Below are 57,671 nucleotides of genomic sequence, written 5' to 3'. Positions count from 1 at the left end.
ACGAGTGGTGGTAGAATTTACTCATGGTCATCACAGCTAGATTATACTTTCGATCTATATAATAAAGATCTTGTACCTTATGTGAGTTATTCACAGGTCCAACAAGCATCTGATAATTATGCAGCTATGGTTAATACAGGGTTTAGGTACAATGCTTTTTCGGATGCTTGGGCTGGCTTTAGCTATAGTTATGTTAAAGGTCAAGCCAAAGACTTTAGTCAACAAGACAACATATTGGCCTTATATCTTAGAATATTTATTTAAAGTAAATTATTTTTAATTTTATGTTAAACTACTATTGTCAATAATTATCCTAGGAATAAAAATGCAGCCCTTACCTCAGTGTCCAAAGTGTCAATCAGAATATGTTTATCAAGATGGAGAATTGTTAATTTGTCCAGAATGTGGCTATGAGTGGCAGCCTGGTGAGCAAGTAGATGATAAGTTGATTATAAAAGATTCTAATGGCAACTCTTTAGAGGATGGAGATACTGTTACAGTAATAAAAGACTTAAAGTTAAAAGGGTCTTCTCAAGTTATAAAGGTTGGTACTAAAGTTAAAAATATCCGCCTAGTAGAAGGCGATCATGATATTGACTGTAAAGTTGATGGTTTTGGAGCAATGAAATTAAAATCACAGTTTGTCAAAAAAGTATAATGAAATAGTATGAAGCTTGAGAGAGTTTTATTCTTAGTATTATTAATAGCTATTTTTAGTTTGTGCTACGCATATATATTAGATGATAATGGCAAAGATATAAGTGTTTCAAAAAGCAAATCAAACTTAATTGATGATATTGAAATGCAAGAAGGAGAGGCTCTAAGTCATAAACAAATTGTTAATATTATCAGTGCTAATAGTAACTCTAGCTTAAAATAAATGTAAAATCATGCTTAAAAAGATTATTGTATTAAATATTTCTCTAATATTTTTTATATCTAATGTATCTTTGGCAGATGATATAACTCAAAATAATAATAGTTCATCAGAACCTAGTAATCAATATTCTCCTAACTCTCTGAGAGAATTAGAATCAAATGCTTTTAGACGAGTTTTTCCTAACGAAGATTTTATGGCTAATATAGCTCCTTTAAGTAATAAGCAGAAAGATAAGCAACAAGAAAAAGCTGCTCAGCAAGCAATTCAAGATTTAGCAGTAAAAGAGGGTGAGGCACTGACTGATAGTGAAAAACGAGCTGTTGCGAAAAAAAGTATTGATAACAAAATTAATCAGGCACTAAATTATAATGCTATAAAGACTTCCTTTTTTAACGGTTTTCGTGTTAGTGAGACTTTTTCTCACGCAATGTTAAACACCCAGCAAGATACTGGTGATCCTTTGTTTATGCTTCAGGCTAGAGAGCAGGGCATTTTAGATGATGATTATATCTATTTCGGTGCTAAAGTAGCTTTGCTTGATTGGTATAGATTAAATCAAGTTCCTCAAGGAGGGGAAAATAAAGAATTTTCATACGCTGTAAATGCTTATGCAGCTTCAACAATATCTAAGTGGTTTAGTGCCTTGCTTGGATTTACACTTTATCAAGATCATGGTGATGGCTTTAATGTTACTCCAAATACAATATACCTGATTGTTGGTAACTTATCAGAGAGTCCATTTTTCGGCTATGTTGCCAATTCAACAGTGATGTTTGGTAACTTTGATATTGTTTCTAACTATGTCCCAACCTTAACGCGCACATACTTTATGCAAGCTGGTGGGAATATTAACCTCTCGTATCATACTCAAGATTTACATCTAAATGCAGTAATACTAGATGCCAATCCAGATAGTTATTTTGGTGCTACAAATGCTGGAAGTGAAAGTGGTGTTGGGTTTAGTCTAAATGCTAAATATATTTATCAAATGGATAATGTAGGTGATTACCAGTTCTTTGGGGCAGCATATTCAAATGTTTCTGGTTTTCAAACTGCTAATGGAGGTGATGTTGGGGCTTTTGATGTAAACTATGGTTTAGCAATTTCAGATATAAACTTTGAAGCAGAAGCTCTTATTACAGATACAGGTGTAGGAGGAATCAACAATTCCTCTTCTGTTAGTCCAAAAAATATTGCTGGTGTACCATTCTTTGGTTCTGTAAGACCAAGTGCTAATTTGATATATGATGGATTTTTAGGTTCTGGAGGGGTGGTTGCATCATGGTCAACTCAGCTTAGTTATACTGCGACAGTATTTAATAAAAGGCTTATTCCTTATGTTGATTATTCACAGATTCTTCAAAATACAGATAATTATTCTTATCAGTATGGTGCTGGTTTTAGATATAATATTTTTTATGGTTCATGGATTGGGCTAGATTACACAAATATTAATTCAAGCAGTACGCATTTTAATGAAAGACAAAATTATATTTCTTTAGACTATACATTATATTTATAATGATCTATTGGTATAATTACTAACATAGATTTTTTCTGAGTAAATATATTAATGTCTAGACAAGTTTTTATAGATACAGAAACAACAGGTTTTGATTATAAAATTGGTAATAGAATTATCGAGTTTGGAGCTGTAGAGGCTATTGATAGAAGAATAACGGGTAATACGCTACATTTTTATTGTAATCCAAATTATGAGGTAGAAGCAGGGGCCTTAGCTATTCATGGCTTAACAAATGATTTTTTATCAGATAAGCCTCTTTTTGAAGACAAAGCTGATGAAATGATTGAATTTTTGAAGGACTCTGAAGTTATTATTCATAATGCTGCCTTTGATGTACCTTTTATAAATTGGGAGCTTGGGCTACTAAAAGATAATAAGTATGGAACGTTAGAAAATCATGTTGCAAAAATTATCGATAGTTTAGAGATTGCTAGGAAGAAACATCCGTTACAAAAAAACAATCTTGATGCTTTATGTAAGAGATATCAGATAAGAAATGATCATCGTACATTTCACGGAGCTTTACTAGATAGTGAGTTATTAGCTGATGTATATCTTGCAATGACAGGTGGACAAACTAACTTGACACTACAAACAGCGAAAAAAGCAAGTAAAAATAATATTGATATTGACCTTAGTAAATTGAATTTACGCAGAGCAGATGAAACTGTTAAAAATATTAATGAACATCAGGAATATTTAAAAAATATATTAAAACTACAAGAAGACAATATATGGTAGAAAAGATAATATTTCTAGAGGCTAAAAGTAGTGAGCTTACCTTAGCTGGTAAAGATTTTTTTGATAGAGATTTGTTTTTAGAAAAAGCCACATATAAAGCTTGGCTTGCCCTTCAAGAGGCTGCTAAAGTAGACAAAATAGAACTATTTATAGTATCAGGCTTTAGAAGCTATGAATATCAGCAAAAAATTATTGATAGAAAATTAGCTAATGGGCAGACTCTTGAGCAAATAAGTAAAGTAAATGCTTTAGCTGGACAAAGCGAGCATCATACTGGTAGAGCTATAGATCTAACTACGACTGGAGAAAAAGAAGTTTTAACAGAAGATTTTGAAAAGACACAAGCTTTTAAATGGTTAACAGAGAATGCTTATAAGTTTGGTTTCAAGATGAGTTTTCCACCGAATAATAAATATGGTTTTATTTATGAACCTTGGCACTGGTGTTATCAAAATGAAGAAAATTAGAAAGTTCTTACTATTATCTTGTTCTTTGCTAGCTTTAAGTAGTTGTAGTAGTGTCTCTAAAGATGTTAAAAAAGATAAAACAAACCTTGAATTTGCATCTACTAATTATCCTTGGATATTTACTTCAGTGCGTAAAGATATTATCGAGTCTAACTTACAAGAAGCTATTAGCCAAAATAGCCAAATAGGAACTGCTAAAGAATTAAAAAATTTAAATGATCTTGAAACAGGTCGACTTTTACAGCTTGATAATAAATATCAAGACTCAATAAAATCTTATAATGAAGCATTAAAATCCGTACCAACAAATAAAAAAGAATTACTTAAAAAAACCAAGTCAATATTGTTAAGTAAAGATACTTATAGTTATTATGATATTAAATCAGCATATAACATCCCTGATTATGAGATAACTTTTTTGTATACATATCAGGCATTGAATTATTTGAAGACTAATAATCTTAAAGAAGCTTTAAAATCTTTAAATAATTTAGATAATGCAAGTATTTGGTATAACCAACAACAAGTTCTTAATGATGGAATGAAAGAGCTTGGAAAAAAAAGTTTCAAAGAAAATGATATAAGTGACAAAATACTTGGTATCGAAAATTTTAAAGCTTTAAATCAGATGATAAAATTTTCAAGAAGAATACCTAACTCATATGGAAACCCTATGAGTTATTACTTAAAAGCTATATTAGAGTCTGTTGTTTCTAAAAATTATCAAAAAGCAGCATCTGATTTATCAAAGGCTCAAAATTATACTGTTGGTAATAAGTACCTTAATCAAACTGCAAATGAGTTTAGATCTGCAATAGCTAGTCAGACATCTCCTTTTCCTATGGGAATGGGTAGAGTAGTTGTATTTTATGAGCAAGGTCTAGTAAATGTAAGAAAGTCAGAAAAAGTTCCTTTAGATTTAGGAGATGTTGGTGTAAAGAAAATAGAGTTTCCAATTTATAAGACAAATTATCACTTTTTTGGACCTAAAAAAGTTTCTATTTCTGCAGGAAGTAGAGTGCTAGTTGATACCTATTCAGAAACTCTTCTTGATGGTACTCTTTTTGCTATTAAATCTTTAGTTGAAGAATATCCTAAGGTTATTACACAGAATGTTCTGATAGAAGCTGTTAAACATGATTTTGATAAAGGATTTGCACTAGGTGGATTACTTGGGAGTCATTTGAAATTTAATCTTTCAAAAACAGATCCAAAACGAGCAGATTTAAGAAGCTGGTTATTGATACCAAATAGTGTTGATTTGTTTGAACAAGAACTTGATAGTGGAAATTATACAATACAGGTAAATAATATTCGCCAAAAAATAGATGTCAAACAAGGAAAAACAACTTTATTATGGATTGTTGATATTGGTAAATTTAAAAAGATTTATTATTTTATTTTTTAGATAATATAAGCTAATTTTAGAAAATAGATATATAATTTAGGAAAGATTTATTTATCCAAATGTAGTGATAAAATTGTTAAGTAAATTTATTTGTCTAAAAAAGACAAGCTTAATTTTGGGAGTATCAGCTTCTTCAACAATAGGGCTTTTTACAGCATACCAAGTTATATTTGATCCTCATAATATATATGGTCTATTTGCAGCATTAGGGTGTTTTGTTGCAACTCTTCATCAAGTATCAATACGAGATCACTCTATTAAATTTAGATTATATGTTGGAGTAATGTTTTCTATCTTAATGAGTTTAGCTATAGCTTTGGGTAGCTATTATTCTAATGATTTAGTTATAAGCTCCCTTATATTATTAGCATTTGCATTTTTGGTAGGATATACGGCAAAGTCAGACTTAGTATTTGCTAATGGAGTTCTTTTTGTTGCTGATATGTATGTTATTGGCACTGGTTTTAATAATGATATTTTAGACTCATTAATAATAAGTAGCTTAACTTTTATTGGAGCCATAATTTTTATTTTATTATTTATCTCTATGGCAAAAAAAGTGAAAATAACATATATAAATGATCAGCGATCAATAAAAATTATTCCTGACGTTGAATCAACATTATATGCTATAAGTCTTTCATTAGGTTTAATAATTGGGAATTTCATTTCGATATACTTTAATATTGAAATAGGTTATTGGATACCAATGACTGTATTATTAATTTTTAAACCTGATGTTATTAGGTCTTCAACAGCTATTAAACATAGGTTAATAGGTACTTTAATCGGGTCATTATTTGCTATACCATTAGCTATATATTTATTTAATCCATATATCATTTGGTTAATACTATTTATAACCACATTCTTCACAATTTGTTGTATCATCAAGCATTATGGTAGCTATGTATTCTTTCTGACTATTTTTATCGCGATGTTATTAAAACTAGCACATATGTCTGGATATGACATTAGTGTTTCAAGGCTTATATATACTGTAATTGGAGTAATCATTGTTGCTATCATAATAATATCTTCTAGATATTTAAAATTAATTTTGAGGTTATCTTAGTTAACAAAGGTACAATAATTAGTTTAATAATAAAAAATAAATTAATAGGATTATTTATAGGAAGATTATTCTTGGGTTTAGTAAATAAAACCATGGCTAGTTATAGTTAATCCGAATGACTTATGTAAAATAAAACCTGTCATTCCGGACTTGATCCGGAATCTCCTAGCCAAAGTGAAGAGATCCTGAACCAAGTTCAGGATGACCGTTTAAAAGTACACAATACAATTGGATTGACTATATTATTTTTACAGCTTAAAGTTATTAAATCATTAAATAGTGTTAGCATTTATCGAGTTTAAAATAAATTTATCTAGGATGGTTTATTATATTTCATATATAAAATTGAAAATATAACTATTAATATTATACCTGAGTAAACAACCATTCTTTGATCTGGATCCCAGAACATACCTAAAATTACACAAGAGTTAAACAATATACTTAAATATGGAATTATAGGAAAAGCCCAAGCTTTAAACTTTAATTTTTTAACTTGTTCTTCTGATAAAGATTTTCTAAAATATATATGACACAGACTAATTATAATCCATATCATACAGCCGACCATACCTGATGATGATACTATTAAAATAAATACTTTTGAAGCTCCTATAAATTTAGTGATTAAGCAGAAACAAGATAGAATAGCAACGAATAGAACTCCATAGATAGGAACTTGCTTTTTACTTATTTTAGCAAAGATTTTTGGAGCTTGATTCTCTTGAGCCATTGACCACATTAATCTTGCACATGTATAAAAGCATGAATTAACTGCTGATAAACTTGCTGTTAGAATCACTAGTTGCATTATAGTATCGACATATTTTATATTTACTAATTGCAGTACAGTTATAAATGGAGTATTTTCAACTCCTGAATCTTTATATGGGATAATATAAGCAATTATAAATGATGAAAATACAAAAAATAGAAGTATACGTACAGCAACACTTTTTATTGCTTTACGAATATTTTTCTCTGGATCTTTTGTTTCTCCGGCAGCTATACCGACTAATTCAGCACCTTGAAATGTACATACTATTATTACTAATCCAAATAAAAATGCTTTAAAACCATTAGGAAATAACCCGTTAGCATAGAAGTTAACTAACCCAGATATAGGCTTATTTGAATGTAAAAAGCCAGTTATAATTGCAATTCCGATAACTATAAAAACTAATATGGTGATGATTTTTATCGCAGAAAGCCAAAACTCAATTTCAGCAAAAACCTTTACCGTACATAAATTTAACAGACTAACAATAATTATTATGGCAAGACAGAATTGCCAAACAGTAATTCCAGGATAGAAATTATGACAGATAATACCAGCTGCAACCAAGCCTCCTGCAGCTGCAGTTAACCAGTTAAGTAAATATAGCCAGCCTGTTAGAAAGCCTGAATATGGAGATATAAATCTAGTAGCATAAGCTTGAAATGAACCACTTATTGGCATTTCTATAGACATTTCAGCAAGGCTTATCATTACTAGCATCATAATTACACCACCTAGGAAAAATCCTAATACTGTGCCAAAAGCACCAACTGAATTAAGAATACTTCCAATACCTAAGAAAAAACTTGCAGAAATAGTCCCACCTAAAGATATCATTACTATATGGCGAGCTAAGATATCTCTTTTTAATGTATTTTGGTTATCACTCATATTTTAAACTATTTATGTTTTTATTTTGATTATCCATAATATTTATATTTAAAGAAAGATTTTTTGATTATAGAAATTATTTTTTTGCTATTATTAATATTACTAAACTGATAAATATTCAAAAGTATATGAAAAAAGTTTTATCCTTGGCAATAATAGCAAGTATTTGTACATCTTGTTCGACTACAGATATTTTTAGTGAAAAGTCACAAGATAGTCAATCTAATAAGAATATATACAATATAAATGAAGAAAAATATGAAAGCCAAGCTGATAAATTATTATCACAGATGACTTTAGAGGAAAAACTTGGACAGTTAAATCTTGTTGATGGCGGTCAAGCAACTACAGGTGTAAGTAAAAAACAGGATTTTTATAAACTTATTAAAGAAGGTAAAGTTGGAGGGATATTTAATTTAAAATCTCCAGAAGATATAAAGAAAGCTCAAGAGATAGCTGTAAATGATACTCGTCTGCATATTCCTCTTTTGATTGGTATGGACATTATTCATGGTTATAAAACCACTTTCCCAATTCCACTAGGATTATCTACTAGTTGGGATTTAGATATGATCCAAGAAACTGCTCGAATAGCTGCAATAGAAGCAAGTAGCCAAGGGATAAACTGGACATTCTCTCCAATGGTTGACATATCTAGAGATCCACGTTGGGGGCGAATTGCTGAAAGTAGTGGTGAAGATACATACTTAGGTAGTCAAATAGCTAAGGCTATGGTACGAGGCTATGAGATGAATGATTTAGCAGATAATACAAGTTTACTTGCATGCGTGAAGCATTTTGCATTATACGGAGCTGTTGAGGCAGGGCGTGATTATAATACTGTAGATATGAGCAAAGTTAAGATGTATAACCAGTACTTGCCTCCATATAAAGCGGCTATAGATGCTGGTGCTGGTAGTGTTATGGCAGCTTTTAATGATATTAACGGTATTCCAGCTACTGAAAATAAATGGTTAATGACAGATCTACTACGTGATCAATGGGGCTTTAAAGGCTTTGTCGTTTCTGATTACACGGGAATACCAGAAATGATAAATCATGGAGTTGGTAAAAACTTACAACAAGTATCAGCTGAAGCATTAAATGCTGGCGTTGATATGGATATGGTAGGTAATGGCTATCTTACAACTCTAAGAAAATCTTTAAAAGAAGGTAAAATATCTATGGCTGAAATAGATAAAGCCGTTAAGAGAATACTAATAGCTAAATTTGAATTAGGATTATTCAAAAATCCATATAAAAATATTAATGCCAAAGATGCTAAAAAAGTAATTTTCTCAGCAAAACATAGAGAATTTGCGCGAAAAGTTGGTTCTGAGTCCATGGTTTTATTAAAAAATCAAAATAATTTGTTACCTTTGAAAAAATATCAAACAATAGCTGTAATTGGACCTCTAGCTAACGCAGCTAATAATATGGATGGAACATGGAGTATTACTGCTGATCAAGATAAATCTATATCATTATTAGAAGGGGTAAAAGATGAAATAGGGCACCAGGGCAAAGTTTTATATGCCAAAGGTAGTAATTTATCTTACAGTAAAACTTTTGAAAAAGATGCGACAATGTTTGGTAAATCTTTAGGTAGAAATAATGAAACTTCAAAGCAGTTATTAAAACAAGCTTTAGAAATTGCTAAGAAATCTGATGTTATAATAGCAGCATTAGGTGAATCTGCAGAAATGAGTGGTGAAAGCACTAGTAGATCACATATTGATATACCTAAAGCTCAAAGAGATTTACTTAATGTATTACTAAAAACTGGTAAGCCTGTGGTGTTGGTATTATTCAATGGAAGACCTCTTGTTTTAACACAAGAGAGCAAAACTGTCCCAGCTATACTTGATGCATGGTTCCTTGGTAGTGAAGCTGGACTATCAATAGCAGATATATTATTTGGTAAAGTTAATCCGTCAGGTAAGCTAACAGCTTCATTTCCTCGAGATGTTGGTCAAATTCCTATTTATTATAGTCATAAAAATACAGGTAGACCTTTAACAAATAAAGATAGTTGTAGGTTTGAGAAATATCACTCTAATTATATGGATGTTTGTAATTCGCCATTATATCCATTTGGCTATGGTTTAAGCTATACTACATTTGATATTTCAAAACCAATTCAGAATAAACAAGTTATTAAGAAGGGTGATAAGTTAATTATTAAAGTTGATATTACAAATACTGGTAAATATGATGGTGCTGATGTGTTGCAACTATATATCCATCAAAAAGTACGTTCAATTACACCTCCAGTTAAAGAGCTAAAAGCTTTTAAAAAGGTATTTTTGAAAAAAGGACAAACTAAGACCGTGACATTTGAGTTAGATGTTAATGATCTTAAATTCTATAATAATGATTTAAAATACGTCTATGAGCCAGGTGAATTTGAATATTTCATTAGTGATAGCTCTGATGGGAAGTTTACAAATACATTTCAGGTAATTTAATATATTTTGACTTTTAAGGTTTTAAGGATTAATAATGATTAATTACTTTATTGCATTTGTTCTAGCAGTAATTATATATCTTGTTGCTATTAAATATATAAGTAATTTTTGCCCAGTAAATAAATTTTTTAAGATTATTATTTACATTTGCGCATCATCAGTATCTTTACCTGCAGTAAATTACATGCATCCTACAAAATATAGTGATGGCAATATCATATCATCATTAAAGCAGTTTTTATCTGATAATAATATTATCCAAGCAGACTCAAGAAATACTAATTCTATATCATCTCTAGCGCAGCTTTTTTCAAGCACTGGAGATAGTGATATAGATAACGACTGGCAAAAATCTTTAGAAAAAGCTAAATCATTAGTTAATACTAACAATCATCAAATTCAGTATATAAATAATAATCATAACTACAGTGATAATAAAACTCAATTTAATCAGCAATTTAGTAGTCAATCAAATTATATTATTAAAGGAAGAGATGGTCATGTTATTGATTAATTGGGGTTGCTTATTGCAAATAAAGTAAAGCATAAAGAATAGTTAAGTATTTTTTCTATAAAATAATGTTGAAAAAATAACAATAAATCAATTATAAATAAGATTTTTGCTATACTCATAGATTACAAAACAGGATTGTTAATATATGAAAAATAAAAACGTGTTGTTTGCTTTATTGTTTCTATGTTTTATAGATGCTTTAGGTATGACTATTATTCTACCAATACTTCCTGATATATTTTATGATCATAACTATGGTTTATTAGTTAACTATAGTTCTAGTTCAGCTTTACTATATGGATTAAGTATAGCAATATTCCCCTTAGGAACATTGTTTGGTATGCCTATTTTGGGTACTTACTCTGATAAGTTTGGAGAAAAAAAGGTTCTATTGGCGGGACTAAAAATAGAAGTTCTAGGTTTTGTGATAGCTGTAGTATCTATTTATATTCAAAATCCTTTTTTATTCATAATATCTAGGGCTATTTGCGGCTTTGCTATTGGTAACTATGCTGTTATAAATTCAACAATTGTAAAAAATGTTAAAGAAATTGATAGAAGCCTTGTATTTCGATATCCTATATTAGCATTTCTCTTAGGAGGTATAATTGGACCTATACTTGGTGGAACTTGCTTATCAGTTTCTGATAGTCGGTGGGCTTTAATGTCGCCTTTTCTTATAGCTATAATACTTGTATTAATAAACTTTGTGATGCTTCACCTTTCTTTAAAAGATATTAAAAAAGAATTAGTAAAAGATGAGAGTAGAAAAGTATTTCAAGCTTTTAAAAATCTATTTTTTATTTTTTCAAAAAAAGAGTTACTAAGTTTTGTCATGTTTCTACTACTTTTAAGATGTATGCAGGGTGTTTTTACTCAGTCTATTGCTGTTGTTTTAAGTCAAAGTTTAGATTTTAGTACGAGTAAAATAACACTTTTTTTCACATTATCTGCATTATTTACAATAATATCTATTATGTATATTCAAATTAAAGTAACAAAACTAATAAAGAGTTTAAACAAAAGAGTTTTAATTTGTGTAATTATTATTTCTTTTACATTTATACTACTATATCTCTTTGTAGAAAATAATTTAATGCTATGGTCTATGTCTATGTTAGTTTATTTAATTCTTCCAATATTAAATACAAACTGCTTTGCATATATTTCATTACAAATACCAGATGATGAACAAGGTAAAGCTTTTGGAGGGATTGGACAAATCCAATATGTTGGATTTATGATTGGAGGACTTAGTATAGTAGTATTTAATATATCAACTACCTTAGTAACTGTTATACCTCTTATATTTACTCTACTAGCTTTAGTTTTATTTTTAATGAAAAAATAAAATATGCATTAGTAATATTTATTAAAGCAAAAGCTTTTTTAGAGAATTTATGCTAATTTTTCACTATTTAAATAGTTTTATTAATATTTGATAGAGTCTGTTAAATATTAATATACAAATAATTTTATAGTTAATGTTACTATTGGTTTTTAACCTATTATAGTTATTGTGATTGAGTTTTTGATATTTATATAAATTGCTCAATGCTAGAGAAAAGTGTTAAAAATCTTTTTTATTAAAACTATTTAAAATATTTGTAATAGGACTGTATTATTTATTATAGAAAATAAAAGAAAATAAAAATGGAAGATTTTATACTAAAATATGCTAAAAAAACGCCTAATAAGATTGCTATAATTTTTAAAGAAAAAAAAGTTACTTATTATGAGCTTAATAAACAAGTGAACTCCATAGCAAATTATTTAAATTCTAAATATAAAGATATAAAAGCTATAGGGTTATATATGGATCGTTCATATGAAATGCTTTTGGGAGTTTTAGTATCGTTAAGATTGAATATACCATATGTTATGCTTAACTATATGGCCCCAGAAAGTAGAAATAGAGAAATCATCGAGGCTTCCAAGATAAATTTTGTTTTAACATATGACAATTTTATAGCAAGTGCTAATAAGATTATAAAAAATACTATAAATATAAGTACTTTGGAGATAGATTATAATACAAAGGATATATTTGTTAACCCTATATATGGAGCTACTGCATATATAATGTTTACCTCTGGGACTACAGGAGTTCCTAAAGGTGTTAAGGTTAGTAGAGAAGCCTTAAATTTCTTTATCACAGAATATAGTAAAAAAATACAATTAAGCTGTGATGATAAGGTTGATTATGCCTTATCTGCGGTATTTACAGGAAGTATTCCTTGTTATTTACCTCCTCTTTATAAAGGAGGTACTTTGGTTATTCAGCCAGAAGGTATTTTATCAAACCCTAAATTATATGTAGAAAGCATAATAGCACAGAATATTAATTATCTTAAATTTACTCCAACAATTTTCGAGATAGTCTTACCATATTTGATTAATTATAAAAATCATAAGCTTAATATTATTCTTAGTGGAGAAAAACTATTAAGAAGTAAAATTAAAGATTTTATAGGAGATGTTAACTGGAATGTTTATAACCAGTATGGTTTTACAGAATGTGTAGCTGGATTGACATCTCATCTCTTAAATAAAGAAGATGCTGATAGTAGTATTTCAAAATATGTTCCCGTTGGTAAGTGTTTTCCAGGAAGAAAAATATTACTTTTAAATGATAAAGACCAAGAAATAAAAAATTGTAATGTTGTAGGTAAACTATATGCTGGTGGAGCAGGGTTAGCTGATGGTTATATAAATGAAGACTCTAATAGCTCTTTTATGGTTATTGCAGGTGAAAGGTTTTATAATACGGGTGACCTTGCTATGTTTGACTATAATAATAATATAAACATTATTGGACGTTCTGATTCACAAGTAAAAGTAAATGGTGTAAGAATTGAGCTGAGTGAAATAGAATCGGCTATAATTGAGCATCAAAATATAAGTAATGCCTATGTAATGTTTAATGAAGAACAAGGCAAAATATTCGCTTATTTTATTTCTAATAAAGAAAAGAATATAAAAGAAAAAGAGATTTTTAATTACTTAAAAAATAAGCTACCTCATTATATGATACCTTCAGTGATAATAGCTTTAGAAAATTTTCCTCAAACAGATAATGGTAAGGTGGATTGGAGAAAATTACCTCTTAAGAAAACTTCCAGTGATAATTCAATAGATATAGAAAATTTAACAGAAAAAGAGCATATAATATTAGAACTTTGGGAAGAAGTTTTAAAAGAGAAAATTTACTCAATAGATGAAGATTTTTTTGAAAGTGGTGGTACATCACTTCAAGCATATCAAATATTGATTAAATTAAATTGTAATTTTGGTCTAAATCTTAGTATTGATTATATTTTTAAAAATCGAACAATTAGAGCTCAAGCCTTATATCTTGGAGATATAGAAGACTCTCTAGAAGAAATCGATGAGGAATTTTAAATATGGATATTATAAAAAAGATAAATTACTTTCTTGATCATGGCATTATTTTTCAATATAAGGGCGAAAGACTTTTTGCTAAATCACTATATAAGACTAAGATGGCTAGCTCAGATAGAGAATGGATCAAAAATAATAAACAGAACATAATTACTTACTTAAAAAAAAATGAATTAGAACCGACAAAAGCCCAAGAAAATATGTGGTTTGTTGAAGAAGTAAGCAAAGAATGTAATAGCTCTAATAATATTATTTATGCCATTACGATAGAAGGAGATATAAAAAAGAAACTTTTTGAAAAAAGCTTAGATTTTGTAATATGTAAGCATAAAATTTTGAAGTCAAATTTTATAAAAGATAATAGTGGAGATCTTTTAAGTAAAGAAACTGTAAATATAGTGAGCCCTTTTACTTGGAAAGAAAATGTAGAGAATATTGATGAAGATATAGAATCATTTATTAATATACCATTTAATTTAAAAAAAGATTTACCTTTTAGGTGTGCTGCTTTTATTAAAAAAACAGGTCAGACTGAACTTGTTTTTGTTTTTCATCATATTATATTTGATGGCTGGTCACTTAATATATTTATAGAAGATTTAACTAGCGCATATAATTCACTTTTAAAAAATAATGAGCTAAAAGATATACAAAATAATATAGACTTCTCTTCATATAAGCTTTGGAAAAAAAATGTTTTAAATAAAAACAATAAGGAAAATATAAAATACTGGCAACAAAAATTAGCTCAGTGTAATACTTTAATTCCATCATATAGAGTTTTGAGTGGTAAAGATAATACTTCTTGTTATAGTAAAGTTATTTTTTCTAAGGAATTGACGTCACAGATTATAGAATTTGTTAATAAAGAAGGCGTAACACTGTATCAGTTTATGCTTTCATCTATTTATATTCTCTTAACAAAGTACTTATCAATTTTTGACTTAAACATTCTAACACCTGTAGCAAATAGACCACATGAATCTTTTCAAAAAGTAATAGGGTATATGCTTAATAATGTAACTTTAAGAATAAATCCTGTTGAAAAGGAAAATACAACTTTTAAACAGTTGATTAATTTAAACAAAAAAAATCTTGAAGAAGCCATAACTCATAGTGAATATAATTTTAATGAATTAATAAACAAAGTTTGTGATGAAAGATATACAGATAGAATGCCATTAGCGCAAGTAATGTATGTCCATCAAAATATGAAAGAACCTACAGAGTATAGTTTTGGTAGTTATAAACAAAAGAGAAAATACTTAAAACCAAATAGAACCTATTTTGATTTAGCATTTGAAAGTAGATTACTTGAGAATCAAAATCAGCTCCAGTTAATAATACAATATTCTGATAACTATTTTAATAAAGATAGTATTAAAGATTTTTCAACATATTTAAAGCTAATTATTAGTCAAGTCATACCTAATAGTGATTTACAAATAAAAGATATTGATATAGTTCCTGCCAAACAAAAACAAGAGTTACTAAACTATAATTTAATTCAATCAGATGAAAACTATGATGACATTATAACTGTATTTAAAAAGTATGTGCAGAAAACACCAACAGCCATAGCTGTAGAGGATAGTAAATCAAAATTAACTTATGAAGAGTTAGATAAACTATCAGATAATTTTGCATCACATATTTTGAGTAAAAATAAAAAAGGATTTGTTGGTATTTGTTTAGATAGGAATAATAATTTATTGACTACTATTATTGGTGTTTTAAAGGCTGGATTAGCTTATGTCCCTATAGATAAAGATTTTCCTGATTCAAGAATACAATATATAGTTAATGATACAAAAATGTCCCTTGTGGTTACAGAAAGTAGTTATGCCAAAGCTTTTATAAATAAAGATTTAGAAGTTTTAATTTCAAGCGATTTATATGTTGAAAATAGAGACAAAATATCTTTTCCTCGAATTAATTTAGAGTCAACCGCATATGTTATTTATACTTCTGGAACAACAGGTAATCCTAAAGGAGTAAAAATAAGTAGACACTCCTTCATTCAATTTTTACAAGATTTTGTATCAACGATGCTTACAAGTCATAAACAAATATCATGTTTAAGCTCAACAAAACCAAGCTTTGATATTTTTGGTCTTGAATACGGAAGCTGCTTAATTACTGGTGGAAACTGTATATTAGTAGATACTCCTAATTTTGTAGAAAAACTTCTTGAGAAGGCTAATGCTATAAACATGATCCAACAAACACCATCTGTGTGGAAAGTATTACTAGATGGAATTAATGTTGTAAATAAAAATAAAAATCTATTTTCTAATATATCTGCTTTGACAGGAGGGGAAGCAGCTAGTTTAAATTTGTTGCGGGATTTAGATAGTAATTTTGCAGAAGTAATAAATGTTTATGGTCCAACAGAAACAACTATCTGGAGTTCTGCCCATAGATTTAATAGGAATGATCATAAGGTTAGTATTGGTAGGGCATTAAAAAATGAGCAAGTTTATATTCTAGATAAGAACTTAAAACTTGTTCCAAAAGGATTTACTGGAGAACTTTTTATCGGAGGGAGAGGTCTTGCACAAGGATATCTCAATATGATGGAGCTAACTTCAGAGAGGTTTATAGATAATCCATTATATATATCTGGTACTAATAGCAAAAAAATATATAAAACAGGTGATTTAGCTAGGTGGGATTATGATGGTTTAAATTATGTAGGTAGAACAGACTCTCAAATAAAAATTAGAGGTTTTAGGATTGAAATTGGTGAGATTGAAGCTGCGATAATGTCTCTTGATTATGTTAAACGATCAGTGGTTATTGTTTCTGAAAATCCAAATAATGAAAAAGTTTTAGTAGCTTATGTAACTTTTCAAGAAAAAAATGATAAGTCTATATTGCTTAATAAAGATTTAGCTAAAGCTCTTCCGGAATATATGATTCCAAGTTTTATTTTGTCTTTAGAGGAGTTCCCATTAAATAGTAGTGGAAAAGTTGATATAAAGTCTTTGCCTAAAGTTGATTTTTCAAATAAAAAAGATGGAGAATTAGCAAAAACTGGAATTGAAAAGAAATTAGTGGAGTTATGGAAAGAATATTTAAATATTGATAATGTTTTTATAAATGATGATTTTTTTGCTCTAGGTGGAAACAGTATTTTAGCAATACAACTATCTAATAAAATAAGTAAAATACTAAAGCAAAGTATAACTGTTGGAGATATCTTTGAGTGTCGAAATATTAAAAATTTATTACTTTTAAATAGAGAGAATAATGTACCTGAAGACTTTAGCTTAGATAAAAACGATAGTGGGAAAGCACCTCTTTCATCTCCCCAAAGGCAGCTATATTTCTTTGATAAAACAGAAAATAATAAATCTGTATATCATATGCCAATAGTTTTAGAGTTAAGATCTAATATTAATATAGTAGATTTAAAATTATCAATTGAAACAACTTGTTTAGAACACGATATACTATCTAGTATAATAGTTGAGGAAGACTTAAATATATATCAAAAGGTTATAAAGTCGGAATTACCCTTTAGAATCTCTGATGTAGAGTTTAAATCTAAAGATGCTCTTAATAAACAGATCCGTAATGATATCTCTGTTCCATTCTTATTAAATGAAACCTGGCCTATAAAAGTATACATATATAAGTATAAAGAATCTTATATTATGTTATTGAACATTCATCATATAGCTTTTGATGGATGGTCAATGAATATCTTTATAGATAGTGTTCAAAATAATTATAAAAAAATTAGTGAATCAAACAAGCCTCATAATTTAAATATTATAAAGCCTGAGCACAGTTATAGAGATTACTCTATATGGCAAAAAGAGTTTTTTAAAACACATACTTATAAGAAAGGTCTAGAATATTGGAAAAATAAGCTAGATGGAGTGAAAAATCTAGATTTAGCTAGTAATAGGCCTGCTAAATTTGATTATAAAGGTAGGAGTGTAACTACAAGTTTAGACAGAGATATAGCTAAGCAAGTGCATAATATAGCTATTAAGCAAAAAGTATCTTCTTTTTCTATTTATTTAGCAGCTTTTAATATTTTATTGTATAAATATTCTAATAGTGAAGATATAACTATTGGTGTTCCAATGTCTGGAAGAATAGATAGTAAGTTTCAAGATACAATAGGTTTTTTTGTAAATAGTGTACCTCTAAGAAATTCTATTTCCCCAGATTTTAAAACAGTAAATTTAATTGATAATATTAATCAAATATTAGTTAAAGCTCAAAATAAACAAAATATTCCTTTCGAGCATATTGTTAGAGAGGTTAATATTGAGCGTGATCCTAGCTTCCATCCTATATTTCAAGTAATGTTTAGTGTACAAAGTTTTGGTATTCAAAGACAAAAAGAAAAAAGTTTTTATACTAGAAGGTTACCTTTTTATGATTATCTAGATACAGCTAAATTAGATTTAGCATTATTTATTGATGATAGTCCAGAAATATCACAGATTAATATTACCTATGCTGAGAGTTTATTTTCAAAAGAATATATCAATGATTTTGTAGAAGGGTTCTCTACTATCCTAGAGCAATTAGCTAAAAATCTTGAAACTAAGGTAAATGAGTACGATATTCTTAGCAAAGCAGGATACGATAAAATTATAAAAGATTTTAATACTAATTTCGAGAATATAGATAATCTTGGAAACATTATTGACTTTTTTAATTATCAAGTTAAATTAAATCCAGATAAGGTAGCTCTAATTTTTAAGGATGAAAGACTTACATATAAAGAGTTGGATCAGAAAACAAATCAGTTGGCTAACTACTTAATAAAGCATTTTAATATAACAAAAGACTACTTAGTTCCTCTATTTTTTGATAGGGGCTTAGATATGATAATTGCTATTTTGGGGGTTATTAAAGCAGGTGGTGCTTATATTCCGATAGGAATAGATATGCCAGATGATAGAATAAGCTTTATTTTACAAGATTCTAGTGCAGAAATAATTCTCTCAAGTAGTGAATATGCCAAAAGATTAGAAATTTATCAAAATATAAAGAGGATTTTTCTAGATGAAAATAATCTGATAGATAGCTATAGCATAAGCTCTCCTAATATAGTTATAGAACCTAATAGTCTAGCATATGTAATATTCACATCGGGTACAACAGGTAAGCCTAAAGGTGTGATGCTAGAGCACTCTAATATTGCAAATTTGATAAATTATAAAAGATCATTTGTAAAAAAATCAGATATTTCATGTAGTTTTCATAGCTACACATTTGATGTATCTGTTATGGAATTTTTTACTGCATTATCATCAGGTATTACTTTACATATATTGGATAAGAAGCTAATTAGAGATATTTCTAGTTTATTTAAATATATAGAGCAAAATGATATTTCTTTGCTGACAATACCTCCAAAAGTATTGGAACAAGTTAGTAATGAACAGATTGATAATACGTTATTGAGAGCTATAGATTTAGGAGGCGAAACATATAATGGAGACTATCATGGAAAAAAGGCTAGGCTTCTAAATCATTATGGTCCTACGGAAACAACAGTATTTTCAACAACAAGAACAGTATATGATAAAAACTTTTTTAACATTGGAAAAGCTATATCAAATACGAAACTATATGTATTAGATAAAGACTTAAAACCAGTACCAATTGGCGTCGCAGGGGAGCTACACATTAGTGGAGCTGGTGTTGCTAGGGGGTATTTAAATAGGCCAGAATTAACTAAAGAAAAATTTATCGAACATCATCTAATGACTAGTGATGATAAGGAATATGGTTATGATAGATTATATAAAACAGGTGATTTGGTTAAATGGCTGCCAAATGGTGAAATTGAATATGTTGGGCGAACAGATTTTCAAGTTAAAATCAGAGGCTATAGAATAGAGTTAACAGAGATAGAAAATGTTATATTAAGTATTCCAGAAATTATACAAGTAGCCGTTTTAGCTGTAGATATTCTTGGATACAAGAGTCTTGTTGCATATTATGTATCTCAAACTGAATATGATGATGAGTATTTTTCGTCATTAGTTCAAAATAAATTACCTGAATATATGATTCCTTCATATTTTATACATATGAAAGAATTTCCTTTAACTATAAATGGAAAATTAGATAGAAATAAATTACCTAAAATAAATACTGGAAATGATAAAAGTTATAGAGAACCAAGTACAGAGGTTGAGAAAATTTTTCATAGTATTTTTTGTAAAGTTCTTGGTGTTGAGAAAGTTAGTATTGATGATAACTTCTTCAAAATAGGAGGCGATTCAATAAAAGTTATGCAAATACAGTCTTTAGCAAAACAGAATGGTATATTTATAAAAACTATAGATGTTTTTACCGCAAAGACTATAACTAAATTAGCAAAGAAATATGACTCTTCTATTGTTAAGAAAAATAAAACAAATAGTCAAGTAATTGAGAGTGACATTGTTCCCTTACTTCCTATACAAAAATGGTTCTTGTATTTTGGGCATAAAGATCCAAACTGGTTTAATCAATCTATTCTTATTCGAGTGCCTTGCGATGTTGATATAAAAATACTTAAAAGAACTGTTCTTTCTCTTCAACTAACATCTGAAACCTTTGCATTGAGATTTTCTTTTGAAGATGGTGTATGGAAACAAAAATATCTAAATAAAGATAATTTCAAGTTAAAAGAGCTAAATATCCATAACTATAAATCTAATAAGCAAATAGAAGAAATATGTACAGACTTACAGTCTAAGTTAAATATTTTAGAGGGAAATATATACTCTTTTGATTTATTTGATCATAATGAAAATAAGTACCTATTAATCTGTCTTCATCATCTAATAACAGATGGCGTATCCCAAAGAATTATTTATAATAATTTGATCTCTATTTATGATGATTTATCTTCTAGTAAAGGTCTTGATATGAATAAATATAAAGAGATCTCAACTTATCAAGAGTGGAGTTATTTCTTAAAAAATAAAGCACTTGGTGCATCTCAGCGGACAATAGAATTTTGGCAAGAAAAATCCACGGGTTTAAAAAATGTAGATGCTGATAGTTTTAATAATATTCATAACAGTAGCATTACTGTGAGTAAAGATATTGTTTCTAAAATTAAAAAAATAAAAGATACAACTATTAAAACACAGATACAATACATCATTATTGCAAGCTTTATACAAGCTTATAAACAGTATTCTTTACAAGATAAAATTACAATAGCATTTGAAGGACATGGAAGAGAGGAATTAGATAGTTCTTTAGATATTTCATCTACTATTGGATGGTTTACGAATATATTCCCTCTGACTTTTGATTTATCTGAAAAAGGCGATATTTATTCTTCTACATATTTATTTATAAAATATATAGAGTCTAAGTTTAAAGATTTAGGAGAGGATAAGGGATTATCTTTTTCATATTTAAACCATATATTTAATAACTCTACAATGTTTCTTAATGAGAAGAATATACCTATATCTTTTAATTTCTTAGGAGAGTTTGTAGAGACAGATAATAATTGGAAATTAGAGAATCATCTGTGTGTAGGACATATAAGTCATGAAAACTTATTACCGCATCCATTAAGTCTTAATAGTTATATAAAAAATGGAGAGTTATATATTAATATAAAAGCTTCAAAAAATTTTATAGAGAAAATACAGAAATCTAAATTTTATAAAACAGATTTTAGTGCGGAAAGTTTTATCAATGGTGTTGTATATACTTGCGATATAATAAAAAGAAAGAGCAAGATTATTTTTTCTGGTATTACAGAGTATCTACATCCTTGTTTAGATGTAGCGGATAGTGCAAAAAAATTAGGTTTCATCTTGACTGATCCAAATTCAGAAGAATATAAAAAGATCTCTAAACTAGCATTTAAGGTAGAAAAGATATTAAATATTCCTGATGGAGTTAGCCATTTTGAGTTTTTTAAAGATAAAAAAACTAAAGAGATAATATTCCTTGAAGTTGGAATTAGACCTGGTGGTGCGTGTTTGCCGCAAATATATGAATTAGCATATGATATAAATTTACACCATGAGCATTTTTATTCTATTACAGGTTTAGATAATAGTATAGATCCTAATATGACATATAAACCTATTTTATGTGTTGATATTTTATCTCCTAATAAAGGTATTATTAAGAACTTTAATATTCCTAAATTAAATACTAAAAAACCTATGATAAAATATTTCTATAAAAAAGGTGATTTTGTAAATAAAACAAGTAGCATTGCTGAAAAATTACTTAATATAGCTATAGTTGGTAATACTGAAAGCTTAGATGATTTCTATAAAGATGTTAATTCTATTGATATATCAAACATAGTTGTTTTAAATTGATTGAAAATTCACCATAATATAATAGAATTAACAAATTATATAATATATTTACAAACTTCTAAAATGATAGAATTAATAAATAATAATCAGTTTTTGATGCAAAATATCCAACAATTTACAATATTATTACAAATTTCTTTAGTTGCTTTTACAATTGCATCAATTATTGTTACTGGCTTATTTATATTGTCACAACGAAAATTATCTAAAAATCTTTTTAAGATAAATAATTATCAACAAATTCATCCTGCATGGTTATGGACTCAGCTAATTCCAATATGGTCATCAATAGCATTTGTTGTGACAGCTGTTAAATTAGATGATCAAATAAAAATATATACTACAAAATATGATGAAAAATTGAAGTTTAAAGCTTCACTTGTTTATTGGTATGTAGGCTTCTTGATATTAGGGTTAATACCTATTATAAATATTATAGCTGGAATAATTAATTTATTTATATTTATAATTATCTGGTCGAATATAAGTAGTTCATCAAAACAGATTCAAAAGCGTCTCAATCAACAATAAAAACAATTAATATATAAACTTCTATTATCATGCATTCAGTTTCGCATAATATATATTATGTTAAATTATTGACTTAAAGTAATATCCTTCCAAGATTTAAGCTTGAGCCCTTGATTATTAACATATTTACTAATACTTGCTCTAGATATACTCTCTTTTTAATTTCTCAATTATTTCTATACTAGCTGGTAGAAAATAATAATTATCAAGTTCTGAAATATTTACAAGCTTTAGTTGTTGATTTTCTTTTGGATAAGGAATACCTTCATAGCTATCAACAATAAAAAACTCTAGATTAACTTCGATATTATTTTTATTTATATGTTTTTTCTTAAAATATGGATTTAGAGCTTTAATAGTAATTCCAACTTCTTCAAAAACTTCTCGTTTTATACAATCTTCAAAGCTTTCATTATTTTCTACTTTACCTCCAGGAAATTCCCAGTAATCACTGTATGTCTGGAATTTTTGTCTTAGATTTATATAGACTTTATTCTTCTGTTCATTTAGAATTATCGCCACTGCGGCATTTATCCGTTCCATTTTATAAAAAATTAACATTGTTATTAAGAAATATAATATGTTCCAAAATCATAAAAGTGAAATTTTATTAGCAACTCCTCTCATAAAAGATGATGCTATATTTACTAAATCTGTTATTTATCTTTGTCAAAATGATCGTCATGGTGCTATGGGCTTAATTATAAATAAGCCTTTAGATGATAAGTTGAAAGATGTCTTTGAAGAGCTTGATATACCTCATAATAATACCTTTGAAGAGATATTAAGCCACCCTCTTTATATGGGCGGTCCAATAAGCCCTCACAAAATATTAATACTCCATACTACGAATGGACGTAACTACAATTCAACTATAAAGCTTGATGAAGGTTTAGCTATTACCGCTTCAATGGATATTTTAGAAGACCTTGCAAATAATATCCTGCCTGAATATTTTTTACCTATAGTTGGCTATAGTTGTTGGACAGCAGATCAGCTATCAGATGAGATAAAAGCTAATGACTGGATTGTGACAGATAAATTAAGCAAGAAGATATTATTTAACTATGAAAATAAGACAAAGTGGCAAAATCATCTAGAACATGCTGGATATAGTTTACAAAACTTAGACTCTTTATTTGAAAATATAGGTAATGGCTAATGTTTCAATCTTTAATAGCTATAGACTTTGGTAAAGCTAGAATTGGCTTAGCAAGTGGTCAAATGATTACAAAAACAGCTACTCCTATTGGAACTGTTGAAGCCTATGATGGTGTACCAAACTGGATTGAACTTGATAAAATTGTCAAAAGATGGAATCCTTCAGATATTATAGTTGGCTTGCCTTTGGATACACAAGATTTTGAAACTGACATTACCAAAGCTGCAAAAGATTTTGCTAAAGAGGTAAAAAAGAGATATCAAAGGAATGTTCATCTTATAAATGAAGCTTATTCAACTCGTGAAGCAAGATGGCGTTTAGAAGAAGTTAAGAGTAAAAAAGTTAGTCATCTAAAAGTGGATGCTTTAGCTGCATGTGTAATTCTTGAAACTTGGATGGCAGAGAATTAAAGTAGAATTTATGCTGTGAAAAATATTGTATATGTTTGATCTATAAATATAATACAATTATTTCTAATAGCATTAATGCCAAATGAAAACAGTCATTTATTTCAATATATTATTTATTTTCTGTGTTGAAACATTATTAGCTCGCTTTGCTACTGAACAAGATATGAGCGCTACGTGTAGTTATATAAATAATAATGTCAAAATAGATAAAAATTACAAAGTTAATTGGATTACTGAAGAACAAATAAATATAATCGATGAAAATGCCAGAGACAATTATAAATTAATTAAACTACTTTATACGGAAAGTTTTGAATCATTTAACGTAATAAATGCTAGTATAGATAACGATAAGAAATATGAAATTGATAAGAATTTAATTGAGGATAAAACTTTAGCTAGTGAAGCAAATAGGTTCATTAATATGAGACAAATATTAATTCCATTTAAAAAAATACAAGCTGGTAGTAAAATTAATCTAAAATATGAAAGAGTTGTAGAAAGACAATTAGTTGATAATCATTTTTCAAAAACATTATATTATGGTACTGATATTCTTTTAAAAAACTCAAAAACTATTATTAATTCAGAAATCCCTTTGTATATATTTGCCAATGATCCTTTTAACGTTTTAGAAATAAAAGAATTCAAAAAAAATAATATTTATCATTACACCATAAAACTTTTAAAGCCAATTTCTAGTGCTACTATTAATGAACCTAATAATAGTCTTTTAAGTTTAGAGAATCAAACCTGGGTTGGTATATCAACAGATAAAACATATGAATCTCTAAATAAAACATTAGCAAATAAATATGAAAATATTGTAAGCCAAACACTGCCAAATGAGCTTGTAATTGAGTTAAAAAAGTTTAGTCACCTAACAAATGATGTAGATATAATAAATAGTGTAACTAATCTAGTACAAAATAAAGTAACATACTTGAGAGATTGGAAAAAAATTGAAGCTGGATTTTATCCAAGGTCAATGAATGAGGTTATTGATACTGGATATGGTGATTGTAAAGATTATTCATTACTAACAGTTGCTAGCTTAAGATATCTAGGTTTATCTGCTAAATTTGCTTTAGTAGCTCGAGGTGAGATAATACAAGAACATCCTAATCATACATTAGCAAGTATTAATGATTTTAACCATGTAATAGTATATGTGGAAGGATCAAATAAAAAAAAATATTGGATTGATCCAACTAATAATATTAGTATGGCTGGTGGTTTGTTCCCTGATATAGCTAATCGTAAGGCATTAGTATTAACTCTTGATCATGAACCTAATTATATGCGAGTTTATAATATTAACTATAGGAAGTCTAAAATACATTCTAAATCTGAATATAAAATAAGAGAAAAAAATATTCACACTATTACTTATGTTACCTTTGAAAAAGAGTCAGCGATTATGTTTACTGGCTCTGAGCTATTTGCAAATAAAAATATTATTATAGATTATATATATAGCAATTTTCTTGAGCCTGAACATAATATTCCTAAAGATCAAAGACTTAAATCAGTTATTCCTGATTTAAACTCGAGAATAGTTAAAAATATAAATTTTTCTTTTGAGTATATAGTAGATAATCCATATATTGAAACTAATATGGGTAAAGTCCTCAAGTTAAGTATGTATGATTTTGTTGATCCCCCTGAGGATAGTGTAAATGATATATATATTGGTCAACCGAGAACATATATAAAAGAATATATTTTTGATATAGAGATTTCTGGTATTGATAAATTGAACTCTAATATATCAACACCGTGGCTAGATTTAAGTAGAAAATGTTATATAAACAAAAATGGAGAAAGTGTTATAAAAGAAAATTATATTTTCAAAAAATCTTTTATAACTTTTAAGGATAGACAGTTAGAAGAATATAAGTTTCTAAAAAAAAGGATTAAGTCTTTTAGAAATATATTTTTAGTACTAAAATAAAAATTCTAGCATTTTTAAAAGTGTGTTAAATTTAAAGCTTACATATAAAATTTACGTTTTTCTTGATCCCCATTATATCCTACAGCTGTCGAATATGACACGCTTGAAACATTTGTTGGGCTAGGTGTTAAGCTAAAACAATAGTATGGTAATATTAGCATTATACTTATTATCTTTCTTTTGAGATTCATCCTCATGATATATTTTCCTATTTATAATTTTTTATATTTTGCGAATATATTAAAGTAGTTATTAATCTCAAATATTTATAAAATGTAACAGTATGTAACTATACATTATGAGTAATTTAATAAATAAGTTTCTAAAGATAGCAATAATCTAGATATTTATAGAGTTTTAACTTAAAATATCCAGCATAATTTTGCATATTTTTTATTAAAAACAAGGTTCTGTACTTCAAATGAGTGAATATAATTTTGATCAAATAGAGCAACAAGCTCAAAATTACTGGCGTGAAAATAACTCTTTCAAAGCCGTTGAAGATAAAAGTAAAGAAAAATTCTATTGTTTATCAATGCTACCGTATCCTAGTGGTACTCTACATATGGGACATGTGAGAAACTATACTATTGGAGACGTTATAGCTCGTTATCAGAAAATGCAATGTAAGAATGTCCTTCACCCTATGGGATGGGATGCCTTTGGTTTGCCGGCTGAAAATGCTGCTATCAAGCATAAAAGATCACCTGCAGAATGGACAAAAAGTAATATTGCTCATATGAGAAAGCAACTTGATTCCTTAGGTTTTAGTTTTGATTGGTCAAGAGAAGTTGCTACTTGTGATGAAGATTATTATAGATGGGAGCAATGGTTTTTTATCCAACTTTATAAAAAAGGTTTAGCATATCGTAAAAACTCAGTTGTAAACTGGGATCCTGTAGATCAGACAGTTTTAGCTAATGAACAGGTTGTAGATGGTAGAGGCTGGAGATCAGGCGCATTAGTTGAGAAAAAAGAAATACCACAATGGTTTTTAAAAATTACTGATTATGCTGATGAGCTTTTACAAGATATCTCTAAATTAGATAACTGGCCAGATGCTGTAAAAACTATGCAAACAAACTGGATTGGTAAATCAAAAGGTTTAACTGTTAAATTTAAAATTCAAGATTCTGATGATGAAATAGAAGTTTTTACAACGCGTCCTGATACTTTGATGGGTGTGAGCTACCTTGGAATTGCACCTGAGCACCCTCTTGCTTTAGTTGAAGGAAAATCAAATACTGAGTTAGCAAGCTTTATTGAAGAATGTAAGAAATCTTCAACAATGGAAGCTGATTTGGCTACTCAAGAAAAGAAAGGCTTTAAAACTAATATAAAAGTAATTCATCCTATTTCAGGTGAGACTGTTGATGTTTGGGTAGCAAACTTCGTACTTATGGGGTATGGTTCAGGTGCTGTAATGTCTGTTCCAGCTCACGATCAAAGAGACTGGGAGTTTGCACAAAAGTATAATATTCCTCTAAAGCAAGTTATTGCTTCAAATGACAAAAAATTAAAAGTTGATTTAGAAAAAGAAGCTTTTGTTGAAAAAGGAATATTGATAAATTCTGGTGAGTTTGATGGTTTAAACTTCAAAAAAGCCTATCAAGCAATAAAAAAATATCTTTTTGATAATAATAAAGGTTATGAGACTACAAACTTTAGAATCCATGACTGGGGCATTTCCCGTCAAAGATATTGGGGTTGCCCTATCCCAATGGTTCATTGTGATAGCTGTGGAGTTGTTCCTGAAAAAGAAGAAAATTTACCTGTTAAGTTGCCTACAGATGTTACTCTTACAGAGGCCGGATCTCCTTTAAAAGATATGCCTGAATTTTTAGATGTTAAATGTCCTAAGTGTGGTTCTCAAGCAAAAAGAGAAACAGACACATTTGATACATTCTTTGAATCATCTTGGTATTATGCAAGATATACATGCCCTACTGCTAATAAAATGCTAAGTGATGAAGCAAATTATTGGTTACCAGTAGATAAATATATTGGTGGTATTGAGCATGCTATCATGCATTTATTGTACTCAAGATTTTTCCATAAATTAATGCGCGATGAAGGTCTAATTACTTCAGATGAGCCATTTAATAACTTACTTACTCAAGGTATGGTCTTAAAAGATGGTGCTAAAATGTCTAAATCAAAAGGCAACACAGTAGATCCTCAAGAATTAATAGATATGTATGGTGCTGATACTGTAAGGTTATTTAGTATGTTTGCAGCACCTCCTGAGCAATCATTAGAGTGGTCAGAGACTGGTGTTGAAGGAGCTAATAAATTTTTACGTAAAGTATTTAACTATGCTCAAGCAAATAAAGAAGCATTATCGAAAAAAATAAATGTTGATATAAACAAATTATCAAAAGAAGATAAAAAAGCTCGTTTTGAAATACATTCAAACTTAAAGCAAGCTATTTTTGATTTTGATAAAAGTCAGTTTAATACTGTAGTTTCAGCTTGTATGAAAATTCTAAATACTTTAAATAACTATGATAATCTTTGTGATAGTGTTAAGGCTGAAGGCTATAGTATTTTATTAAGGGTTTTAGCTCCTTTTACTCCGCATATTTGTCATTATTTATGGCAAGAGCTTAATTTAGGTGATGATATTTTGCATACAGAATTTCCACTAGTAGATGAGAAAGCTCTAGTTAAGGATGAGTTCTTACTTATAGTTCAAATAAATGGTAAGCTAAAAGCAAAGCTAGAGTTAGATGCATCATTAACTAAATCAGAAGTTGAAGATAATGTTTTAGAAGATGAGCATGTTAAATCATTTATTGATGGTAAACAAGTTATTAAGGTAATCTATGTACCACAAAAACTTATAAATATAGTAATTAGATAGAGAGATTCAAATGAAAAAATATGCAATACTTTTCTTTATTTTAGTGCTGGCTTTGGCTTCTTGTGGCTTTCACCCTCGTGGAGTTGTTAGCGATACAAGCACTGATGCTGGAAATTTTAGTAGCTTAGTTGGAACAAAGTTCTATATTGAGAATAATAACTATAACTCTATTTCTAATGATATCAAGAGAAACCTAAAAGCATATAAAGCAGTAATAGTTTCAGATGAGAAAACCGCGGATTATATAATAAATATACAAGATGTTAAGAAAGATTCTAAGCTAACAAGTGTAGTTGGTGGAGCATCAAATAATACCTACCAGCTATACTACAGAGTTACGTATAATGTGGTTAAACCTAACAATAAAACTCCTGTTATACCAGATAATACTATTGATGCACAACAATTCTGGCAATCAAACTCGGGTACTCAGTTAGCTCAAAACTATGAGAATGTAAGAATATTTAAGTATCTTCAAACAAGTATAGTGCCAAGAATCGTTACTCAAATTGCAGCATTACTACCAAGTAAAGCACCAAATAATCCAACACAAGAAGATGATTCTTAAACTTTATTAAGGAAACAAATAATATGAATCAATTAAAAGATTTCTATGCTGATATGCTTAATAAATATAGCGGTCTTGCTGGAATATTAAGTTTTTTAACAATTTTTTTAATAATATTATTTTGTGCTTGGATTGTTAATAAAATTCTTAAAAAATATATAGTTACAATTGTAAATAAATTTGCAGTGAGGTTAGGTCCTAATATAGGCGAAATATTAATAAGATATAAAGTTTTTAATAAACTATCACATATTGGTCCTGGAATACTTATTTATTTAGCTATCAATATTTGTGCAAGTTCAGAGCATGATTGGACAATTAGTTTAGTCGAAACTATTCAGTTAATTGCTCAAATATATATAACATTAACTATAATTTTATTTTGTTTATCTTTTGTTGATGCTATTTTTAGTTATTTTCAAAAGCTTCCTTACTTCAAGCACCACTCTTTAAAAAGTTATGCTCAGGTTATAAAGATAATTTTATATTTTGTAGCTTTTATATTAGTAGTGTCTCAGTTACTTGATAAGTCCCCTATAGCCTTTCTAACAGGTTTAGGTGCTTTATCAGCGGTATTAATGTTGGTATTTAAAGATACTATATTAGGCTTTGTTTCAAATATTCAAGTTGCGGCTCTAGATCTAGTAAGAGTTGGCGACTGGATTACTATTCCATCAGCAGGTGTTGATGGAGATGTTATGGAAGTTTCTATTAATACCGTAAAAATTCGTAACTTTGATAAAACAATATCTACTGTTCCAACATATACACTAATTAATAATAGCGTACAAAACTGGCGTGGAATGGTTGAAACTGGTGGGCGTAGAATCAAACGCTCAGTAAATATTGATATAGATACTATTAGATTTTGTGATGAGGAAACTTTAGAAACTTTAGCGAAAGAACCTCTTTTACAAGATTTTATTACTAGTAAAAAAAATGAGAAGCTGACAAATATAACTTTATTTAGAGCATATATTGAAAATTACTTACGCAATCATCCAAAAATACATACAGGTTTAACTTTCCTAATCAGAGAACTACAACCTAGTGAAACAGGTTTACCAGTTGAGTTATATATTTTTACAAATGATACAAACTGGGTTAACTATGAAAAAATTCAAGCAGATATTTTTGACTATGTTTTTGCTAGTTTACATATGTTTGATCTAAAAGCCTTCCAAGCTATAACTGGTAGAATCTCTAAATAAAAATCATAATTTTCTGATATTATTTTTGTTAATTAAATTTTAAATTTAAAGAGAAATCCTGTCTAATGAGCTTAAAATCTTTTACAACCTTTATAGTATTGTTTATAGTAAATATATCATTATGTCTTGCTGTAAATGTACCTATTGAGATGTTTGATTTATCTAAATACTCACAAGATGCAAATTATTATATTCCTAAGTCACAAAAAGGATATGAGAAACCTTTATTGACTAGGCTTCAGCAAGATAAACTTCTCAAAAAATTAATATCTCATTCTGTTGGAAATGATTCTCCATGGTCAGAATCTTTCTATGAAGAGTATTTGCAACAAAATAGTCTAAAAAAATGGGTTACAGAGCAAATTAACGATATCAATAATAGTAAGCTACCAGATGATGAGAAAATTTATAAAGAAAATTTTAGACTTTTTACTAAACTTGAATATAAAAGTGTTACTAAAAATATAAATTTTGATGATATCAATAATTTACATAAATATAACGTTAACAATAGAGCTATAGTTACGAGAACAACAATGGGATATACCGTTCCTTATGACAGACCGTTATTTTTGAATTTCACATTACCAGGTCAAGGATATCCTTTTAGTAACATTAATGTTTCATCGTTAAATATTGGTGAAGCTATTTATATAATCTCAGTTTCAAAAGATAAACGTTGGTATTTAGTTCTTAGTCCATCTTTTTATGCATGGGTAAAATCTAATACTATTTCTAGAGTTTCAACTAGTGAAATTGAAACTTGGAAAAATGCTTTCACAAAAAAAAGCATCTCTATTAGACGTTTTGAGACACCTATATTTAACTTAGATAATAAACTAATTAAAAATACTTATCCTGGAACAATGTTACCAGTACTAGATACTGATAAAAATTATTATAAAGTGTTGCTTCCAACTCAAACAAAAACCGGAAATCTAGTTTTTACAGATGCTAAAATAATAAAGCATGATGCCACAAAGATACCAGCTTTAACTACACCTAAAAATTTTGTAAAAATAATTAAAGAGACTCAAGGCTATCCTTATGGTTGGGGTAATCAATATTACTATAATGATTGCTCTTCTGAGTTAAGAGCTATATACCAAGCTTTTGGAGTATGGTTACCAAGAAATTCTAAGGATCAATATAAAACATATAAATCATTAAAACTTGATAAATATACTTCAGAACAACGTAGTCAAATTTTATTGACAAAAGCTCGTCCTTTTTTGGATTTTATATATATAAAGGGGCATGTGATGCTATATATCGGTAAAACTTTAAATCCATACAATCCGAAACAAGTTGTTCCTGCAACGTATCAACAGGTTTGGGGATTGAAAGATAAAGATAATACTAAAAGATCTGTTATAGGTGAATCAGTTTTCTTACCATTATTAGAGAAATATCCAGAGGATCCTACTTTGGAAAGTGAGCTAAAAAAACAAGTCTTTAGAATTGTTCAAATAGCACAATATTAACACTTAGGTAGTGTTACGCCTTCTTGCCCTTGATATTTACCACCTTTATCAGCATATGATGTTTCACACTCTTCATCTGATTGGAAAAATAGCATCTGTGCAACACCTTCATTAGCATATATTCTTGCAGGCAATGGAGTTGTATTTGAAAACTCTAATGTTACATAACCTTCCCATTCAGGCTCTAAAGGTGTCACATTTACAATAATCCCACATCTAGCATAAGTTGATTTACCAAGGCATACAACTAAAACATCTCTTGGAATTTTGAATTTCTCAACAGTACGTGCTAAAGCAAAAGAATTGGGAGGAATAATACAAACATCGCCTTTAAAATCAACAAAGTTTTTATCATCAAAGTGTTTAGGGTCTACTATTGAAGAATTAATATTTGTGAAAATTTTAAACTCATCTGCGCAGCGTACATCATAACCATAACTAGATGTACCATAAGAAACTATTTTTTCATTATTTGCAACTTTGACTTGTCCTGCTTCAAAAGGTTCTATCATAGAATGCTCTTGGGACATTTTTTTTATCCATTTATCTGATTTTATAGACATTTTTTCTCTCTTAATTTTCTAATTTAACACCAATAGAATCTAAACTACTTGCTTTAGGTAGTTTTTCAATTTCATTTAATATATTTTCAGCTACTGTCATATAACTTGTATTAATATTATCATCTTTATCTAAGCTTACATAAGGTTTACCATGATCAGCATTTTCACGAATATCTTTATGTAGAGGCAAATTACCAAGAAATTCAATATTGTTTTTACCACATAATAGATGTGCTCCATCTTCACCAAATATATGATCACTATTGCCACATTTAGGACAAATGTAGTAGCTCATGTTTTCTATAACGCCTAATGTTTTAATATCAACTTTTTCAAACATAGCGACAGCACGTCTTGCATCTATCAAAGATAAATCTTGAGGAGTAGTTACAACTACAGCTCCAGTTACTGGCATATTTTTAGAAATTGTGAGCTGTATATCCCCTGTTCCAGGAGGTAAATCTAGAAATAGGTAATCTATTTCACCCCAGCTGGTATCATTTAGAAGTTGCATTAAAGCTCTAGAAACTATGGGACCGCGCCAGATCACAGCAGATTCTGGATCTATAAGATTTCCGATAGAAATCATTTTAACCCCATAACGTTCAAGAGGAATGATTTTTTTCTTATCTGTAGTCTGAGGATTCTCTTTTAAATCAAACAGAGTTGGCTGACTTGGGCCATAGATATCTGCATCTAAAACCCCTACTTTAGCTCCCATTTTTGCAAAACTTACAGCTAAATTTGCAGTAACAGTAGATTTGCCTACACCACCTTTACCAGATGCTACTAAGATTATATTCTTAATATTTGGTAAGAGCTTTTGTCCTTTTTGAACTTTTCTTTTTAAAGTTTTTTCAATATTTATCATAGTTTTTTACTAGCTTTTAATAATTAATTAGCTATTATCTATATAATTTGAATTTAATTATACTTAAATAAATATGCTTAAAAAAGAAGATTTTAAAACGATTTTACTTACTAGTATCGGTGGAATGCTTGAGTTTTATGATTTTGTAATATTTGGTATGTTTGCAATCGTATTAGGCAGTACTTTCTTTCCACATGAAGGATCACCCGCTTTAGAGGCACTATATGCTTTTACTGTTTTTGCAGTGGGATATTTTGCTAGACCAATAGGTGGTATATTCTTTGGTCATATAGGCGATAAGTTTGGGCGTAAAAAATCTTTTATATTAACTATATTGTTAATGGGGTTAGCATCATTTTTTATCGCATTATTACCTTCTTATAGTAGTGTTGGGATTTTAGCTACATTATTATTTGTTTTGTTGCGTATTATTCAAGGAGCCGCAATTGGTGGTGAGATTCCAAGCGCTGTTGTATTTGTTAAAGAGACTTTAATAAAACACGGTGGTTTAGCTTGTGGTATTATATTTTGTTTTATTAATTTTGGAATATTTTTTGCTGAAATTACAAAAGTAGTTACAACATACTTTTTAACAGATCAATATGCTTGGCGGGTTGCTTTTATGCTTGGAGGTATTGCCGCGATTATTAGCTATTTTTTTAGAAAAGAAATAAGTGAAACAGAAACCTTTTTAAACAAAAAGATTGAACATAAAGTTCCAATAATAAGTCTATTTAATACAGAAAAATTAGCTATGGTTAGAGCAATCGCAGCTATATCAATATTTGCAATGGTTGTTGGGTTTTTCTCTCTTTATTTACCTACTTATTTTAAACTAAATAACATATCTAATGCTTCTAATTTAATCTTATTAAACTTATTTGTTTTTTCTGTTATTTCAATACCAGCAGGATATTTGGCAGATAAGTTTGGAGCATTAAAAATCCTTTTTGTTGGAGGCATTGGATTGTTAATCTTTGGAAGTGCTTTTTACTACGCTATAGTAATAAATTCTCACTACTTAATCATATTTATGTTAATCAATAATATTTTTATGGGTCTTACTGTTGGTGTGGCTGCAAACTATGCAAGTACTCTTTTTAGTCCTAGTGTTCGTGCTAGTGGTTTAGGCTTTACTTATAATATTAGCTTTGCAGTTTTTAATGGGGCATTTTTAGCTTTAGCAAGTTTTGGAGTTGCTGAAGGAGTTATGTTAACACCTCTATACTTAATTTTAGCAGTGGTAATTATTTCTTTACTTATCTTAATCTTTACTAAAAAATCATACTAAAACATTGCTATATAGATTATTAGCGATATGTTAAAATTTAGTTATTAGCTTCAAATTAGTGTAAAAAATATGGATAATTTTATATCTGGAGTAATATACTTATTAGAAGCAAATTCTATTTTATTTATTTGCCAAGTTTTTACTATATTTGTCGTTTTAAAACTTATAGTAGATAAAAAATCTGCATCTAATATTATAGCTTGGCTCTTAGCAATATTATTTATTCCTTATGTTGCAATACCCTTTTTCTTTATATTTCAGCGCAAAGATAGACGTAGGTTTTGGCAGAAAAAGACTATGAATATAGATAGCTCAGCATCTTTTGAAAAAATTTGTTTAACTAATGATCATTGCCAAGAATTACCTAAAAATGTTATTAATACTTTTTCAAATCTTGATCTACCAACACTTACTATGCATAACAGCTTTGAAATATATACTAATGGGGTTAGATCTTTTGAAGCTTTTATGCAAGCGATCAACTCTGCAAAAAAAAGCATATATCTTCAGACTTATATACTTAAAAATGACACTACATCTAAACTAGTTATAAGTGCATTAGAACAAAAAGCTGCTCAAGGAATTGAGGTTAAAATGATGATTGATTCTCTGGGATCATTCCATGCTTATCTACATAATAAAAGGATATTTCGAAACTTACGTACTTTAGGCGCAGAAATAGTATTTTTCATGCCAATACTTACAAATCCTTTGCGTAACTATATTAATTATAGAAATCATCGTAAGATTTTTATTTTTGATAATAATTTAGCTATGAGTGGCGGTATAAATATTGGTGATGAATATATGTCTTTGGCTTATCATGATGGGATGTGGAGTGATTTGTTATTTAGCCTTCGTGGCGAATCTGTATTACATTTTTTAAAAGTTTTTCGTTCAGACTGGTATTTTGCAACAAATCGTGAGCTAAAGTTTAAAATAGAAAACAACATTTATAATAAGTGTTTTACCCAAGTAGTCCCTTCTGGACCTGATATGAATAAAAATCAGTTATATGCTGGACTTCTAACAGCAATAAATTCTGCACAAGAAAAGCTTTGGATTATAACACCGTATCTAATCCCTTCTTTAGACTTATTACAATCAATAACTCTTGCTAAGTGTCGTGGTGTTGATGTAAAAATAATTACCCCAAAAGATTCTGACCATAAAATAATAAATCGAGCAAGATCAAGTTATATTAGAGATCTATTAAAACATAATATACAAGTACATTTTACAGAGAAAATGATTCATGCTAAAGCTATACTTATAGATTCAAATATTGCGATACTTGGTTCTATTAATCTCGATAATAGAAGTTTATTTTTAAACTACGAAATTGCTACTTTTATATATACTCCTAACGAGGTAAAAAAACTTTATTCGTGGGCTGAAAATATACTTAAAGAATCAAGTCAAAATTCATCACATTTACCGACGAAACGTAGTAGTTTAATAGTAGAAAGTATTATGAAAATTCTCACACCTTTGATGTAATTATAGATACTAAACTATCTAGAATATTTTCACTATGTTAGAATTCATACTTAAGGATTCCTTATAAATGATTTCTATAAATGGAAAATTTCTTTCTAAGCTTATTATATGTAATAGAAGCAAATATTGTTTTGTTTATTTGTCAAGCTTTGACAATTTTAGTTGTATTAAAACTTATTGTAGACAAAAAGTCAGCTTCAAATATTTTAGCTTGGCTTTTAGCTATATTATTTATTCCTTATATTGCAATTCCCTTCTTTTTTATATTTCAACGCAAAGATAAACGAAGTTTCTGGCAAAAAGAAACTATGGATATTAGCCAACCTGCTCTGCAGGAAAGCTGCTTAGTAAAAGAGCATAAGTGTAAAAATCTACCTATGGATATTATCAATGTTTTTTCTAGTATGGATCTACCAACACTTACTGGAAAAAATTCTTTTGAGATATATACAGATGGTGTTAAATCTTTCCAAGCATTTATAGAAGCTATCGATTTAGCAGAAAAAAATATCTATATACAAACTTATGTTTTTAAAAATGATACTACATCTAAGCTTGTTATAAATGCTTTAGAGAAAAAAGCTGCCAAAGGTGTTGAGGTAAAAATGATGATAGATTCACTTGGTTCATTATATGTATATCGTCATAATAAAAAGATATTTAGAAATCTACGCAAGCTAGGTGCTGAAGTTGTCTTTTTTATGCCTGTCTTAACTAATCCATTGCGTAACTATATTAATTATCGAAATCATAGAAAGATATATATTTTTGATAATAAGACTGTATTTAGTGGAGGGATGAATATTGGTGATGAATATATGTCACCAATGGAGCATGAAGGAATGTGGGATGATTTATTATTTAAAATTCAGGGTGAATCATTGCTATATTTTTTAAAAGTTTTTTGCTCAGATTGGCATTTTGCTACAAATCAAGAGCTAGATTTTAAAATAAGTAAAGATATTTCACAAGATGGTTTTGTACAGGTAATTCCATCTGGACCAGATTTGCAAGAGGATCAGTTATATTCAGGGTTAATTACAGCAATAAACTCGGCGAAACATAAATTATGGATTATAACACCCTATCTAATTCCATCTGCTGAACTATATCACTCTATAGTTTTAGCTAGAAAAAGAGGTGTTGAAGTAAAAATTATAACTCCTAAAGAATCTAATCATAAAATAGTAGATAGAGCTAGAGCAAGTTATATTAGAGACTTTTTAAAGTTTGGTATAGATATTCATTTTACAAAAAATATGGTACATGCAAAAGCTGTCTTAATCGATAATAACCTTGCGATGCTAGGCTCTGTAAACTTGGATAACCGTAGCTTGTTTTTGAACTATGAAATAGCAACTTTTATATATAGCCAAAATCATCTAGAACAACTATATGACTGGGCTAATAAAATTTTAAAAGATTCAACTAGAGATACCAATCACTTAACGACAAAGCGTAGTAGTTTACTTATAGAAAGTTTTATGAAAATTTTAACACCTCTTATGTGATCAATTAATTAGTTTTACTATATAATATCTAGTAAAAGCTTAATTACAGTTATAGGAGATATTTTAATGTCTGTAAAAAATAAAGTTACATTAATAACAGGTGCAGCCTCAGGTTTAGGCTTAGGTATGGCAACAGAATTTGCAAAACAAGGTGCAAAAGTTGTAATAGCTGACTTAGATCTAGAAAAGTCGCAAGAAGTAGCTAAAGATTTATCATCAAAATATGATGTGGAAACTTTAGCTGTACAAATGGATGTAACAAATGAAGAACAAGTAAACTCGGGTGTCAATAGTACTGTAGAGAAATTTGGACGTATTGATACAGTTATCAATAATGCGGGTATTCAGATAATATCACCTATAGTAGACTTTAGTATTTCTGCATGGAAGAAATTATTTGATATACATATGACAGGTACTTTACTAGTAACTCAAGCTGCGATGCGACATATGATAGATCTAAAAACTGGTGGTAGAATTATTGTAGTTGGATCGGTTCACTCTGTTCTTGCGTCAAAAAATAAAGCAGCATATGTAGCTGCTAAGCATGCCCAAGTTGGTTTTGTAAGAGCATTAGCAAAAGAAGGTGCTGAACATAATATTTCATCTAATTTAATTGGTCCTGGTTTTGTACTAACACCACTTGTTGAAAAACAAATTCCAGAACAGGCAAAAGAGCTAAATATTTCTGAAGAAGAAGTTGTTAAGAATATTATGCTTGGTGGTACTGTTGATGGTGAATTTACAACTGTTCAAGATATTGCTGATACAGCTATATTTTTAGCTGGATTTAAAACAAATGCTTTGACTGGTCAGAAATTTTTAGTTAGTCACGGCTGGGGAATGTAAACAAGATTAATTTATCTATGTTACTATTAATTAACTTCTTATAATTATCTAAAATAAATGCCTATATCTATTAAAGAAAAATTAGGTCAATTGATTATGATGGATTTTCGCTATTGGGGTGAAAATTCAGACAACCAACCTATTCCTTTTGTAAAAACTAATCAAAAAATTAATAATCTTTTTAAAGATTATAATTTAAGTGGTTTCATTCTCTTTAAAGAAAATTTTCAAACCAACGAACAAACAATTTCTCTTCTAAGAGATATCCAATCAAATGTAACCACCCCACTTTTTTTTGCAACAGATCAAGAAGGAGGTAGAGTTAATCGTATTAAGCAAGGCACAAGTGGCTGTGGCAATATGGCTCTTGCTGCTACAAATAAGCCAGAAAATGCTTATACTATGGCGAAGATTATCGGTGATGAGTTATATAGTTTAGGGATAAATGTAAACTTTGCTCCTGTAATTGATGTTAACTCAAATAAGAATAATCCTATTATTGGAGTTAGAGCATATTCAGATAACCCAGAAACTGTTATAGAATATGCAGAATCTGCTATAGATGGTTACCATGATGCTAAGATTATCGATTGTGTTAAACACTTTCCAGGTCATGGTGATACATCTTCAGATAGTCATCTAGGTAGTGTAAATGTAAATAAAAGCTTAGATAAATTAGAAAAAACTGAATTATTGACTTTTCAAAATTTAGTTAATAAATATAGTATGGTGATGTCGGCACATATCAGTATGCCAGCTTTAGATGATACTACACATAGATCAGTCTCAACTGGTCAAGAAATTGGTATACCAGCTACATTATCACATAATATCATTACAAAATTTTTAAAAGAAAAAATAGGTTTTAAAGGTCTAGTTGTATCAGACGCTATGGATATGAAAGCAATTGCTACACATTTTGGCTGTATAGAAGCTACAAAATTAGCAATATTAGCTGGAATTGATATTGTTCTTATGCCAGTAAGGGTTTGGTATGAGAAAGATGCTTATAAGTTTGTGGAGCTTTTTAGATCTCTTGAAAGTGAGTATATGAAAAATGTAGAGTTTGCTTTAGCGGTAGATAATGCTTATAGCAAAGTTTTGGAGTTTAAACAAAAGCATGACTTGCATAATTCATATATTTATAAACTTTCTCAAGATGAACAAGTTAAAAGAGCTAATTTAACAGTTAATTCAAAAGAACATCAAAAAATATCATTAAGCATAGCAAAACAAAGTACTAGTATAGTTAAAAACTTAGGAATAATTCCATATCAGCTAAAAAATAATCAGAATATCTTGATTATAGATTCAGATAGACAAAGATTGTGTGAGTTTTGTCAGATATTAAAACAAATAACTTATAGTCAGAAGTTAAATATAGATATTATTGCGAAGCATATTGATGATGAGCTTGAAATTAGTATACATAATAGTGACCTAGTTTTACTAATATCTGAAAGTTTAAAGAAGTATAGTCAAAGATACTCTACTCTAACATCTATAGCTCCTGATAAAACCATAAATATAGCTGCTTTAACCCCTTATGATATTGATTATATTGATAATGTGAAAAATTATATTTGTATATATGGGGCAACTTCTGTAGATCAAACAAATTATACAGTTACTTCTTTAAAAATAAATATACAGGCTGCTTTAGAAAATATTTTTTGTAGCTAGATGATTAGAAAGTTTTTGATCCAAAAAATTCAAAATGGATATTTTCATTATTTATACCATCTTTTAATAAACCCTCTTGAATAGAAAACATAAAGTCTGTAGGTCCACAAAAGAAATATTGTGCACTTGAAGCTTCATTTTCTAATTGTTTATTTACTATATCTAAGTTAACTAAACCTAGTTTAGCTTCATCTTTTTCAACATTTTCATAGAAGAAAATAGTCTCTAATCGAGGATTTTCTTTTGTTAATCTTTTTAATAGATCTGCAAATGGATGCTCTAATTTACTTTTTTTACCACAAGCAAAAACTATTCTTCTAGTATTGTTTGTTTTTAATTCAGATAAAAGCATACTTATCAGAGGAGTTATACCAATCCCTGCAGATATAAAAACTAAAGGCGCGTATGATTTTTGTTCAAGATCTAAGAAAAATTCACCAGATGGTGGAGCAACCTCAATAGTATCACCAACATTTATATCATTAAATAAATGCTGTGATATACTACCCTTCTCCTCTTTTTTTACAGTTATTCTTAAATAATCTTCATCTCTAGCAGATGAGATACTATAGTTTCTCATAGTTGTAGTATTTTCATATGGAAATCTTACGGTTATATATTGACCTGGTTTAAAGTTAAAATTTTTAATAGAATCACTTTTTAGATAGAATGAGTATGCATTTACACTTTCTTTTTCTTTTTTTACAACGTTAAACTCTTTGAAATCATTCCAGCCATACTGTTCTAATTTCTCATCATAAATATTTTTTTCACGATTTATTAAAATCTCAGCTAATAAGTTGTATGCTTCAGTCCAAGCAATAATAACATCATCATTATCAGATAAGTTTAATAATTCTTTGATTGATTCTATTAGATTAATCCCAACAATTGGATAATGCTCAGCTTTGATTTGTAAAGAAGCATGTTTTTGCGCAATTAATTCAACAGCCTGACCAAGAGCATCTAAGTTATCAATATTTCTAGCATAAGCTAAGATTGCAGCAGCTAATGCTTCGGGTTGGTTAGAGTTCTTTTGACGAGATAGATTAAAGAACTTTTTAACTTCTGGATTATGTTCAAACATTCTATTATAGAAATGTTTTGTTAGAGCTACTCCATTTTCTTCTAATACAGGAATTGTTGCTTTTATCGTATCTACAGTTTTTTGGCTTAGCATAATTGTTACTCTCTAATTAAACTTAAAACATAATATGCATTATATATGCATATTATATTTGATGCAAATTTATTTTATACTTTCTAAAAATATTTTATAAAATCTAATATATGAATTTAACGTCATTTACTGACTATTCACTAAGAATTCTGATAATTCTAGGATCAAATCCAATGCAAAAATACAAAACTAAGGATTTGGTAAATATCTTAGATATAAAGCTTAATCATGCTACAAAGATTATAAATAATTTATCAAATTTAAATTATATACAATCATATAAAGGTAGATTTGGTGGAATATCAATATCATCTGAAATTTATGATATTAAGCTTTCAGACATCGTTCAAAACCTAGAGCCTATGAATATCGTTGAATGTTTTAATAAAGATAAGCCTCTAAGTTGTCCTTTAATACCAAACTGTAAGCTTAAATTCATATTAAATGAAGCAACTAATGACTTTATGAAAAAACTTGGTAACTATAAGTTTTCAGATATTTGTACAATTAAAGACGATGTTAAGTCATTAACCTAATTAGTATTCTCGTAAAAGAAAGTTTTTGCCAAATCAATCGTTTTTTGAATATCTTCATCACTATGTACTATAGAGATAAATCCTGCTTCATAAGCTGATGGTGCTAAATATACACCGTTATCTAACATATATGCAAAAAACTTATTAAACATACCTAGATTTGTTTTGCCTAAATCTGCAAAAGTATTAACTTCTACTTTATCACTACAGAAGAACAAGCCAAACATCCCACCTAGGCATTTAGCATGAAAGTTAAAATCATACAGTTTTGCTGCTTCATTTAGACCATCTACTAACTTTTGAGCTTTTGATTCAAGTTGAGTATAAAAATCATCTTGTGATATTTTTTCTAAAGTTTTTATCCCTGCTACCATAGCAAGAGGATTTCCTGATAAAGTTCCTGCTTGGTATACAGATCCAGCTGGGGAGATCATTTGCATAATATCTTTACGACCACCAAAAGCTCCTACTGGCATACCACCACCAATAATTTTACCTAAAGTTGTAATATCTGGCTTAACATTATAAATACTTTGAGCACCTCCTAACGCTACTCTAAAGCCAGTCATTACCTCATCAAAGATAAGTAGAGCATTATTTTCATCACATAGCTCTCTAAGCTTAGCCAAGAAGTCATCTTTAGGAAATATCATATTCATATTGCCAGCTATAGGCTCAACTATAATACAAGCAATCTCATCTTTATACTTTTCAAAAAGTGCTTTAATAGAGTTGATATCGTTAAAGCTTGCAACTAAAGTATCTTTAACAACATCTTCAGGTACACCAGGAGAATTTGGTTGACCTAGTGATAGAGCTCCTGATCCAGCAGCTACTAGAAACTCATCTGCGTGACCATGATAGCAGCCTTCAAACTTGATTATCTTATTTTTATTTGTATAAGCTCTAGCAAGTCTAATAGCGCTCATAGTAGCTTCTGTACCTGAGTTAACAAATCGAACTTGCTCAATATTTGGCATAACTTCAGTTATCTTTTTTGCAAGCTCTATTTCTTGTTTACATGGAGCACCATAACTTAAACCATTTTGTAACTGATTTTGCATTGCTTCTAAAACATCTTCATCACCATGGCCTAGAATCATTGGTCCCCAAGATCCTATATAATCTATATACTTGTGCCAATCTACATCATAAAGATAAGCACCTTTTGCTGATTTAATGAATTTTGGGTGATCTTGTCCGACACTTTTAAAAGCTCGTACTGGAGAGTTTACTCCGCCAGGTATGTATTGTTGTGCTTGTATAAATAAATTTTCTGATTCTTGTGTTTTCTTATCCATTTTATTATCCTAATCTAAAGTTTATATTAAATAATTTCACTCTCTAAAATATCTTTTGGAGTAGCCTCAGCTAAAATATTATTTAAAAATCTTATTAAAACAAAAAATACTGCAGCTATTATAAATGCTATCAGTGCCATTACTAAGAATATATGCATATACATTGGGTTTGTAGCTTGATATGACAGTGTAGCAGTACTACTGTTGCTAGTTGATCCAATTGCATAATTTGATATAGGTCCTGCTAAGTTAATACCAAAAGCGACATTTAAAAATAAATATCCTGTAAATAAGCCTTGATGTTTAGGATCCATCATCTCACCTGCCATAGCATAGTTTACAGCATTTACATGAATTTCTCCCATAGCAACAATAATCAATAATAAAATCGGGAAGATAACATTTGATTTGCCTCCGCCAGCTAAAAATATACCTAAAGGTATCATAAGGAAAGCTATTATATATACTGCTAAGCCTTTGACAACCAAAAATCCTGGTTGATATGGATTGTTATTTCTTTGTCTTCTTTTCATTGACATAGCAAGAATAAAACCAAATATAATAACTCCAAGGCTTTCAAACATATTTACTGTAGCTGGTGCCATTGGTATACCAAATAATGATTTTGTTGTGTTAAATTCAACAAAGTTTTCAAGTGCTGTTGATTGTAAGCCTTGAACACAGGCAAAGACCATACTTGCTACTGATAAAATTAGATAAACGTATATTTTTAGCTTATATTGGTGTGACTGTTTCGCTGCAAATATCAGCATAAAAATTAGAATTGCGATAAATGCTACATAGATAAGATATGATGCAAACACCGGATGATGCATTAGAACATAAGCAAAAATTAAGCAACCTATTATAATCAAAGGAGCTACAAAGAATTTCTTATCTAATAAAGAAAATGTTTCAACAAAATATGTAGATTTGTCATTAACATATTTCCATGCAGATAAATGAATAACTGTTGCTATCAATAAACAAATAGCCGCAAAATAAAATGCTGCACTATATGATCCAATACCCTGAAGATATCCCGCAATAAAGAAGCTTGCGACAAAACCAATATTCATAAAGCTATAGTTTACTGAAAATGCTATTCTACGGCGTTTATCATTTTGGTCAAAAAGTTGTGTTAGCATCATATTTATGCAACTAACGTTTAATCCAGATCCGGTAATAAAAGTTGCCATTCCCATCAAAACTATTGCCTTTGTATGTATGGCAATTAAACATAAGCCGACAAATTGTAAAAACAAACTTACAAAAAATAGACCTCTAAAACTTAAGTATCTACCACCGACAGTCCCACCTAAAAAGTGAAATAAGAAATTAATTGCAAAAAAACTAGAAGTAAGTGTATTTGCCTCTGTTTTACTTATACCAATATAATTTGTCAGATAAAAATTCAATAATCCCATCAGCACAGCATAGCCAACTGTCGAAAAAATTTGAATTAAGTTAATATGCAATACTCCTTTAGGAAGTTCTTTATAATTAATCATAAGATTTTATACCTAATAAGTTTAAGTTAAATATATCTTTAAAAAGTTGTTATAATAAAAATAGAAGTTTACTTAACAAATAAGTAGTAAGTATTTTATCTACTCGCTATCCTTACTTTCTTCTCTCATTTTTTCAATTTTTTGTTCTACTGCTTGCATTAATAAACTTGCAGCATTTATTTTTGTAGCTTTATAAATTTCTTGAATACCTGTCGGGCTAGTGATATTAACTTCTGTAAGCTTATCACCTATCACATCGATACCCGCAAACATTACGCCTTGTTTTTTAAGCTTTTTAGCAACTTTCTTAGCTATTTTATAATCACTATCTTTAAGCTCTCTAACCTCAGCTGAAGCACCTGCTGCTAAGTTTCCACGGTTATCTTTTTCACTTGGAACACGAGCTAATAAATACTTTATAGGTTCTCCATTTACTATAAGGACTCTTTTATCGCCATCTTTGATAGATTTTTGATAATCTTGAACCATTATATATCTCGACTGGTGTTCTGTTAGAACTTCTAAAATTACATTTTTATTCTTGTCACCATCTTTGATCCTAAAAATAGAGCTACCTCCCATACCATCTAAAGGCTTAACTATAATATCTTTATGTTTATCATAGAATTTATTAATTTGTTTATAGCTTCTAGTTATTAGAGTATTTGGAGCAAACTTAGGATAGTTCGATATAGCTACTTTTTCATTAAAATCTCTTAGTGCTTGTGGATTATTAACTATTAAAACACCATTTTTTTTAGCTAAATCTAACATATATGTAACATAGATAAACTCCATATCAAAAGGAGGATCTTTACGCATAAATATACAATCTAAATCTAATAAGGAAAAATCATTGTGTTGTGACAGAACTTCATACCAAGTTTGTTTAGACTTATGAATTTTTATCTTAAGAGAATTACCTTTTGGGTCACCATTAATAATATATAAATCATTAAGATAAAATGTATAAACCTCCCACCCCTTATCTTGAGCTGCTTGTAGCATCATAAAAGTGCTATCTTTTGAGATATTAAAAGAGTTTAAATCATCTATTATAAATCCTACTTTCATTATTTATCCTATTTTGTATCCAATATATTTATTTAAATCTTTACCATTTAGAATATCAGCTATTTGTAGCATCTTTTTATTAGGAAATTGCAATTGTTTAAATCTTATAATTTTATCATTAGTACAAACATCAAAACCTAATTTTGAGATATCTAATATAGTTCCAGAGGCTTTGTCACATGATTGTTCTAATATTTCAAACTGCCCTACCTTGACAGTTTGATTATCTAATATAAAAAATGCAGATGGCCAAGGAGTAAATGCTCGAATATGACAACTAATCTGCCAAGAAGTTTTAGCAAAATCAATTAAACCTTCTTGCTTAGTTATTTTATGAGCATACGTTGGTTGACCTTCTTGAGGCTTATGCTCAATTGTTTCAATATTATCTAAAGTTTCTATTAGTGGTTGTATTGATAAACTAGCAAATTTATCATGAAGAGTCTCTGATGTATCAGTATCTTTTATATCTACTTCTAGAATATTTAAAATATCTCCAGTGTCTAAGCCTTCATCCATTTGCATAATACAAATGCCAGTTTTACTATCTCCTGACTGGATAGCTCTTTGGATCGGAGCTGCACCACGCCATTTTGGTAATAATGAAACATGTATATTTAAGCAACCATATTTAGGAATATCCAAAAATGCTTTTGGCACTATAATTCCGTAGGCTATTACAACAATAACATCAGGTTTTAGCTCTTTAATTTGTTCTAAAACTTCTGGATTCTTTTTAAAAGATAATGGTTGAAAAACAGGAGTATTATTTTCTAAAGCAACCTCTTTAACAGGTGAGAACTGAACTTTTTTACCGCGACCTTTTGCTCTATCTGGTTGCGTAAGTACTGCTTGAATATTATGCTCAGTTTCATATAAATCTTTTAGCACTTGAGCTGATATATCAGGAGTTCCAGCGAAAACTATATTTAATTTTCTCATTTCACTTAGTCCCTAAAAGCATATGCTCTTAATGAAACACTACTTAACTCATTTATTTGTCCCTGAGGATATAAGCAAACATATTTAATTTCATCTGCACCATTTGCCGCTGCTAGTTTCATAGCTTTATATAAGTTTTCATCACATAGTTTTTGGAAATCTTTCTGATTACTTACATGCACAGATGTTCTAACTTGTCCTATGTTATCCTTAGTATCACTTTCATAACGTAAATTAAAAACTCTTATTTTACTAGGATCTGTTGCAGGCATTTTTGTTGAATATGCAGGTAAGAAAACACCTTGCACCTCGTAACTACGATTAAAAGTAAAAAAATAAATACAAATAACAAAGATTACCACTAAGATAATCGCATACATCAAGTTTTGCTGAAGTCTTCCCATTAAGTTTTATTTATCAATAATATTTATGCTGGCTTGATTTTACCATATATAGATAATATTGGCTAAACATTAACATAGGCATATCGTTAAAAACCATATCTAAAATAAATAATTGATATTTTAAATAACAAGTATTAACATATTAATACATTTATATATTTAAATATGTTTTCATGAAAGATATAACAAACTTTTTAAAATCTATTTCTGATAAAAATAGGTTAATAATTTTATATATGCTGAATAAAAACACTTTGTGTGTATGTGATATTCAAAAATTTATACCATTAACCCAAGGAGCTTTATCAATTCAATTGAAAAATTTATCTAGTCTACTTAATTCTTTTAAGCAAGGTAAATGGGTATTTTATAGACTTGATAGAAATATTAGTATTCGATATTTAAATATCTTAGAAGAACTTTTTATTGAAATGGATAAAGATGAAGAAGTTCAGAAAATTGTCTCTAAATTAGAAATTTCTGAAGTTTGCAAAATATAAGGAAGAAAAATGAAATTAAAATTTTTAGATAGATATCTAACATTATGGATATTCTTAGCAATGATTATAGGCATATTAATAGGCTATATATTTCCAGATGCTAAAAATATTATTGCCAAATTTGATATTGGATCTGGTAACTGGTTGATTGGAGCAGGATTAATTATAATGATGTACCCTCCTCTTGCAAAAGTTAAATACTCAACAATGCCAAAGATTTTTAAAGATACAAGAATTTTATTTTTATCTTTAATTCAAAATTGGATAATTGGCCCGGTTCTGATGTTTATTTTGGCAATTGTTTTTTTTCATAACCAACCTGCTTTTATGATTGGTTTAGTACTGATAGGTTTAGCAAGATGCATAGCAATGGTGATTGTATGGAATGATCTTGCTAAAGGCTCTAGAGAATATTGTGCTGGATTAGTTGCATTTAATTCTATTTTCCAAATAATATTTTATGCTGCATATGCGTATATTTTTATTACAGTTATTCCAAGATTATTAGGATTTAATATAGGCATTGATATAAATATATCTATGCTAGATATTGCAAAAAGTGTAGGAATATATTTAGGAATACCTTTTTTAGCTGGAATACTAACAAGAGTTATATTAATTTCTCAGAAAGGTGAAAAGTGGTATGTTGAGAGATTTACTCCAGCAATATCGCCTCTTACTTTAATAGCTTTATTATTTACAATAGTTTTAATGTTTACAACAAAAGGAGATCAAATTATTAATCTACCTTTTCAAGTAATAAAAGTTGCTATACCTCTTTTGATATATTTCTTAATTATGTTCTTTATATCATTTTTTATGTCATATAAGTTTAAAGCTACTTATGAGCAAGCAGTATCTCTAAGCTTTACAGCAGCTTCTAATAACTTTGAGCTGGCAATAGCAGTAGCAATATCAGTATTTGGGATAAATTCTATTCAAGCTTTTGTCGGAGTTATAGGCCCTCTTGTAGAAGTGCCTGTTTTGATAAGCTTAGTAAATGTATCTCTATGGCTTAGAAGAAGATATTTTAGTTAGAAATTAGTATCTAATTTCCCAACAATTATGGATATTTTTATTAGATAAGAAATCTCTTGAAAGACATTTTTTATCAATATTTTCACAGTTGAATTTATCAATAATTTCTTGAGACATTTTAAAGCGTCTATAGTTATTTGAGAAATATAGTACACCATCCTTTTTCAGAGAATCCATAGCAAGATTTATAAGTAACTCATGGTCTCTTTGAACATCTAAAATATCATCCATACGTTTTGAGTTTGAGAAAGTCGGTGGATCTAAAAATATTACATCAAACTTCTCAGTATTAGCTTTTAACCAGCCAATACAATCAGCTTGGATAAAGTTGTGTTTTTTATGATCGATATTATTTAGAGTAAAGTTGTTTTTACCCCACTCTAGATATGTATTAGACATATCTACACTAGTTGTTTTAGCGCCTTTTAAAGCACCATGAACACTAGCTGTACAAGTATAACTAAAAAGATTTAACAAAGTTTTATTTTTAGCTGCTTTAGCAACTAGTTGTCTAATCTTACGATGATCTAGGAAAATTCCAGTATCTAAATAATCATCAAAATTCACATAAAACTTAGCATCAAATTCATTTATAACATGAAAATTATTTTTATCATTCTCTTTTTGATATTGCTCTTTACCTTTTTGGCGTTGGCGTACGCGAGTATGAATATTTTCATAAGCAATACCTAAAGTTTTATGTATTTGATATATAGCCTGATAAAATCTTTGTTTAGCAATATTTTGATCTATAGTTGCATCAGCACGATATTCTTGTAAAAACACGTGCTCACCATATATATCTACAGCAACTGCAAAAGTTGGAATATCAGCATCATACAAACGATAGCACTCAACTCCAGCTTGTTTTAACCAAGGTTTTAAACTTTTGAGATTCTTTTTAAGCTTATTTGAAAAATCTATATGCTCATCAGATTTTTGTGCACTTGCTTCTGCTATACGGATATTTTTCTCAAGTTGGCTTTCATGCTTAAATTTTGCATGCTCATTTATATCAAATTGATATAAAACTGTTTCAATAGCACCATTATAAAACTTATTACGTTTTGTAGTACGAAGCTGCATTTCTTTGATTGACTCAGCAAAGCTCGTAAGGATAGCTACTTTCCAGCCGTAAAAATCCTGAGATAATCTATCACCAAAACCATTAAAAATATCTAAAAGTTCATCAAGTTGATCACCGTATAGCCTCTCGCCATAGGGAGGATTTGTAGCTATTAGACCTTGACTATCAAACTCATTTTCAAGATCACGAATGTCTCTGCGTTTGATGCTTATAACATCATCAACATCTGCTTGATAAATATTTTTCTCTGCTTTATCTAAGACATTATTATCAATATCATAGCCTTGAATAATTGCATCCGTAGATTTTTGTGATTTTTTAGCTGAGATTATTAGATCATCCCATAGCGCTTCATCATGAATTTTTGAGTCAAAAATTTTAAATTCTTTATTTAATAAAACAGGAGCAATATTTTTTGCCATTAAGGCTGCTTCTATTAAGATAGTTCCAGAACCACACATTGGATCTATAAGTATAGGCTGATCTTTTTTTAGCTCATCTAACCACCCTGCTTTTAAAAGTATTGCAGCAGCTAGAGACTCTTTAAGAGGTGCTTGGCCTTGGAACTGCCGATAACTACGTTTATGTAAACTATCGATATTTAAACATAAAAACACATTTACAAATTGCTTATGTAAATGAAGCTTGATTACATTACTTGGATTTTCAGTATCGATATCTGGACGCTGGTTTGTTTCATGACGGAATTGATCAACAATTGCATCTTTTGTTTTTTGCGAGACAAACATAGTATTGTTAAAATCATAGTGCTTACCAGAAATTATGATTTTAAAAGATTTATCTACATCAAAGTAACTCATCCAGTTTATAGAAGATATAAAATCATATAAGCTCTGTTGATCAATAACTTTCTCTGTAGCAACTTTTAGCATTACTTGACTAGCTAAGTGTGAATATATACAAACTTTATAAGCTTGTTCTAGTGTTCCTTCGAATTCAACTCCAGCAAGTTTTTCATATGATTTAATATTTAATCTAAGTAATTCGTCTTTTAATAGTAGTTCGATGCCCTTTGCGCAACTAACAAAAAATGTGTATTTTTGCATAGAAAATATAATTTATAGAGATATGGGTTAAATAATATATTAATTAATATAAATAACAATTAGTATTAGGAAAGTTATTTTTTTTGCTTAGTACGAAAAATAATATCCCAAATAGGAAAAGCCACTGAAAAATTTACATTTGGATTAGTATGGTGTACCGCATGATGTAGTTTATACCAGTGTAATATTGATCCCTTTTTAGATCTAACATGGTGAGTTGTGTGATGAACTATAAAATATAGTAGCAAATCCAATAAAAATGCACTAAAAATAATACTAGCATAAGCTATATTAGTAGTAATAACACACAAAGGAATAAAAACACAGACCGTATACACAGGTAGTGATACATACGTAGGACTGCCTATAAGCTCAATTGGCTTATCATGATGTAACTGATGTAATTCTTTAAATACAGGACAATGATGAAAAAGCACTCTATGAATAAAGTACTCAATAAATGATCCAAGAATAACACCTATCATAAATAATATAGCTACAATTCCTATATTAAAGTTAAGTGCTTTCAGACCATAGATAAAAAAGATAATCGCAGCTATTGGATAAATATAGAAATCACTCCAATATCCTGTGCTAAGAATCTTTTTAAATTTAGAAACATTCATAAAGTAGCTGGTAAATTTCTAATAATATTGATACATTCTAAAGCATTTATAGGAATATATAAAATAGATTAACCTAAATTTAAATGTTTTGTTAAAAATATATTGATTTTGAAAGATATAAAACTATAATATCGTCTTACATACTCGCATAGCTCAGTTGGTTAGAGTACTACCTTGACATGGTAGGGGTCACTGGTTCGAATCCAGTTGCGAGTACCAGTAATTTCAATACTTTCAGCCCTCCACCCCAAAATGCTATAAATTATCAAGGTATATATAAGGACTACTAGATATAATTTTGGAATCTATAAACTTCTTCAAATGCTTAATATTAATTGAAAATTTTTTTGATGTAGCTCTGAGGCTATATAAATCCTTTATATTTTACACTATGCCTTATTTAGAGCTATTTTAATAGTAAAGATACTTCCTTGTCCTACAACGCTTTCAAAATCAATACTTCCCCCAAGTATATCAAGATTATTCTTGACTATATACAAACCAACTCCCATACCATGACGATTATTATTAGACGATGTTATATTCGCTCGATTGAACTTTTCAAAAATATATTTTTTATAAATCTCATCTATTCCTATTCCTGTATCAGATACTATAAACTGAAAATTTACTTTGTCATCTGATTCGGTAGCTTTTGCTTTAATATTAATACTTCCTTCATCTGTATATTTGATAGCATTAGATAATATATTACGCAAAATTTGTGATAACTTATAGTGATCTGTATTAACTTGAACTGATAAATCATCACTTACTATAAAATTAATATAAACATTTTTATGGCTTAAAATTGATGCTTCGGCTATCTCAATTTCTTTTTCAATTAAACTACGCAAATTAAATTCTGTGTTATATATTTCTTTACTAAATTCCTCATGAATCATTACATTTTGCATTTGTGCAAATAATGCATCTAATACCATAGCACTATTTTCAGCAGCATCAGCTGCTTTAATCATCTTTTCATTATTTTCTTTTACTCCTAGCAACTTTAATAGTTGAGTTCTACCGATAAGCGCATTAATTGGAATTTTAACATCATGACTAAAATTCTCAATAAATTGGGTTTTGAGAGAATCTTTTATTCTAATAATTTCATTCTGCTCATTTACTTTATCTTGCAATAATTTCACCTCTGTAATATCAATAGAGGCACCTATAATACCTATAACTTCTCCTTTTGAATTAATTAATGGACTTTTTTTGGATATTAAATAAATGATTTCTCCTGAAGGAAGTCTTAATTGCTCTTCTTTACTAACGCTTCTTTTTTCATTCATGACTAATTTATCATTCAAGACGAGCTTATCAGCAATATCCCTTGGAGAAAATTCATAATCTGTTTTCCCTATAACATCAGAGATTGAAGTAACACCAGATAGTTCTATAATTTTATTATTACATCCAAGATAATAACCATCCCTATCTTTCCAATAAATGTTGGTTTCTAAGCAGTTTATTGCTTGTTGAAAATTATTTATATTATTCTTATAATGTAAATTTTCTTCCTCAAGTTGTAATATTTTATTATTAGCTTCTTCTAATGCTTTTTCTAGAAAAACTATTTTTTCTTGTCTTTGTTTATCTACAGCATAATCCATTGATATTCCCACCATATATATTCTATAAATCCGGCTAAATCTATTAATTCATTTATAATAAATCCTACCCCAAACAATAATGCATACTTTACTTTACGACTATTTTTTGTAATGAAATTGGCTATTGGTGAGCCAATTTTTCTCCTTAGAAAAAATAAAGCTTTAGAAACATTTAAATAAAAGTATTTATTGTAATTTAATTCTTTCCAAAGAATTTCTAATACCTTACTTAACCCCTTATTTTGGTATAAAGTCAGATGGTTCCCATCTATAGAATATGCATTAAGATCACTTAGATATTGTTTCCAACCGTTGTCTTGTGAGTTTTTATTATATTTATAATATCCTTCTACCTCTTTAGCTTTAAAAAGGATTGTTCTGACAGATGATTTTTTAGGAGTATATTTGAAATTTAACTTCATCATCTCCCATGCTTGATCAATAAATACTGGATAAGCTATATCCATACCTTTTAAAGTTTCATCATTTTTAAGCTGCTCACGCATTACATCTTCACACTTTCTTTTATCATTAAAGATAGGTGCAAAATTTGCCCAAGTATCCAACATGATAACACATTGAATTTTTTTCCCTCTTTTTACTAATTGACTTGCTATTTCATGAGCGATGGTGCCTCCTAATGATGCTCCTAGTAAGATAAATTGCCCCGATGATTGAATTCTTAAAATTTCTATAACGTAGTATCTAGCAAGAGATTCTATACTATCAAATATTAATTTTTTTTCTCCATAAACATTAATATTTTGAATCCCGTAATAATTATATTGAGATGGCAATCTACTAACTAATTTTTGATATAGTGTTAAAATCCCTCCTACAGGATGAATAACAAATATATTTCTTTTTGAAGCTGTTGTAGATTTTAATTTAATTACCGTACTGTGATCTGAGCTATCATCTTTAGATTCTTCCTGCTTACTAACAAAACAATGTTTATAAATAGCATTTATTGAATTTAAACTAACTAATTTATAATTAGAAATAGATATTCCCTGTTGATTTAGTAATGTCACTAGTTGAATCGAATCTAACGAATTTAAACCTAAATTAAATAGATTATCATTAATACTTAATTGTTTAATATTCAAAATTGATAATACTGCATTAGCAATTTTGTAATAATTTTCATTAAGATCTTTTTCTACAATTTTATTAGTAATTTCATTTGATGAAACTGACTTAATAGAACTATGGAATAATTTTTCTTTTAGCTGATGAATATTTAGCTTTGATACTATAATTTGATTATATGAAGATGGCTGCATCAGATTATAAAATAACTGTACTCCTTCTAGCTTGTTAACGTGATTTAAACCAATAATATTATTAACTTTTTTATAATCTTTAGCCATACCTGTTTTTTCCCAATTTGGCCAATTAATTGAGAGCGTTTGACAAGATGGATAATAATAATTCATCCAACTAGATAAGTTATCTAGATAACCATTTGCCATGCAATATTCAATACGATTAACATCACCCATGATACTTGCAAGTGAAGATGTAAAAATACAGTAGCGCAATTTTTTACATATTTGAGGATATTTAAGAATATTATTAATGCCAGATATTTTAGGCTTAATAGCATCTTTTATATCTTCAAAAGATTTTTCTTGTCCTAAAGGCTTATTACCAGCTAAATGTATAATCCCAGATAAACAATTATAGTTTTTCTTAATATACTTAATTAATTTATCTGTAAAACTAGTATTAGTAATATCACCATACTGTATGTCAAGGTTACAATTTCTTGAATTAAGTAACTTAAATAATCTCTCAGTTACAGATGTAGCCTTTTCTGTTCTACTAGTTATTAGAAAAGTTACAGAATTATTTTTTGATATTTCTTCAAGTAATGCTAATCCTATTCCACCAAGACCTCCAGTCAAAAGAATAACATCATCATCTTTAATTACTGAGCTGTTCTTAGAAATATCTTTTGCACCACTTGTATCAATTGTTTCTCTCCATAAATAATTATCTCTAATAGCATAAGGGTGCTCTTTAAATGATATAGAATTATTAAATACGGCATTCATAATTGAATGTATATCAATTTTTTGGTTATACCCAATATCAAGCATTGCAAAATTAATATTCTTCAACTCATGCGACAATGTTCTAATTGCACTTACTAAGGAGCCGTTAATAGGATGAATATTATCAGTCTCTTGTAGTTTAGCGATTCCTTGTGTTAGAGATATATAATGTAAAGGAGAAGATATTTTCTTTAATATATATTCTTGTAATAAATATATATGATATAAACCATACTCAATGCTTCTATTTACTTTAGTAAGATTAAATTGATAATGGTTGGATAAGGTACTACAGTCTATGATACATTCAAATTTTTTGCTTTGAAGATAGTTAAATAAATCCATATAATCAGTTTCTAATGTTGGATTTATCTTAATGTGATCTGAATCTAATATTTGTAAGTTTTCGACTGTATTTGATAACTCTACCAAAATCAAATTCTTAATTGATTTATCAGTGATCCAATCGGGTAAATATTTATCATTAGTAATAAGTATTATATTTGTATCTAAATGGCTACTATTTGTTAATTTACCTGCTTGTTGCCAAATACACGTATGTAGCCAATCTTGTTTATCTAGTAACTGTAATGATGAATTATTTTTCTTATCATATCGTAACCAATATGAATCTAAATTAAAGCAATAATCCGGTAATAAAGCTATCCTAGCTTGTTTAACTTGCTGTAATTTCACTGGGTAACCATAGCACCATAATTTAGCTTTTAAATCTTGATAACTATCAATTACTTGAGATAAATTTAAATTTTTAGCAGAAGATATTAAATTAATACTAGTAACTTTATTATTTGTTTTTGTTTGTTGAATAAAAGTTGACAATGCATGACCAGGCCCAACTTCTAACATAATACTATTATCAGACTGTATTGAATTTTCTATACCTTTAGCAAATTCTACTGTAGCTGTTATTTGTGTAGCCCAATATTCTGGATCTATAGCAAAATCTTTATCTATCCAATCGCCACTAATATTAGAGATAAATGGTTTTGTTGGTCGGTGTAATATAATTTTATTGAAACATTTTTTAAATCTTTGAGCGGCCTCTATCATCATTGATGAATGATATGCATGAGAAGTATTAAGTATAGTTGATTTAATATCTTGTTTATCTAAAGCTTGGCTTAATTTAAGTATTTTGTCATAACTACCAGATGCAACACATTGTACTGGAGAATTAATCACTGATATTTCACAGCTATTTGCTTGTATAAGATGTCTTACTGTATCTACACTAGCTGAAATAGACAACATACTACCAGGTTGCATTTGTTGCATTAATTCACCACGTTTTAAAACGATCTTTAAAGCATCTTCTAAATTAAAAACACCACTTAAAGTAGCAGCTACATATTCACCTATACTATGACCAATATAGCCATCTGCTTCAAATCCTAAGTGTTCTAACAATTTTGCTAAAGAATACTCAACTACAAATAATGCTGGTTGTGTCCATTGAGTTTGATTGATTAGTTCATTCTCAGTGAATAGTATTTCTTTAAAATTTGTTTTTGCATACTTATCTATAATAGTAATACATTGATTAACGGTCTTACGGTATAAACTATCATTTTGGTATAAGTCATAAGTCATCTTTGGATATTGCATTCCTTGTCCAGGGAACATCCAAATGACTTTTCGCTTGCTCAAATCGTCACATTTTGTAGCTTTAATGTCTGATTGTAATTTTTTAATGGCCTGCTTTTTATTATGACAGCTAATAGCTAAACGATAATCAAAATTCTCTCTACGTTGTTGTAATGTATAAACAATAGAATCTAATG

At 28.8% G+C, this 57,671-nt stretch carries 43 protein-coding genes and 1 tRNA gene (2 of these 44 only partly in view); 30 read left to right on the top strand and 14 right to left on the bottom strand.

Annotated features, from left to right (window positions below; all coding sequences use genetic code 11):
• From F7310_RS05390 to F7310_RS05355, 8 genes are all read left to right on the top strand, one after another.
• Nucleotides 1-264 carry the 3' end of a hypothetical protein gene (locus F7310_RS05390; RefSeq protein ID WP_072712329.1) on the top strand. Its footprint begins 1,107 nt before the window's first position, so 264 of the gene's 1,371 nt are visible here — the last part of the coding sequence; the start codon falls outside the window, past its left edge; its stop codon occupies nt 262-264.
• A 61-nt stretch (nt 265-325) separates the two neighbouring features.
• Nucleotides 326-658: a zinc ribbon domain-containing protein YjdM gene (locus tag F7310_RS05385; protein WP_072712328.1), complete on the top strand. Its 333-nt coding sequence runs from the start codon at nt 326-328 to the stop codon at nt 656-658.
• A 9-nt stretch (nt 659-667) separates the two neighbouring features.
• Nucleotides 668-880: a hypothetical protein gene (locus tag F7310_RS05380; protein WP_072712326.1), complete on the top strand. Its 213-nt coding sequence runs from the start codon at nt 668-670 to the stop codon at nt 878-880.
• Between the two features lie 10 nt (nt 881-890).
• Nucleotides 891-2,402 (top strand): hypothetical protein, encoded by a 1,512-nt coding sequence (locus F7310_RS10560; RefSeq protein WP_173647415.1) that lies wholly within the window; start codon nt 891-893, stop codon nt 2,400-2,402.
• Between the two features lie 51 nt (nt 2,403-2,453).
• On the top strand, nt 2,454-3,146 hold the full coding sequence (gene dnaQ / locus F7310_RS05370; RefSeq protein WP_072712325.1) for a DNA polymerase III subunit epsilon: 693 nt from the start codon (nt 2,454-2,456) through the stop codon (nt 3,144-3,146).
• The gene (locus tag F7310_RS05365; protein ID WP_072712323.1) at nt 3,140-3,613 is read left to right on the top strand and encodes a M15 family metallopeptidase; all 474 of its coding nucleotides are present in this window, start codon (nt 3,140-3,142) and stop codon (nt 3,611-3,613) included. Before dnaQ ends, F7310_RS05365 begins: the two co-directional genes overlap by 7 nt.
• Nucleotides 3,600-5,021 (top strand): COG3014 family protein, encoded by a 1,422-nt coding sequence (locus tag F7310_RS05360; protein WP_173647422.1) that lies wholly within the window; start codon nt 3,600-3,602, stop codon nt 5,019-5,021. The genes F7310_RS05365 and F7310_RS05360 overlap by 14 nt, the downstream gene beginning before the upstream one ends.
• A gap of 73 nt (nt 5,022-5,094) precedes the next feature.
• The gene (locus tag F7310_RS05355) at nt 5,095-6,096 is read left to right on the top strand and encodes an FUSC family protein (RefSeq protein WP_072713543.1); all 1,002 of its coding nucleotides are present in this window, start codon (nt 5,095-5,097) and stop codon (nt 6,094-6,096) included.
• Nucleotides 6,097-6,409: 313 nt separating this feature from the next.
• Here the strand turns inward: F7310_RS05355 and F7310_RS05350 are convergent, their stop codons facing one another.
• Nucleotides 6,410-7,765 carry an amino acid permease gene (locus F7310_RS05350; protein WP_072712321.1) on the bottom strand — a complete coding sequence of 452 codons (1,356 nt, stop codon included), beginning with the start codon at nt 7,763-7,765 and terminating at the stop codon, nt 6,410-6,412.
• Between the two features lie 128 nt (nt 7,766-7,893).
• Here F7310_RS05350 and bglX point away from each other — a divergent pair, with 128 nt between their 5' ends.
• The 6 genes from bglX (at nt 7,894) to F7310_RS05320 (ending at nt 23,001) form a co-directional block, all read left to right on the top strand.
• Nucleotides 7,894-10,233 carry a beta-glucosidase BglX gene (gene bglX, locus F7310_RS05345; RefSeq protein ID WP_072712320.1) on the top strand — a complete coding sequence of 780 codons (2,340 nt, stop codon included), beginning with the start codon at nt 7,894-7,896 and terminating at the stop codon, nt 10,231-10,233.
• A gap of 34 nt (nt 10,234-10,267) precedes the next feature.
• Entirely contained in the window at nt 10,268-10,747 is a 480-nt protein-coding gene (locus F7310_RS05340; RefSeq protein ID WP_072712319.1) for a hypothetical protein, read from the top strand.
• Nucleotides 10,748-10,892: 145 nt separating this feature from the next.
• Nucleotides 10,893-12,098 (top strand): MFS transporter, encoded by a 1,206-nt coding sequence (locus F7310_RS05335; protein WP_072712318.1) that lies wholly within the window; start codon nt 10,893-10,895, stop codon nt 12,096-12,098.
• 302 nt (nt 12,099-12,400) lie between these two features.
• Nucleotides 12,401-14,149: a non-ribosomal peptide synthetase gene (locus F7310_RS05330; RefSeq protein ID WP_072712317.1), complete on the top strand. Its 1,749-nt coding sequence runs from the start codon at nt 12,401-12,403 to the stop codon at nt 14,147-14,149.
• A gap of 2 nt (nt 14,150-14,151) precedes the next feature.
• Nucleotides 14,152-22,470 (top strand): non-ribosomal peptide synthetase, encoded by an 8,319-nt coding sequence (locus F7310_RS05325; RefSeq protein ID WP_072712316.1) that lies wholly within the window; start codon nt 14,152-14,154, stop codon nt 22,468-22,470.
• 63 nt (nt 22,471-22,533) lie between these two features.
• The gene (locus F7310_RS05320) at nt 22,534-23,001 is read left to right on the top strand and encodes a hypothetical protein (RefSeq protein ID WP_236939850.1); all 468 of its coding nucleotides are present in this window, start codon (nt 22,534-22,536) and stop codon (nt 22,999-23,001) included.
• Between the two features lie 141 nt (nt 23,002-23,142).
• Here F7310_RS05320 and F7310_RS05315 read toward each other — a convergent pair whose 3' ends face one another.
• Nucleotides 23,143-23,544: a (deoxy)nucleoside triphosphate pyrophosphohydrolase gene (locus tag F7310_RS05315; protein ID WP_072713541.1), complete on the bottom strand. Its 402-nt coding sequence runs from the start codon at nt 23,542-23,544 to the stop codon at nt 23,143-23,145.
• Between the two features lie 37 nt (nt 23,545-23,581).
• Between F7310_RS05315 and F7310_RS05310 the strand changes: the two genes are divergently transcribed.
• The 7 genes from F7310_RS05310 to F7310_RS05280 all read left to right on the top strand — a co-directional run bounded on the left by F7310_RS05310 (nt 23,582) and on the right by F7310_RS05280 (nt 32,653).
• Nucleotides 23,582-24,163, top strand: a complete 582-nt coding sequence (locus F7310_RS05310; RefSeq protein WP_072712315.1) for a YqgE/AlgH family protein — start codon at nt 23,582-23,584, stop codon at nt 24,161-24,163.
• A complete protein-coding gene (gene ruvX, locus F7310_RS05305; protein WP_072712314.1) occupies nt 24,163-24,573 on the top strand; it encodes a Holliday junction resolvase RuvX in 411 nt (136 codons plus the stop codon). Before F7310_RS05310 ends, ruvX begins: the two co-directional genes overlap by 1 nt.
• 82 nt (nt 24,574-24,655) lie before the next feature.
• Nucleotides 24,656-26,527 (top strand): DUF3857 domain-containing protein, encoded by a 1,872-nt coding sequence (locus F7310_RS05300; RefSeq protein WP_072712313.1) that lies wholly within the window; start codon nt 24,656-24,658, stop codon nt 26,525-26,527.
• Between the two features lie 421 nt (nt 26,528-26,948).
• Nucleotides 26,949-29,390: a leucine--tRNA ligase gene (gene leuS, locus F7310_RS05295; protein ID WP_072712312.1), complete on the top strand. Its 2,442-nt coding sequence runs from the start codon at nt 26,949-26,951 to the stop codon at nt 29,388-29,390.
• A 10-nt stretch (nt 29,391-29,400) separates the two neighbouring features.
• Entirely contained in the window at nt 29,401-29,958 is a 558-nt protein-coding gene (locus tag F7310_RS05290; RefSeq protein WP_072712311.1) for an LPS-assembly lipoprotein LptE, read from the top strand.
• A 23-nt stretch (nt 29,959-29,981) separates the two neighbouring features.
• Nucleotides 29,982-31,169, top strand: coding sequence for a mechanosensitive ion channel family protein (locus F7310_RS05285; RefSeq protein ID WP_072712310.1), 1,188 nt, complete (start codon nt 29,982-29,984; stop codon nt 31,167-31,169).
• Between the two features lie 65 nt (nt 31,170-31,234).
• Nucleotides 31,235-32,653, top strand: a complete 1,419-nt coding sequence (locus F7310_RS05280) for an SH3 domain-containing protein (protein WP_072712309.1) — start codon at nt 31,235-31,237, stop codon at nt 32,651-32,653.
• Here F7310_RS05280 and dcd read toward each other — a convergent pair.
• Together dcd and F7310_RS05270 are read right to left on the bottom strand one after the other, a co-directional pair.
• A complete protein-coding gene (dcd, locus tag F7310_RS05275) occupies nt 32,650-33,216 on the bottom strand; it encodes a dCTP deaminase (RefSeq protein WP_072712307.1) in 567 nt (188 codons plus the stop codon). The genes F7310_RS05280 and dcd overlap by 4 nt on opposite strands.
• 10 nt (nt 33,217-33,226) lie before the next feature.
• Nucleotides 33,227-34,087, bottom strand: coding sequence for an Mrp/NBP35 family ATP-binding protein (locus F7310_RS05270; protein ID WP_145951731.1), 861 nt, complete (start codon nt 34,085-34,087; stop codon nt 33,227-33,229).
• Nucleotides 34,088-34,160: 73 nt separating this feature from the next.
• Here F7310_RS05270 and F7310_RS05265 point away from each other — a divergent pair, with 73 nt between their 5' ends.
• The 5 genes from F7310_RS05265 to F7310_RS05245 all read left to right on the top strand — a co-directional run bounded on the left by F7310_RS05265 (nt 34,161) and on the right by F7310_RS05245 (nt 40,921).
• The gene (locus F7310_RS05265; RefSeq protein WP_072712305.1) at nt 34,161-35,378 is read left to right on the top strand and encodes an MFS transporter; all 1,218 of its coding nucleotides are present in this window, start codon (nt 34,161-34,163) and stop codon (nt 35,376-35,378) included.
• Between the two features lie 69 nt (nt 35,379-35,447).
• The gene (gene cls / locus F7310_RS05260; protein ID WP_072712304.1) at nt 35,448-36,878 is read left to right on the top strand and encodes a cardiolipin synthase; all 1,431 of its coding nucleotides are present in this window, start codon (nt 35,448-35,450) and stop codon (nt 36,876-36,878) included.
• 80 nt (nt 36,879-36,958) lie between these two features.
• The gene (gene cls, locus F7310_RS05255) at nt 36,959-38,389 is read left to right on the top strand and encodes a cardiolipin synthase (protein ID WP_072712302.1); all 1,431 of its coding nucleotides are present in this window, start codon (nt 36,959-36,961) and stop codon (nt 38,387-38,389) included.
• Nucleotides 38,390-38,455: 66 nt separating this feature from the next.
• On the top strand, nt 38,456-39,238 hold the full coding sequence (locus F7310_RS05250) for a 3-hydroxybutyrate dehydrogenase (protein ID WP_072712301.1): 783 nt from the start codon (nt 38,456-38,458) through the stop codon (nt 39,236-39,238).
• 57 nt (nt 39,239-39,295) lie between these two features.
• Nucleotides 39,296-40,921 (top strand): glycoside hydrolase family 3 protein, encoded by a 1,626-nt coding sequence (locus F7310_RS05245; protein ID WP_072712299.1) that lies wholly within the window; start codon nt 39,296-39,298, stop codon nt 40,919-40,921.
• A gap of 4 nt (nt 40,922-40,925) precedes the next feature.
• Here the strand turns inward: F7310_RS05245 and hmpA are convergent, their stop codons facing one another.
• The gene (hmpA, locus tag F7310_RS05240; RefSeq protein WP_072712298.1) at nt 40,926-42,101 is read right to left on the bottom strand and encodes an NO-inducible flavohemoprotein; all 1,176 of its coding nucleotides are present in this window, start codon (nt 42,099-42,101) and stop codon (nt 40,926-40,928) included.
• Nucleotides 42,102-42,211: 110 nt separating this feature from the next.
• On the opposite strand from hmpA, the gene F7310_RS05235 reads away from it, so the two are divergent.
• Nucleotides 42,212-42,637, top strand: a complete 426-nt coding sequence (locus tag F7310_RS05235) for an Rrf2 family transcriptional regulator (RefSeq protein WP_072712297.1) — start codon at nt 42,212-42,214, stop codon at nt 42,635-42,637.
• Here the strand turns inward: F7310_RS05235 and hemL are convergent.
• The 5 genes from hemL to fvfA form a co-directional block, all read right to left on the bottom strand.
• The gene (gene hemL, locus F7310_RS05230) at nt 42,634-43,938 is read right to left on the bottom strand and encodes a glutamate-1-semialdehyde 2,1-aminomutase (RefSeq protein WP_072712296.1); all 1,305 of its coding nucleotides are present in this window, start codon (nt 43,936-43,938) and stop codon (nt 42,634-42,636) included. The genes F7310_RS05235 and hemL overlap by 4 nt on opposite strands.
• A 26-nt stretch (nt 43,939-43,964) precedes the next feature.
• Entirely contained in the window at nt 43,965-45,449 is a 1,485-nt protein-coding gene (locus tag F7310_RS05225) for a peptide MFS transporter (RefSeq protein WP_072712295.1), read from the bottom strand.
• 99 nt (nt 45,450-45,548) lie between these two features.
• Nucleotides 45,549-46,523 carry a glutathione synthase gene (gene gshB / locus F7310_RS05220; protein WP_072712294.1) on the bottom strand — a complete coding sequence of 325 codons (975 nt, stop codon included), beginning with the start codon at nt 46,521-46,523 and terminating at the stop codon, nt 45,549-45,551.
• A gap of 3 nt (nt 46,524-46,526) precedes the next feature.
• Nucleotides 46,527-47,465 (bottom strand): methionyl-tRNA formyltransferase, encoded by a 939-nt coding sequence (fmt, locus tag F7310_RS05215; RefSeq protein ID WP_072712293.1) that lies wholly within the window; start codon nt 47,463-47,465, stop codon nt 46,527-46,529.
• Between the two features lie 5 nt (nt 47,466-47,470).
• Nucleotides 47,471-47,869 carry a Francisella virulence factor A gene (gene fvfA, locus F7310_RS05210; RefSeq protein ID WP_072712292.1) on the bottom strand — a complete coding sequence of 133 codons (399 nt, stop codon included), beginning with the start codon at nt 47,867-47,869 and terminating at the stop codon, nt 47,471-47,473.
• Nucleotides 47,870-48,042: 173 nt separating this feature from the next.
• Here fvfA and F7310_RS05205 point away from each other — a divergent pair, with 173 nt between their 5' ends.
• Nucleotides 48,043-48,369, top strand: a complete 327-nt coding sequence (locus F7310_RS05205) for an ArsR/SmtB family transcription factor (protein ID WP_072712291.1) — start codon at nt 48,043-48,045, stop codon at nt 48,367-48,369.
• Nucleotides 48,370-48,378: 9 nt separating this feature from the next.
• Entirely contained in the window at nt 48,379-49,407 is a 1,029-nt protein-coding gene (gene arsB / locus F7310_RS05200; RefSeq protein ID WP_072712290.1) for an ACR3 family arsenite efflux transporter, read from the top strand.
• A gap of 3 nt (nt 49,408-49,410) precedes the next feature.
• Here arsB and rlmKL read toward each other — a convergent pair whose 3' ends face one another.
• Together rlmKL and F7310_RS05190 are read right to left on the bottom strand one after the other, a co-directional pair.
• Nucleotides 49,411-51,561 carry a bifunctional 23S rRNA (guanine(2069)-N(7))-methyltransferase RlmK/23S rRNA (guanine(2445)-N(2))-methyltransferase RlmL gene (rlmKL, locus tag F7310_RS05195; RefSeq protein ID WP_072712289.1) on the bottom strand — a complete coding sequence of 717 codons (2,151 nt, stop codon included), beginning with the start codon at nt 51,559-51,561 and terminating at the stop codon, nt 49,411-49,413.
• A 74-nt stretch (nt 51,562-51,635) separates the two neighbouring features.
• Nucleotides 51,636-52,187: a sterol desaturase family protein gene (locus F7310_RS05190; protein ID WP_072712288.1), complete on the bottom strand. Its 552-nt coding sequence runs from the start codon at nt 52,185-52,187 to the stop codon at nt 51,636-51,638.
• A 142-nt stretch (nt 52,188-52,329) separates the two neighbouring features.
• Between F7310_RS05190 and F7310_RS05185 the strand changes: the two genes are divergently transcribed.
• A tRNA-Val gene (locus F7310_RS05185) sits at nt 52,330-52,406 on the top strand.
• Nucleotides 52,407-52,576: 170 nt separating this feature from the next.
• Here F7310_RS05185 and F7310_RS05180 read toward each other — a convergent pair.
• Together F7310_RS05180 and F7310_RS05175 are read right to left on the bottom strand one after the other, a co-directional pair.
• The gene (locus F7310_RS05180) at nt 52,577-53,809 is read right to left on the bottom strand and encodes a PAS domain-containing sensor histidine kinase (protein ID WP_072712287.1); all 1,233 of its coding nucleotides are present in this window, start codon (nt 53,807-53,809) and stop codon (nt 52,577-52,579) included.
• A protein-coding gene (locus F7310_RS05175) for a type I polyketide synthase (RefSeq protein ID WP_072712286.1) crosses the window boundary here: on the bottom strand, nt 53,794-57,671 show its 3' portion. The gene runs 3,319 nt beyond the window's last position; 3,878 of the gene's 7,197 nt are visible here — the last part of the coding sequence; its start codon lies off the right edge, out of view; its stop codon occupies nt 53,794-53,796. Before F7310_RS05175 ends, F7310_RS05180 begins: the two co-directional genes overlap by 16 nt.

It is taken from the genome of Francisella uliginis, assembly GCF_001895265.1.
Taxonomy (GTDB): domain Bacteria; phylum Pseudomonadota; class Gammaproteobacteria; order Francisellales; family Francisellaceae; genus Francisella; species Francisella uliginis.
The sequence above is the reverse complement of the archived record's forward strand: the minus strand, read 5'-3'. Positions and strand labels throughout refer to the sequence as shown.

Coding starts and splice junctions, on each gene's coding strand:
- F7310_RS05385 (WP_072712328.1), top strand. CDS start 326: ATGCAGCCCTTACCTCAGTGTCCAAAGTGTCAATCAGAATATGTTTAT.
- F7310_RS05380 (WP_072712326.1), top strand. CDS start 668: ATGAAGCTTGAGAGAGTTTTATTCTTAGTATTATTAATAGCTATTTTT.
- F7310_RS10560 (WP_173647415.1), top strand. CDS start 891: ATGCTTAAAAAGATTATTGTATTAAATATTTCTCTAATATTTTTTATA.
- dnaQ (WP_072712325.1), top strand. CDS start 2,454: ATGTCTAGACAAGTTTTTATAGATACAGAAACAACAGGTTTTGATTAT.
- F7310_RS05365 (WP_072712323.1), top strand. CDS start 3,140: ATGGTAGAAAAGATAATATTTCTAGAGGCTAAAAGTAGTGAGCTTACC.
- F7310_RS05360 (WP_173647422.1), top strand. CDS start 3,600: ATGAAGAAAATTAGAAAGTTCTTACTATTATCTTGTTCTTTGCTAGCT.
- F7310_RS05350 (WP_072712321.1), bottom strand. CDS start 7,765: ATGAGTGATAACCAAAATACATTAAAAAGAGATATCTTAGCTCGCCAT.
- bglX (WP_072712320.1), top strand. CDS start 7,894: ATGAAAAAAGTTTTATCCTTGGCAATAATAGCAAGTATTTGTACATCT.
- F7310_RS05340 (WP_072712319.1), top strand. CDS start 10,268: ATGATTAATTACTTTATTGCATTTGTTCTAGCAGTAATTATATATCTT.
- F7310_RS05335 (WP_072712318.1), top strand. CDS start 10,893: ATGAAAAATAAAAACGTGTTGTTTGCTTTATTGTTTCTATGTTTTATA.
- F7310_RS05330 (WP_072712317.1), top strand. CDS start 12,401: ATGGAAGATTTTATACTAAAATATGCTAAAAAAACGCCTAATAAGATT.
- F7310_RS05325 (WP_072712316.1), top strand. CDS start 14,152: ATGGATATTATAAAAAAGATAAATTACTTTCTTGATCATGGCATTATT.
- F7310_RS05320 (WP_236939850.1), top strand. CDS start 22,534: ATGATAGAATTAATAAATAATAATCAGTTTTTGATGCAAAATATCCAA.
- F7310_RS05315 (WP_072713541.1), bottom strand. CDS start 23,544: ATGGAACGGATAAATGCCGCAGTGGCGATAATTCTAAATGAACAGAAG.
- F7310_RS05310 (WP_072712315.1), top strand. CDS start 23,582: ATGTTCCAAAATCATAAAAGTGAAATTTTATTAGCAACTCCTCTCATA.
- ruvX (WP_072712314.1), top strand. CDS start 24,163: ATGTTTCAATCTTTAATAGCTATAGACTTTGGTAAAGCTAGAATTGGC.
- F7310_RS05300 (WP_072712313.1), top strand. CDS start 24,656: ATGAAAACAGTCATTTATTTCAATATATTATTTATTTTCTGTGTTGAA.
- leuS (WP_072712312.1), top strand. CDS start 26,949: ATGAGTGAATATAATTTTGATCAAATAGAGCAACAAGCTCAAAATTAC.
- F7310_RS05290 (WP_072712311.1), top strand. CDS start 29,401: ATGAAAAAATATGCAATACTTTTCTTTATTTTAGTGCTGGCTTTGGCT.
- F7310_RS05285 (WP_072712310.1), top strand. CDS start 29,982: ATGAATCAATTAAAAGATTTCTATGCTGATATGCTTAATAAATATAGC.
- F7310_RS05280 (WP_072712309.1), top strand. CDS start 31,235: ATGAGCTTAAAATCTTTTACAACCTTTATAGTATTGTTTATAGTAAAT.
- dcd (WP_072712307.1), bottom strand. CDS start 33,216: ATGTCTATAAAATCAGATAAATGGATAAAAAAAATGTCCCAAGAGCAT.
- F7310_RS05270 (WP_145951731.1), bottom strand. CDS start 34,087: ATGATAAATATTGAAAAAACTTTAAAAAGAAAAGTTCAAAAAGGACAA.
- F7310_RS05265 (WP_072712305.1), top strand. CDS start 34,161: ATGCTTAAAAAAGAAGATTTTAAAACGATTTTACTTACTAGTATCGGT.
- cls (WP_072712304.1), top strand. CDS start 35,448: ATGGATAATTTTATATCTGGAGTAATATACTTATTAGAAGCAAATTCT.
- cls (WP_072712302.1), top strand. CDS start 36,959: ATGGAAAATTTCTTTCTAAGCTTATTATATGTAATAGAAGCAAATATT.
- F7310_RS05250 (WP_072712301.1), top strand. CDS start 38,456: ATGTCTGTAAAAAATAAAGTTACATTAATAACAGGTGCAGCCTCAGGT.
- F7310_RS05245 (WP_072712299.1), top strand. CDS start 39,296: ATGCCTATATCTATTAAAGAAAAATTAGGTCAATTGATTATGATGGAT.
- hmpA (WP_072712298.1), bottom strand. CDS start 42,101: ATGCTAAGCCAAAAAACTGTAGATACGATAAAAGCAACAATTCCTGTA.
- F7310_RS05235 (WP_072712297.1), top strand. CDS start 42,212: ATGAATTTAACGTCATTTACTGACTATTCACTAAGAATTCTGATAATT.
- hemL (WP_072712296.1), bottom strand. CDS start 43,938: ATGGATAAGAAAACACAAGAATCAGAAAATTTATTTATACAAGCACAA.
- F7310_RS05225 (WP_072712295.1), bottom strand. CDS start 45,449: ATGATTAATTATAAAGAACTTCCTAAAGGAGTATTGCATATTAACTTA.
- gshB (WP_072712294.1), bottom strand. CDS start 46,523: ATGAAAGTAGGATTTATAATAGATGATTTAAACTCTTTTAATATCTCA.
- fmt (WP_072712293.1), bottom strand. CDS start 47,465: ATGAGAAAATTAAATATAGTTTTCGCTGGAACTCCTGATATATCAGCT.
- fvfA (WP_072712292.1), bottom strand. CDS start 47,869: ATGGGAAGACTTCAGCAAAACTTGATGTATGCGATTATCTTAGTGGTA.
- F7310_RS05205 (WP_072712291.1), top strand. CDS start 48,043: ATGAAAGATATAACAAACTTTTTAAAATCTATTTCTGATAAAAATAGG.
- arsB (WP_072712290.1), top strand. CDS start 48,379: ATGAAATTAAAATTTTTAGATAGATATCTAACATTATGGATATTCTTA.
- rlmKL (WP_072712289.1), bottom strand. CDS start 51,561: ATGCAAAAATACACATTTTTTGTTAGTTGCGCAAAGGGCATCGAACTA.
- F7310_RS05190 (WP_072712288.1), bottom strand. CDS start 52,187: ATGAATGTTTCTAAATTTAAAAAGATTCTTAGCACAGGATATTGGAGT.
- F7310_RS05180 (WP_072712287.1), bottom strand. CDS start 53,809: ATGGATTATGCTGTAGATAAACAAAGACAAGAAAAAATAGTTTTTCTA.